Raw genomic sequence first — 48,254 nt, 5'->3', positions numbered from 1 at the left:
TGAAGCTGGCCCTGGCCGCCGCCGCGGGACTGGCCGCGGCGGGCGCCGCGGCGCTGCCCGAGGGCGACCCGCGGCGCGGCGAGCGGGCCTATGTGAAATGCTATGGCTGCCACAGCCTTGAGCCCGGGCAGAGCGCCAACGGCCCGTCGCTTCACGGCATCGTCGGCAAGCCGGTCGCGAGCGACCCCGCCTATCCCTATTCCGAAGCGCTGCGCCGGCTCGCCGCACGGCAACCCCGCTGGACGCCCGAGCTGCTCGACCGCTTCATCGCCGATTCCGAAGCGGTCGCGCCGGGTACCGACATGGGCTTCTTCGTGCGCACCGATGTCCAGGAGCGGGCCGACCTGATCGCCTATCTCGGTCGGTCCGGCGATTAGCCCCTTGCGCTTTGCCGCGCACAGGTAGAGCCTGATCGCTTCGGTTTGAGAGGCGCCCCCGCGTCTTCTTCGCGGACCGCGCCAGCGGACGAAGGAGACGATCATGCCCGACAGATCCGGTGCTACAAGAGCCGTGGCGCTCGTCGGGCCTGGCGGGGCTGGCAAGACCAGCCTTGCCGAGGCCCTTCTTTTTGCAAGCGGCACGATCGACCGCCAGGGCAGCGTCGACGCCAAGACCAGCGTCGGCGATTCGAGCGCGGAGGCGCGGGCCCGCGGCGGCTCGACCGAGCTTAATCTGATGCGTTTCGACTATCTCGGCGACAGCTTCGCGATCGCCGACTGCCCGGGCTCGATCGGCTTCTCGGCCGACGGCGCGCGCGGCATCGCGGCCTGCGACCTTGCCATCGTGGTGATCGATCCCGAGCCGGAGCGCGCCCATCTCGCCGAGCCGGCGCTGCGCAAGCTCGAGGCGCTGGGCGTGCCGCACCTCATCTTCGTCAACAAGATCGACCAGGCGCGCGGCTCGATCCAGGCGCTGCTCGAGGCGCTTCAGCCGATGAGCGCGTCGCCGCTCATCGCTCGCCAGATCCCGATCCGTGACGGCGACAAGATCAGCGGCTTCGTCGATTTGGCGCTGGAGCGGGCGTTCCACTATCGCGCCGGCCAGGCCTCCGAACAGGGCGCGATCCCCGACGACCTCAAGGAGCGCGAGAAATCTGCGCGCTTCCACATGCTGGAGCAGCTCGCCGACCATGACGACGCGCTGATGGAAGCGCTGCTGATGGACGAGGAGCCGGATCCGAAGACGGTATATGCCGACCTCGCCAACGAGACCGGGCGAGGCCTCGGCGTGCCGGTGCTGTTCGGATCGGCGCTCAAGGGCTTCGGCGTTCGGCGGCTGCTCAAGGCGCTTCGCCACGAGGCACCGGGGCCGGAGGCGACCGCCGAGCGGCTGCTGGCGGAAGGCCAGTGCGCCTTCGTGTTCAAGACCAGCCATGGCGGCGCGATGGGCCGCCTCGCTCTCGCCCGGATCTTTGGGGACGCGCTCAGGGAGGGCGCCGAGCTGGCCACCGCGGGCGGTGAGCCGGTGCGCATCGGCACGATCTTCCAGGTCCAGGGCGACAAGGTCGTCAAGGCCGCCGAGGGGCGGTTGGGCGACATCGTCGCAATCGCCAAGCTGGACGGCGTCGCCGCCGGCGACTGGATCGGCAGCGGCGAATTGCCGCCGGCGCCGGAGATCGAGCTCGACCGGTCCAATTATGCCGTCGCCATCGCGACCAAGGAGCGCAAGGACGACGTCCGCCTGTCGACCGCGCTTCACAAGCTGGTCGAGGAGGACCCGGCTTTGTCCTGGGAACAGGACGAAGCGGTCCACGAGACCCGCCTGCGCGGAGTCAGCGACGAGCATATTCGGGTCACGATCGACCGGCTGAAGAACCGCTATGGAGTCGCGGTGACCTCACGGCTGCCGCAGGTCGGCTACCGCGAATCGGTCCGCAAGAGCGTCACCCAGCGCGGTCGCCACAAGAAGCAGTCGGGCGGCCACGGCCAGTTCGGCGACGTCGTCATCGAAGTGCGGCCTCTGCCGCGCGGCGACGGCTTCCAATTCAACGAGAAGATCAGCGGCGGCGTCGTGCCCAAGCAATGGTTCCCGGCGGTCGAGGCGGGCATCCGCGACGCGATGGTCAAGGGGCCGCTCGGCTTCCCGGTCGTCGACGTCGCGGTGACCCTGGTCGACGGCTCCTACCACAGCGTCGATTCGTCGGAGGTCGCGTTCCGCACGGCGGGCCGGGTCGCGATGAGCGAAGCGCTCGCCGCCGCCTCGCCCCACCTGCTCGAGCCGGTGCGGCGGGTGACGATCACGACCCCGGGCAGCGCCTCGTCGAAAGTGACCTCGGCGATCGCCAGCCGGCGCGGCCAGATGCTCGGCATGGAGCCGCGCGACGGCTGGTCGCGCTGGGACCGGATCGAGGCGCTGATCCCCGAGGCGGAGATGCAGGGCCTCGACGCCGAGCTGAGGTCGCTGAGCCAGGGCCTGGCGAGCTACGAATCCGAGTTCGACCATTTGGCCGAGCTCAACGGCCACCTCGCCGACAAGGTCGTCCACAAGGAACTCGAGCCGGCCTGACGTTCCTCCCCATCCCGGCTTCGCCGGGACAGGGAAGATCCTGCTTAAGGCGTCACCCGCTCCGGGAGCGGCGCCTCCGCGGCGAGTGGCGGCGCTACAACCTCGTCCTTCGGCTCGCCCGCGGAGATGATCTGGGCGGCGACGAGGTCACCGATCACGTTCAGAGTGGTCCGGCACATGTCGAGGAAGCGGTCGACTCCGAGCACCAGGGCGATCGCGGCGGGATCGAGGCCGACCATCGCCAGGATCAGCGCCACGACCGGAAGCGAACCCGCCGGCACGCCCGCGGTGCCGATGCCACCGAGGATGCAGACCAGCATGACCATGATCTGCTGGCCCAAGCTCAGCTCAATGCCGAAGAACTGGGCGAGGAAGATCACCGTCACGCCCTCGAACATCGCGGTGCCGTTCTGGTTGGCGGTGGCGCCGATGGTCAGCACGAAGCGCGACACGCGGCGCGGCAGGCCGAGCTTCTCGTCGGCGACGCGCAGCGCGGTCGGCAGAGTCGCGTTGGACGAGGCCGTCGAGAAGGCCATGACGGTGGCTTCCTGGGTCTCGCGGAAGAAGGCGATCGGGTTCTTGCGGCCGAGCGTCGCGAGCAAGGCCGGGAAGACCACGAACATCTGGATGCCGAGCGCAAGCAGGACGACCCCGACATAGGCCGACAGGCGAATGAGCAGGTCCCAGCCGAACACCGCGGCGAGATTGAACATGAAGCAGGCGATGGCGATCGGAGCGAGCTTGATGACGATGAGGATGAGCTTCATCGTGACGTCGAACAGGCCTTCGAAGCCGCGCTGAAGCAGCCGCGCGTTCGGCGTGTCGGTGAGCATCAGGCCGATGCCGAAGAACAAGGCGAAGATCATCACCGAGATGATCGAGGCGTTGCTGCCCATCGCCTCGATGAGGTTGTTGGGGACGAGGGTGATGAAGGCGTCGATGCCGCTAGGCTGCTCGGCGCCGGTTCGGACGATCTGGCTGGCGCGCTCGCTGGATTCGGCGAGCATCGATTGGGCCGCGGCGCGGTCGACGCCCGCGCCCGGCTGGAGCAGGTTGACGACGATGAGGCTGACCGCCACCGCGATCGACGAGACGATCACGGTATAGGCGAGCGTGCGCAGGCCGACCCGGCGCAGCGAGCGGATCTCGCCCATCTCGGAAATGCCGACCACCAGGGCCGAGAACAGCAGCGGGATCACCAGCATGAAGATCAGCCGAAGGAAGATCTGGCCGATCGGGTTGGTGACATAGGTGGTGACGGTATCCACCCAGGCGGCGTCCCGCGCCCCGGCATAGACGGCGAGGCCTGCGCCGAGGCCGACCAGGAAGCCGATCAGCATCTGCATCTGCAGCGAGATGCCGCCCTTGGTCTTTACCGGTTCACCCACGTCGTTCCCCTTGTGTTTTGGTGCGGCGGATGCGTCCACCTTTGCCGCCATTTGTCAACGGTCGGGCGCGGCTGCTAGACCTAAGTCGATGGCTGACTGCTTCCTCTCTTATGCCCGCCCCGACCAGGGGCGCGCGACGGCCGTCGCCGAAGGGATCGAGGCAAGCGGCCGAAGCCTGTGGTGGGACCAGCGCCTGACCGCCGGCGACGATTACGGGCTGGTGATCGAGCGCGAGATCGACGCGGCGCGCTGCGTCGTGGTCGCCTGGTCGAAAGCGGCGCATGATTCGCTGTGGGTCCGAGCCGAGGCGAATGCCGCGCTCGACGCCGGCAAGCTGGTCCAGCTCAGCTTCGACGGGGCGCGGCTGCCCTTACCCTTCACGATGATCAACTTTCTCGACTTCCGGGCCTGGGGCGGGACTCGCGACCAGGTGCCATGGCCGGAGCTGCAAAGCCGCCTCTACGCACGAGTCCGCGGCGACGCCCTCCCCGCGATGGAGCCGGCGATCGAGGCGGGCGGAGTCGAGATCGTCCAGCGGACGGAGGACCGGCTGCAGGGTTTCGGGCGGGTCGCCATCCTCGGCTGGGCCGGCCTCGCCGCGACCCTGCTGGTCGCGCTGTGCGTGCTGCTCGCAGTCCGCAACCTGCTCAGCGCGGCGGCGCTCGGCCTGATCAGCGTGGTCGCATTGGCCATATCCCTGGCCCTGCTCGCCATTTCCGCCTTCGTGCTCGGCCGCACCATGCAGGCGAGCCGGCGATGAGCGGGAACCGAATCGCCGCCTTCGTGTCCGCGGCGCGCGCGCTGCTGGTCGTGCAGGTGTTGGCCGCCCTGCTCGCGGTGGGGGTGACTGGTTGGGCCTTCTTCGAGGTGCGCGGCCTGGTCGCCGAGCGGGAGCAACTGCGCGCGCGGGTCAACGAGCTCGAGATGCAGACCGCGCAGCCGCAACAGCCGCTCGCGCCGGTGCCGCTGGGACCGGACCCCGCGATCAACCAGATCCTGCCGCCCGACATGCTGATGCCGCCGGAAATCAACGAAACGGTTCCGATGCCGGTGCCGGAGACGGGCAACGTCACCGCCCCGGTGACACCGCCCGGCACGGCAGCTCCGCCTGGCAACAGCGTCACGCCGCAACAGCCGAATCGCTGGAACCAGCAGCCGCCGGCGGCGACTCGCCCGCAGCTCGACTGCGAAGGCGCCGACCGCGGACGGCCCGGCTGCCGCCCGATCCCCGAACGGCCGCCGATCCAACGCCTTCCGGACAGGCTCACCCCGCGCGGCGAGCCGCTCGCGCCTCAGCAAGAGCAGCCGCAAAGCACCCCGCCCCGCGGCAATTAGGCGCGCGGCTCAGGCGTAGGCGTAGGGGCCGCCCCTGGCGAGCGCGGCCTGATAGGCCGGGCGGGCGTGTATCCGTTCGAGCCATTCGACCAGCGCCGGGCGCCGCGCATCGAGTCCGGCGCGGCTGCGCGCGGCCTCCAGCGGAAAGCTCATCATGATGTCGGCGGCGCTGAACTCGTCGCCGGCGAACCAGGGCCGCTCCTGAAGCTCCGTCTCAAGCCAGTCGAGGTGCGGCTCGATCATCGGCCGGAACTTCTTCTGCGCCGTCTTGCCCAGCATGGGCACGCGGCCGAGCACGAGCGTGGTGAACAGCAGCGGCATCAGCGAGCCCTCCGCATAATGGAGGAACTGGCGGTAGCGCAGCACCGCGGCGCGGTTCGCCGGCGGGCCGAGCCGCCCCTCGCCCTTCTCGACGAGATATTCGACGATCGCGCCTGTCTCGGCCACGACCCGGCCATGATCCTCGATGACCGGCGACTTGCCGAGCGGATGGACTTTCCTGAGATCCGGCGGCGCGAGCATGGTCTTGGGATCGCGTTCGTAACGGCGGATCTCATAGTCCAGGCCGAGTTCCTCCAGCATCCACAGCACCCGCTGCGAACGGCTGTTCTCGAGATGGTGGACGACGATCATCGCGCTTCCCCGGCTGGTGGCGAAACAAAACGGAACTTGTCTTGCGCCGCCGCGTCAACCAAGGCCCTGCCATGCAAAAGCTGCGCGGACCAGAGACGATGACGAGCGGCGCGGCCGCCGAACGCGGCTGGCGCGGGCCGGGCATGGCCGAGTTCGTTGCCCTGATGGCGGCGCTGATGGCGTCGAATGCGCTGGCGATTGATTCGATGCTTCCGGCCCTGCCCGCGATCGGCGATGCGCTCGGCGTCGGCGAGGACAATCGCCGCCAGCTGGTCATCACCGTCTACCTGCTCGGCTTCGGCATCTCTCAGCTCGCTTACGGGCCGCTGTCGGACCGGTTCGGGCGCAAATGGCTGATGGTCGGCGCGCTCGCCTTCTACGGGATATTCGGCCTGCTCGCCGGGCTCGCTTCCAGCTTCGAGCTGCTGCTTGGCGCGCGCTTCCTCCAGGGCGTAGCCGCCGCCGCGACTCGGGTGCTCGTCATCTCGGTGGTGCGCGACCGCTACCAGGGATCCGGAATGGCCCGGATCATGTCGATCACGATGATCGTGTTCATGATCGTGCCGGTGCTGGCGCCAACCTTCGGCCAGGGCATCCTCGCCATCGCGACGTGGCGGCACATCTTCATCGTGTTGGGAGTCTATGGCGCGGTGCTCGCTTTGTGGCTGGTGCTGCGCCTGCCCGAGACGCTGGCGCCGGAGAACAGGCGCCCGCTATCGGCGCGAAGCATCGGCGAGGCGGTATGGACGACGGTGCGGATCCGCCAGTCGATCGGCAACACCATCGCCCAGACATTGCTGATGGGCGCGCTGTTCGCGTTCATCAACTCGATCCAGCAGATCGTGTTCGACGTGTTCGCGCGCCCGGAGCTGATCGGCCTCGTCTTCGCCTGCATCGCCGGGCCGATGACGTTGAGCTCCTACGCCAATTCGCGGCTGGTGATGAGGCTGGGCGCGCGCAAGCTGCTGCTGACTGCGCTGTCCTGCTTCACCGCGGTGGCGGCCGCCCACCTCCTGTTCGCCGCGGCCCTGGGCGAGGAACTGTGGATCTTCGTGACCTTCCAGGCCGCGACCATGGCCTATTTCGGAATGATCGGCGCCAATGCCGGCGCTCTGGCGATGGAGCCGCTCGGCCATGTCGCGGGCACCGCCTCTTCGGTGCAGGGCGCGATCACCACGATGGGCGGCGCGACGATCGGCTTCATCATCGGCCAGAATTTCAACGGGACGACCATCCCGTTCCTGATCGGCTTCACCACGTGCGGTGCGCTCGCTTTGGCGGTCGCCTTCTGGGCCAACCGCCAGCCCTGCCGCGACTCGCACGACGAGGCCGAGATCGACGTTCAGGAAGTGACCACACGGCCGGTCTGAACCACATACCAAAAGAGGGGCGCCGGCCTTGCCGAACAACCCCTCTCCCGGCCCCTCCCTCAGGCCTCGTCGTCGGCGCCGCCGGTCATCAGAGCTTCGCTGACTTCGCCGGTGCGGCCGCGGATCGCCTTTTCGATCTTGGCGAACAGCTCGGGATTGTCGGTGAGGAACTGCTTGGCGTTCTCGCGGCCCTGGCCGATCCGCACCGAGTCGTGGCTGAACCAGGCGCCCGACTTTTCCACGATGCCGGCCTTGACGCCGAGGTCGAGCACCTCGCCGACCTTGGACACGCCCTGGCCGTACATGATGTCGAACTCGACCTGCTTGAACGGCGGCGCGAGCTTGTTCTTGACCACCTTCACCCGCGTGGAGTTGCCGACGATGTCGTCGCGGTCCTTGATCTGGCCGGTGCGGCGGATGTCGAGGCGGACCGAGGCGTAGAATTTCAGAGCGTTGCCGCCGGTCGTGGTCTCCGGATTGCCGTACATGACGCCGATCTTCATGCGCAGCTGGTTGATGAAGATGACCAGGCACTTGGACTTGGAGATCGAGCCGGTGAGCTTCCTGAGCGACTGGCTCATCAGGCGCGCCTGGAGGCCGACATGGCTGTCGCCCATTTCGCCCTCGATCTCCGCCCGCGGGACGAGCGCGGCGACCGAGTCGACGATCAGGATGTCGATCGCGTTCGAGCGCACCAGCGTGTCGACGATCTCGAGCGCCTGTTCGCCGGTGTCCGGCTGGGAGACGATCAGATTGTCGATGTCGACGCCAAGCTTCTTAGCATAGACCGGGTCGAGCGCATGCTCGGCGTCGACGAAGGCGGCGGTGCCGCCCATCTTCTGCGCCTCGGCGACCGCGTGAAGCGCCAGGGTGGTCTTGCCCGAGCTTTCCGGTCCGTAAATCTCGACGACACGCCCGCGCGGCAGCCCGCCGATGCCGAGCGCGATGTCGAGGCCCAGCGAGCCGGTCGAGATCGTCTCGATGTCGATGGCCTCTTTCGAGCCCAAGCGCATCGCGCTGCCTTTGCCGAACGCGCGGTCGATCTGCGCGAGCGCTGCTTCGAGAGCCTTCTGCCTGTCCACGTTGAGGGGGGATCCTTCGGAAACGACTTTGAGTGATGCCGCCATGGCCTGTTCCTCCCGTTAGAGCGTCGCCGTTGCGCGATCAATGACGGCTTCTGTACCGCATCTGTTCTATAGGAACAAGTAGGAAACGGATAGGAAGAACAAAAATGGATTTGCCGTCGCTGCCCTCGCTCAGGCCGCTGGGAGCCTCACCGCTTCCAGGGCCGCGCGCATCGCCTCCTCGATCCCGGGCTGGGCGAGGATGTCGTTGTGGCCGGCCGCGGGGAAGACGCGGTCGAACACGAGGTTGGGAATCGCGGCCCTGAGCGCGTCGGTGCGGGCGGGGCGGATGAGCGTGTCCTGTCCGGCAGCGATGATCGCGACCGGAATTGGCACGTCCTCGAGGGCCTCGACCGAGCTCATCTCGTGCCTGAACAGCAGCGCGACCGGCAGCCAGGCATAGGATTCCCGCGCCATCGCGCCCAGCGAATCGAACGGGGTGATGAGAATGAGGCCGGCAAGCGGCCGCTGCGCCGCGAGCTGGGCGGCGACTCCGCTGCCTAGGCTGATGCCGATCGCGACGACTCGCTTCGGACTGTACCGTTGGACGAGCAGGTCGTGGATCGCCGGGGCGTCCTCGATCAGGCCGGCGGCGCCCGGCGTGCCGGTGCTCGGCGCATATCCGCGATAATGGAAGGCAGCGAGCGGATGCTCGGGATAGATGCTCGCGAAATGCTCGGCCAAGGCCTGGGCGTTAGAGGCATTGCCCGAAAAGAGCAGAAGGAGGGTGCCGTCGCCGCCATGCTGCCGTGCCGGGATATAGATGCCTTCGAGCCGGTCGCCATTGGGCCGGTCGAGGGTGAGGCGTTCGACACCCGGGGCCAGCGGGCCAGCGGCTGGAACCGCCCAGTTTGGAAAAATCAGCCGAGTCTGGCTTACATAGGCCGCAACGGCGGCGATCAGGTACAGGCCGACGGGGATGAGCAGGAAGGCGAGCATCCGTCTCGGCCGGCGGTTCACGGCCTAGCGGGCCATCGCCTCCGCGATCGCCGGCTCGATCGAATCGATCGTGTAGGGCTTGGTCAGCGTCGGCGCGTCGGCATGGGCCGCGGGTGGCGGCTCGACATGACCGCCGGTGGCGATGACGAAAGGCGTTCCGGCGTCAGCGAGCTTGTCGGCGACCGGCCACACGCTCTCGCCGTCCTTGAGCTGGACGTCGATGATCGCGACGTCGAACCCGCCCTGCTCGACATGAGCGAGCGCGTCGGACACCGAGTCGCAGCTCGCGACGACCTTGTGGCCGAGCGAGTCGAGAAAATCCTCGAGCATCATCGCGATGAGAGGCTCGTCCTCGACGATCAGGATGCTGCGCGCTTCACTCATGTCCGCGTGAGTTAACGTCTGTTTCGGAAAGGAAAAGACCTATTTGGCACGCAAGGTGTCGCGCACGGTTTCGGCAAGTTGCTGAACCGAGAAGGGCTTGGCCAGGAACGCGACATTCTCGATGTCGATCGACTTCCGCAATTGCTCCTCGGCATAGCCGGAAATGAACAGGATCGGCAGGTCGGGGCGGCTCTCGCGGGCGTGGCGGACGGTGGTCGGGCCGTCCATCGTCGGCATGACCACGTCGGAGACCATAAGGTCGACCTCGCCTTCGCGGCTGAGGATCTCGAGCGCCTCCTCGCCGCTCTCGGCGACCAGCACGGTGTAGCCGTGGCGGGTGAGCGCGCGCTCGGCCACCGCGCGCACCACCGCCTCGTCCTCGACCAGGAGAATAGTGCCACTGCCCCACCAGTCGCCATTCTGGGTCTCCTTGGCGAGCTTCGGCTTAGGCGCTTCCTCGGCCGCAGCGGCCTGGTGGACCGGCAGATAGATGGTGAAGCTGGTCCCCTCGCCGATCTGGCTATCGGCGAAGATGAAGCCGCCCGACTGCTTGACGATGCCGTAGACGGTGGAGAGGCCGAGACCGGTGCCCTTGCCCACTTCCTTGGTGGTGAAGAAGGGCTCGAAGATCTTGGACAGAAGGTGCGGCGGAATCCCGGTGCCGGTGTCGGTGACGCGCAGAGCGGTATAGTCGCCGATCGGCAGGATGTCGGTGCCCATCCGGCGCACGTCGTCCGACGACACCGCGAAGGTCTCGATGTTGAGGGTGCCGACGCCCTCTCCCTTCGACTGCATCGCGTCGCGGGCGTTGACCGCGAGGTTGACGATGACCTGCTCGAGCTGGCCGGGATCGGCGCGGATCGCGCCGAGGTTGCGGCCGTGCTTGACGTGCAGCTTGACCGTCTCGCCGAGCAGACGGTTGAGCAGGTGCGACACTTCCGACACCGCGTCGGGCAGCTGCAGCACTTGCGGCCGCAAGGTCTGCTGGCGCGAGAAAGCAAGCAGCTGGCGCGTCAGGTTCGCGGCGCGGTTCGAATTGCTCCGGATCTGGTGGATGTCGTCATAGTCCGGATCGCCCGGCAGATGCCGCATCAGCATCAGGTCGCAGGTGCCGAGGATCGCGGTCAAAATGTTGTTGAAGTCGTGGGCGACGCCGCCGGCGAGCTGGCCGACCGCCTGCATCTTCGTCGCCTGGGCGATCTCGCGCTTGAGCCGGGCCTCCTCGCTATTGTCCTTGAGGCTCATCAGCACCGCCGCGTTGCCGAGCCCGCGCGCTCCGGCGACGGTGAGCGCGACCGGTTCCTCCGGGTTCGAGCGCAGGCGCACCGCGAGGTCGCCGGTGACTCCGCGGCCGCGTGCGTAGCGGTGTACAAAGTCGGAGACCGCCCCCTTGTCCTCCTCGACGACGAGGTCGCCGGGCCAGGCGACGGCTTCCTGCGGGCCAAGGCCGGCCGCCTTGCGGAAGGCGCGGTTGAGGAAGGTGAAGCGCCCGTCCATGTCGGCGAGGGCGAGGCCGAGCGGAATATGCTCGAGCAGGACGTGCACCCCCTCCTCGCCGCTCGCGCCGGAAAAGCCGAGCTCGTCGAGCATCAGGAACATGGCGAGACCGTCCTCGCTGTCCTCGACCGGCACCCGGATGATGCGCAGCGGAGTCGCGCCGCGCCCCTCGATGGTGAAGTGGAACTGGCCGCTGCTCGACGCGGACAGGAAGGTGACGAGCTGAGCGCCGGTCACGTCCTCGCCGGTCTCGCCAGTCGCGCGCACGGCGAAGACCTGGTTGGCGGCGAGGATCGTTCCGCCCGGATCGGCGAGCACGGCCATGATGCCCGCCTCGCCCAGCCGTCCGCCGGCGGCGCCCGCCACCATCCGCTTCGCCTCGGCGGCGTGATCGACATCCTCCGCGCGATCGAACCGCCAGACGATGTGCCCGGCGGTGGCGCCGGCGAGCCGCGCCTTCACTCGCATCGGCGCGCCGGCCAGCATCATCGACGCGACCACCGCACTGCCCTCGGCGCGTGCCAGAGCAGCGGCGTCGTGAAGCTGGCGCGGGTCCTCGACGCCGTCGGCGAGCTCGCCGATGCTCGCGGGGGCGCCGAACCACCGGCTGAACCTGTCGTTGGCGGCGAACAGCTCGAGGTCGGACGCCGACGTGATCGCCAGCGCCGCGCTGCCGCCGCCCGCGCCGTCGAGCACGACGCGAAGCAGATTGGGGTCGAGCGCCTCGTCCTCGGCCTCGACCGCCGCCGTCTCGGCCCGTCCTCCGGTCCCGACCAGCAGGGCGAGGATTCCGCCGGTGGCGATGGTGCCGCCGAGGAAGGCCGCGGCGAACAGCGGGTCGCGCACCGCCCACAACAGGATAGCGCTGGAAACCAGAGCGCCGGCGACGAACAGGGCCAGCGACGGCCCAGTCCGTGCCTTCCCGGCGAATCCCCTTTCCGCGACGACGCTTGCCATACCCTACCTGATGCGCAGACGCGCCCGGGCGCAAGCCGAAGATTCAGGCCTGGAGCGGCTCCGGGGCCTGTTCTTCCCGGCGGCGCTCCTGGCGGCGGTGCCACTTGCGGGCGATGCGCACCCGCCAGATCCAGCCCGCGACGAGATAACCGACGAGGCCCGCCGCCGCGCCGATGATGAACAGCCCGGCGAACAGGGCCGGCGCCGCGTCCGACAGCAGCCAGCCGATCCATTCGCTGAACCCGGCGCCGCGCGCGGACAGGGCCTGGAAGGTCGAGATGTCGGCATGGAAGCCGAGCTGGTTGCCGGTCCAGATCGACGCGAGCAGGATGAACGGAGTCGTCGCCGGATTGCTGAGGAAGGTCATCGCGCCGGCGAGCGGCACGTTGGCCCGCAGCGGCAGCGACACGAGAGTCGCTCCGACGATCTGAAGCCCCGGGATCATCAGGAAGATGCCGATGAGGATGCCGACGCCGACGCCGCGCGGCACCGACCGGCGGGTGAAGCGCCAATATTGGCTGTGCAGCGCGCGGCCGGCGAAGCGGCTCACCAGCTTCGACTGCTGCATCTGCTCGCGGGTCGGCGTGTTGTCGCGAATCAGGCGGGCGAGGCGGTCACGCATGGGTCATTCCGTCGCCCCGGACTCGATCCAGGGTCCACCGGCCTTCCGTGAAACGGGCGGAAGGCGCGACGAAGCAAGCCGACAAGAGGGCAAGTTCGGCAAAACGGTACTTCGCTATCCGCATTTCACCCGAACGCCCGATCACCCCCGCATTATGCGCCGGTGACTTATAATCGTAAATCACCCATGTTCCCTTAACAGGCGGCCTTGTTCGCGCTTCCAGTCCTTCTCGGCCTGGTACTCGCGCTTGTCGTGCGCCTTGCGGCCCTTGGCCAGCGCGAGCTCGACCTTCGCCCGCCCCTTGCCGTTGAAATAGACCGACAGCGGCACCAGCGTCATGCCCTGGCGCGCGACGGCGCCGAACATCTTGCTGATCTCGCGGTGGTTGAGCAGCAACTTCCGCGGTCGCTTGGGCTCATGGTTGTGGCGGTTGCCGTGGCTGAACTCGGGGATGTTGGCGTTGATCAGCCAGATCTCGCCTTCCTTGACCTCGGCATAGCTCTCCGCGATCGACCCCTCGCCGAAGCGAAGCGACTTCACCTCGGTCCCGGTCAGCGCGATCCCAGCCTCGTAGACCTCATCGATCGCATAATCGAACCGAGCGCGCCGGTTCTCGGCGACGATCTTCTTCTTGTCGAAAGCAGTGGGACGCGGGCGGGCCATGGGCCGGGGAGATAGGGCTGGCAGGAAGCCGACGCCAGCCCCCGCAACCGTCACCCCAGCGAAAGCTGGGGTCTCCCTCCGCTACACCACACCAAAGAGGTCCCGCCACTCCGGGTTCGCTCGTTCGATCAGTTCGACCTTCCACGCTCGCTTCCAGGCCTTCATGGCCTTTTCGCGCGCAATCGCCTCGTCAATGGTCGCGTGCTCCTCCGCGAGAACGAGAGTCTTGAGGCCATATTTGCGACAGAAGGCCGAGCCTGCCCCTCGCCGATGCTGTTCGACCCGTTCGACCAGGTCGCTTGTCACGCCAATGTAGAGCACGCCGCGTGGCCTATTGGTCATGACATAGGTCCAGCCGCCTTTCACCACCGCAGCCTTCCCCGACCAGCCGAGCAGAGATGCCAGCTTTCGCTGGCATGACGGATGTCCTTAGAGCCCCGCATGCTCCAGCGCCGCGTCGACCGCGCGGCGGCTGGCCTCTGACGGGGGGGTCATCGGCAGGCGGAGGTCAATCGGGAAGTCGCGGAGGCGGCTCAGGGCATATTTGGTCGGGCCCGGCGAGGCGTCGCTGAACAGGGCGGCGTGGAGCGGGTAGAGGCGGTCCTGGAGCTCGAGGGCCTTCTTCCAGTCGCCCTTGAGGGTCGCTTCCTGGAATTGCGCGCAAAGCTTGGGCGCGACGTTGGCGGTGACCGAGATGCAGCCGACGCCGCCCATCGCGTTGAAGCCCAATGCCATGTCGTCATTGCCGCTGAGCTGGGCGAAATCGGTGCCGCAGGCGAGGCGCTGGGCGGTGACTCGCGCCAGGTTGCCGGTCGCGTCCTTGATCGCGACGACGGTCGGGATCTTCGCGAGGCGCCCCAATGTCTCGATACCGATGTCCGCCACAGTCCGCGACGGCACGTTGTAGACGACGATCGGCAGCGGGCACGCCTCGGCGCAGGCGGCGAAATGGGCGTAGATGCCGTCCTGGTTGGGCTTGTTGTAATAAGGCACGACGACCAGCGCGGCGCGCGCGCCGAAATCGGCCGCTGCCTTCATGTGATCGATCGCGGTCCGGGTCGAATTGGAGCCGCAGCCGGCGATGACCGGCACCCGCCCGGCGGCCTGCTCGACCGCGATTCGGATCACCCGGCGCTGCTCGTCGACATCCAGCGTGGCCTGTTCGCCGGTCGTACCGATCGGGACAAGTGCATGACTCCCTTCGGTAATTTGCCACTCGACGTGGGCCCGGAAAGTTTCATCGTCAAACGCTTCACCGCGAAAAGGCGTCACCAGAGCCGGTATCGAGCCACGGAACATGGAACCCTCCCAACGTCGCCCCTACGACCTCGTAGATGCCGCAGGGTTTGTGGGGCGCGGGGCCCCGTGTTCAGCGGCTGATAAGGAGCGGGAGGACATTCTGTCCAGCATGCGTAGAAAAGTTGCCTTGGCCGCGCTGTCGGCCGGTGCCGTTTTGTCCCTCGGCCTTGGCGGATCCGGCCACGATCCGGTCGCTGCGGTCGTCCAGCCGCCGGCCGCCTATATCGGCTCGAGCATCGACCAGTGGAACGCGCTCAGGCAGACCCAGACCGCGCCGTTCGAAAGCTATTCGAGCTTCCTCCTGCGCCATCGCGGCTGGCCCGGCGAGGACGCGATGCGCCGCTCGGCCGAGCGCCAGATTTCGCCCGGGATCAGCCAGGCGAGCGAGGTCGTGCGCTTCTTCGCCGCCTTCCCGCCGCTGACCGCGACCGGCCACGCCTTTCACGCCTTGGCGCTGCGCGCGCAGGGCCGCCCGCAGGAGGCTTCGGACGCCGCCAGGCGCGCCTGGGCGGCCGGGTCCTTCGCCGCAGAACTCGAGCAGCGCATGCTCGCCACCTTCGGGCCGCAGCTCACCGCCGCCGACCATGACCGGCGCATCGACGCCCTGCTCAACGAAGGCGAGCAGGCGGCGGCGACGCGCATGCTAAGCTACGGCTCGCCGGCGCGGCGGCCGATCTACGATGCCCGCCTCGCCCTCCAGGCGCGCTCGCCCAGCGCCGTGGCGCTCTCCTCGGCCGCCGGCCTGCGCGACCCCGGGCTGCTCTACGACCGGGCCCGCTATCTCGTCCGCACCGGCAATCCCGGCGAGGCGCGGCGGCTGATGGCGCAGCGGCGCAACCTCGACCGCCAGCCGGGCAATCCCGAGCAGTTCATGGAGCTGATGGTCAGCCTCGCCCGCGGCGCGGCCAATGACGGCCAGCACAGCATCGCCTACAACATCGCGTCCCAGGTCGACGACCTTTACCCGGCCGGCACCGACGTCAGCGCCAAAAGCTTCGGCGAGCGCGACGAGTTCACGAACCTCACCTGGCTCGCCGGGACGACCGCGCTGCGCAGTCTGCGCCAGCCCGCCGAGGCGACCGGCATGTTCGAGCGCTACGGCCGCGCCTCGCAGTCGCCGCAGAGCCAGACCAAGGGCCTCTACTGGGCGGGCCGCGCCGCGAGCAATGCCGGCCGTGAGCCGCAGGCCCGGGCGCTCTTCGCCGAGGCGGCGCGCCACTATGACCAGTTTTACGGCCAGCTCTCGGCCGAGCGGATCGGCCAGCCGCTGCGCTCGCCGCCGTCGGGCAGCGTCGCGATCAGCGCGGCGGACCGCCAGTCGTTCGACAACAAGCCGCTCGTCGCCGCCGTGCGCTATCTCGGCCAGCGCGGCAGCTGGACCCAGCAGTCGCTGTTCGTCCGGGCGCTCGCCGAGGACCTCGACAACGACGCGCACCGCCAGCTCGCCGCCGAGCTCGGCCGCCAGGTCGGCCGGCGCGACCTCGGCGTGCTGGTCTCGCGCGAGGCGCGCCGCCAGGGCGCCGCCGACGTCCATGCCTGGGGCTTCCCCGAGCTGCGCGTGCCGCCGGCGAACAACCGCCATTGGTCGGTGGTCCACGGAATCACCCGCCAGGAGAGCCTGTTCGACCGCGAGGCGGTGAGCTCGGCCGGGGCGCGCGGACTGATGCAGCTGATGCCGGCGACGGCGCGGCAGGTCTCGGGCCAACTCGGCCAGTCCTACTCGCTCAGCCGGCTGACCAGCGACCCGGACTTCAACGTCCTCCTCGGCTCGACCTATTTCGCCAGCCTGCTCGACCAGTGGGGCGGCAGCTACCCGCTGGCGATCGCGAGCTACAATGCCGGGCCGGGCAATGCCCGCCGCTTCGTCCGCGAAAATGGCGATCCGCGCACGCCCGGGGTCGACATGGTCGAGTGGATCGAGCGGATCCCGTTCACCGAGACCCGCAATTACGTCCAGCGCGTGCTCGAGAATGCGGTGGTCTACGACCTCATGTACCCGCAGCAGGCGCGCAGCCCGGCCAACGCGCGGCTGAGCTACTATCTCGGGCGGCGCTAAACAGCCGAGCGCGACACGCGCACTGTGTCATGCTGAACTTGTTTCAGCATCCATCCGCGTGCCGCGGTGCAGTCGGCCGAATGGCCCCTGAAACAAGTTCAGGGTGACGGGAGATGCGCCTCTGTCCTAGCTGAAGCCATGTCAGACCGTCCCAACTACATCACCCCCGCCGGCTACCGAGCGCTGCGCGAGGAATATGAGGCGCTGTTCGGCGGCGAGCGGCCCAAGCTGCTCGAGACCATCGCCTGGGCCGCGGCCAATGGCGACCGCTCGGAGAATGCCGACTACCAATATGGCCGCAAGCGGCTGCGCGAGGTCGACCGGCGGATCAACTTCCTCGCCCGGCGGATGAAGCAGGCCAAGGTCACCGACCCCGCCCGCCAGCCGGACCAGGCGCGGGCGTGGTTCGGGGCGACCGTCACCCTCGCCGACGAGGACGACAATGAGCGCGTCGTGACCCTGGTCGGCGAGGACGAGGCCGACGCCGGCGCTGGACGTATCAGCTTCTACTCGCCGATGGCGATGGCGATCCGTGGCGCCGCGGTTGGCGACACGCGGCTGGTCCGCCTCCCCGCCGGCGACAAGGAATATGAGGTGGTCGCGATCAGCTATCCGGCGCCCTAGCGCCCGCCGTAATCGGCCCAGCGCGACAGAGCGAGGCGGATCTCGCCGTCGGTCAGGCGCATGTCGCGATTGGCGTCGGCCGAGCGGCGGAAGCTGATGTTGAGATCGCGCACCGACACCCCGCCCCACGGGCGCGGGCCGAGCTGGCGGTGCACGATCTCCCGCCCCTCCTCGGTATCCTCGAGCCACGGATCGAGCCGGTCGAGGCCATCACCGCCCCAGCGACCGGCCCACTCGTCGTCGCGATAGTCCCAGCCGCCGCGATGATGGGGACGGTCATGGCCGTAGCGGTCGTAGGTCGTGCAGGCCGCCAGCAAGAGTAGGGCGAGCGCGGCGAAAGCGGTGTGTCGCATGGGCGGGCTCCAGGCGGTGCGGCTCTTCGCCGTTAACCAAACGCCTCCGACCGCGCCTTTTCAAGCGCTTCCGCCGCGGCCTTCCAGAAAATCCTGCGCCGCCTGTTCCATTTCGGGACGGACTTTCGGCGGCTTGGCCGGGACGTGGCCGGCAAGCGCCTTGGCCACCGCCCCAAGCGCGGCGATGCGCGCCGCCTTCTTGTCGTTGGCGTCGATCGCCGTCCACGGCGCCCAGCGGGTGTCGGTCTCGCGGAACATGTCCTTCATCGCCGCCAGATAGTCGTCGCGCCGGCGGATGTTTCGGAAATCCTCCGCGGTCACCTTCCAGCGCTTCCACGGGTCGCCCAGCCGCGCCTCGATTCGCTTGCGCTGGGTCTGCTCGGTGACGTGGAAGAACAATTTGACGATCAAGGTCCGGTCCGAAATCTGCTGCGCCTCGAACTCGTTGATCTCGTCATAGGCGCGGCGCCAGGCGTCCTCCCCGGCCAGCCCTTCCACTCGCTCGACGAGGACTCGGCCGTACCAGCTGCGGTCGAAGATCGCGAGTTCGCCGTCGCGCGGCAGCCGGTTCCAGAAGCGCCAGAGATAGTGGCGGGCCTTTTCCCCCTCGCTCGGCGCCGCGATCGGCCACACCTTGTAGTGGCGCGGATCGCATTTGGCGGTCATGCGCTGGATCGCCCCGCCCTTGCCCGCCGCGTCCCAGCCCTCGGCGACGACGATCGCCCGGCGGCCGTGTAGGTGCAGGCTCACCAGCAGGCGGGCGATGCGCTCCTGGAGATCGGCCAGGTCCGACCCATAGTCGCCCTGATATTCGCCGCCGGCTTCGTAATCGGACAGGTCGATGGTCATGTGCGGTCCCTCCCCTTCCGCCCGCGGAAGGGGTCAGGGGTGGGGGTACTCCCCGCCCGCTTCATCCTCAACCGGTCCACCCGGCGCCCTCCCGAAAGCGGGAGGGAAGTGTGTCATTCCGGGGCGACCGTCTTGGCCGGATCCTTCGTCGTGCTGGTGCCGGCCGGCGGAACGACGCGGATGTGAAGCTCCTTGAGCTGCTTGGCGGTGACCTCGCTCGGCGCGTTCATCATCAGGTCCTCGGCGCGCTGGTTCATCGGGAAGAGGACGACCTCGCGGATGTTGGGCTCGTCGGCGAGCAGCATGACGATTCGGTCGATGCCCGGCGCCGAGCCTCCGTGCGGCGGAGCGCCGTACTTGAACGCGTTGATCATGCCGGCGAAGTTCGTGTCGACATCTTCCCTGGTGTAGCCTGCGATCTCGAACGCCTTGTACATGATGTCCGGGCGGTGGTTCCGGATCGCGCCCGACGACAGCTCAACGCCGTTGCAGACGATGTCATATTGGAAGGCGAGGATGTCCAAGGGGTCCTTGGTCTCGAGCGCCTCGAGCTCGCCCTGCGGCATCGAGAACGGGTTGTGCGAGAAGTCGACCTTCTTCGCCTCCTCGTCATATTCGTACATCGGGAAATCGACGATCCAGCAGAACTTGTAGGAATCCTGCTCGATGAGGCCGAGCTCCTCGCCGACTCGGGTGCGGGCGAGACCGGCGAGCTTGGCCGCTTGGCTCTCCTTGCCGGCGGCGAAGAAAATGCCGTCGTCGGGGCCGAGGCCCAATTCGGCGATCAGCTTGCGCATGCCCTCCTCGCCATGATTCTTGGCGATCGGGCCGCCGAGCTCGCCGCCCTTCTGGGTGACGTAGCCGAGGCCGGCAAAGCCTTCGCTGCGCGCCCACTCGTTCATGTCGTCGAAGAACTTGCGGCTCTTCTCGGCGGTGCCCGGCGCGGGGATGGCGCGGACGACGTTGCCGGTCTCGACCATCTTAGCGAACAGGCCGAAGCCCGATCCGCGGAAATGCTCGGTGACGTCCTTGATGATCAGTGGGTTGCGGAGGTCCGGCTTGTCGTTGCCATATTTCAGCATCGATTCCCTGTAGGGAATGCGCGGGAACTGGCCGGCCGGGGTGACCGACTTGCCGTTGGCGAACTCCTCGAACACGCCCGCGAGCACCGGCTCGATCGCGTTGAACACGTCCTCCTGGGTGACGAAGCTCATCTCGAAGTCGAGCTGGTAGAACTCGCCCGGGCTGCGGTCGGCGCGGGCGTCCTCGTCGCGGAAGCAGGGCGCGATCTGGAAATAGCGGTCGAAGCCCGCGACCATGATCAGCTGCTTGAACATCTGCGGCGCCTGCGGGAGCGCGTAGAACTTGCCCGGGTGGACCCGGCTCGGGACGAGATAGTCGCGCGCGCCCTCGGGGCTCGACGCGGTCAGGATCGGAGTCTGGAACTCGACGAAATCCTGCTCGATCATGCGCCGGCGGATCGAGCTGATCACCTGGCTGCGGAGCAGGATGTTGGCGTGCGGCCGCTCGCGGCGAAGGTCGAGATAGCGGTACTTGAGCCGGATCTCCTCGGGATATTCCTGGTCGCCGAACACCGGCATCGGCAGCTCCTGCGCCGCCGACTGGACGGTGACTCCGGTCGCGTGGATCTCGATATGGCCGGTCGGAAGGTTCGGGTTCACCACCTCGGCGTCACGCGCGACGACCCTGCCCTCGACCGTCACCACCGATTCGGTGCGCGCCGTGTCCAGGGCCGCGAACGCCGCGTCGCTCGTCTCCACCACGATCTGGGTGAGGCCATAATGGTCGCGCAGGTCGACGAAGAGCAGATTGCCGTGGTCGCGCTTGCGGTGGACCCAGCCGGACAGCTTGACGGACTCGCCGACATGGCTCGCGCGGAGCTCGCCGCAATTGTGGGTCCGGTACGCGTGCATTTTCATCGCCCTGTCAGAGTAGATATTGGTGGTTGGGATCGGCGCTCCCCCTACCCGCTCACAGGAATATGTCCAATCCTTGAGCGAGGCAGTTTTCAGCCGCGGCCAAGCTCCCTATGAGCGCGCGATGCTTATTCACCCGTTGATTACCACGACCGACGAACTGACGGCCCTGTGCGAGCGCCTCGCGACCGCGCCGTTCATCACCGTCGACACCGAGTTCATGCGCGAGAACAGCTACTGGCCCGACCTGTGCCTGGTCCAGGTCGCCTCGTCCGAGGAGGCCGCGCCGATCGATCCGAAGTCCCCGGATCTCGACCTCACGCCGCTGCTCAACCTGCTCGTCAACAACGAGAATATCCTCAAGGTCTTCCATGCCGGCGGCCAGGATATCGAGATCATCTTCAACCTCACTGGAAGCACGCCGCATCCCCTGTTCGACACCCAGATCGCGGCGATGGCGCTCGGACTCGGCGAGCAGGTCGGCTACCAGAACCTCGTCGAGAGCCTGCTCGGCAAGCATCTCGACAAGGGCGCCCGCTTCACCGACTGGGGCCGCCGGCCGCTCGACGCACGCCAGATCGACTATGCGATCGGCGACGTCACCCATCTCGCGACCTTGTTCCCGAAGATGCTCGACCGGCTGCGGCGGACCGGCCGCGGCGCGTGGCTCGACCAGGAAATGGAGCGGCTCGCCGACCCGACCAACTATCTCAACGACCCCTCGGAATCGTGGAAGCGGGTGAAGATCGCCAGCAAGAAGCCCGATGTGCTTGGCCGCCTCAAGGCGCTTGCGGCGTGGCGCGAGATCGAGGCGCGCTCGAAGAACCTGCCGCGCGGCCGCATCATGAAGGACGAGACGCTGGCCGACATCGCCATGCATCCGCCCGTCAACCAGGAGGCGCTAGCGCGGGTGCGCGGCCTTTCGCCGGCCTGGAAGGGCAACGACATCGGCACCCGGTTGATGGACGCGCTCGCCGCCGCCCAGCCGCTTTCCCCCGCCGAAATGCCCGCCCGCGACGAGCGCGGTCCTGCGCTCGGCAAGGAAGGCGCGCTGGTCGCCGACCTGTTGAAGCTGCTGCTCAAGATCCGCGCCCGCGAGAGCAACGTCGCGGCGCGGCTGGTGGCGCGCTCGGAGGAGCTGGAACAGCTCGCCGCCGGCAAGCGTAATGGCCTCGCCATCCTCCAGGGCTGGCGGTTCGAGGAATTCGGCCGCGACGCGCTGGACCTTGTCGAGGGGCGGCTTGCCTTCGCGGTCCGGCGCGGCAAGCTGGTGATGACGCGGACGGAGGAACAAGATGCGTAACGTGGTGGTGGCATTCGCCCTGTTGGCGGCGGCGGGGTGCGAGACGGTCAACGACGATATCCCGGCCAATGACGATCCGCGCTACGCCTGCAGCACGGCCAATCTCGGCAGCCTGGTCGGCCAGCCGGCGACCCAGCGGCTCGGCACCGAGGCGATGCGAATCTCCAATTCGCGCACGATCCGCTGGATCAGGCCGGGCGACATGGTGACGATGGATCACCGGCTGGACCGGCTCAACATCATGCTCGACGCCGCCATCGTGGTGACCGGCTTCAACTGCGGCTAGATCAGCAGCGCACGCGGCCTTCTGTCGAGCGACGTCGCCAGCGCCTTCAACCGCCGCTCGACGACTTCCCCGAGCAGGGCCGAGTCGCGGGTCGGCAGGCGAAGCACCAGCTCGTCTCCCTCGATGCGCAATGAGCTGTCGCGCAGCGGCGCCTCGACGCCCGCGCTGAGCCTCTGCGCCAGGCGCATGGCGAGGCCCCATTGGCGGGCGCGCTTCAGCGCCCCTTCCCAGCACAGGGCCGCCATGGCGGGATAGGGAAAGCCGCTGCCGCCGAAATTGGCGAAGAGCGCCTGGGCGAGCATGACCCGGCCCGGGGCGTCGATCGCCACCCAGTCGCCATGAAGCGCCATGTCGATTCCGCGTTCGGCGCGGAAATCGGGATGAGCCGCCCAGGCGATGTCCGACAGCAGGCAGGCGGCGAGGCGGATGCGCGCGCTCGCCGGCGTGTCGTCGAAGACCGGCGCGATCCAGCGATCGATCCGGGCGCCATGCTGGGGGAAACGGCCATGCTCCTCCCCCGCCTCGCGCGCTTCCTCGATCAGCGGGTCGAGCCGGCGCGTCTCCTCGTCGAGATCGTCGTAGAGCAGCCCCTCGCGCACGCCGAAGGCGGAGGAGACCAGCATGCTCGGTCGCAGCGTGTCGACGACCGCGCGCAGGAGCAGGTTGGCGTGGGGGAGAACCGGCACGCGCGCGGCCGTGATTCCGGTCTCCTTCGCCTCGCGCACGGCAAGTCGGGAAAGGTGGCGCTGCAAGGCCTTCGGGCGGCCCGGATCCATCACGTGCTGGTGAATGACCGGCAACGGGTGGCCGGTGAACGCGAGGTCGAGCCGCGCCAGCGAGCGCCACGACCCGCCGACCATGTAAAACGGCCGGCCAACCGCCGACTCGCGGAAATGGGTCTGCTCGAGGATTCGGCAGATTCGGCGCAGAAGCGCGGCGTCGGGCTTGTCCCGAATCGCGACGAGCCGAAGCACGCCGAGCGGCAGCGACGTCCGGCGCCTGACCTCGCCGTCGCCGATGTCGACCAATTCCAGGCTGCCGCCGCCAAGGTCCCCGACGATCCCGTCCGCGCCCGGCGATCCGGAAATGACGCCGAGCCCCGCGAGGCGCGCTTCCTCCTCGCCCGACAGGACCAGCGGGTCGAAGCCGAGCCGGCGCACCTCGTCGAGGAAGCCGGGGCCGTTGGCTGCCTCGCGCACCGCCGCAGTGGCGAAGATGCGGGTGCGGGCAGCGCCCATATTGTCGACGATGAGGCGGAAGCGCGCGATCGCGGCGAGGGCGCGCTGCTGGGCCTCCGGCGACAGATTGCCGGTCTCGTCGATGTTACGGCCAAGCCCCGCCATCACCTTCTCGTTGAACAGGATGGACGGCGCGCGAGTCGCCCCCGAATAAACGACGAGACGGACGGAGTTCGACCCGATGTCGATCGTCGCGACCGGTTTGCGGACAGACATTCCTGGTCAGGCGCCGCGCGAGAGCTGGAGCTTCTGAGGCCCCTTGCCGCCGGTCTTGAGCGCCGCGCCGCGGCCGGAGAGCGACGGATTGGTCATGAAATAATGGTGTAGGTTGAACGGCTTCTCGCCGCGGCCGGGACGGACCCGGCTGTACGTGCCGTCGCCGTTGAGGCGCCAGCTCTGCTCGTTGTCGATGATGTTGGCGACCATCACCTGGTCGAGCACCTGCCGCTGGACCGTCGCATTCTCGAGCGGGGCGGCGTATTCGACGCGGCGATCGAAGTTGCGCGGCATCCAGTCGGCGGAGCTGATATAGACCCTGGCCTTGCGGCTCGGCAGCGCCTCGCCGTTGCCGAAGCACCAGATTCGGCTGTGCTCCAGGAAACGCCCCAGAACCGACTTCACCCGGATATTTTCCGAGATTTCCGGCAAGCCCGGCCTGAGGCAGCAGATGCCGCGCACGATCAGCTCGATCTCCACCCCGGCTCGGCTCGCCTCGTAGAGCTTGTCGATCAGCGGCGCATCAACCAGCGAATTCATCTTCGCCCAGATCGCGCCCGGCTTGCCCGCCTTGGCATTGCGGATCTCGCGGTCGATCAGCGCGGTGACGTCCTTGCGCAGCCGCTGCGGCGACATCGACAGGAGCTCCAGCTCCTGCGGCTCGATATAGCCGGTGATGTAGTTGAAGATGTGCGCGACGTCCCGGCCGACCCGGGGATCGGCGGTGAAGTAACTGAGGTCGGTGTAGATGCGCGCCGTCACCGGGTGATAGTTACCCGTGCCGAGGTGGCAGTAGGTGCGGTGCCCGCCTTCTTCGCGTCTTACCACGAGCGACATCTTCGCGTGGGTCTTCCACTCGATGAAGCCGTAGACGACCTGGACTCCGGCGCGTTCGAGGGCGTTGGCCCACAGCAGATTCTGCTCCTCGTCGAAGCGCGCCTTCAGCTCGACCACGGCAGTGACGGATTTCCCGGCCTCGGCGGCGTCGATGAGGGCGCGGATGACCGCCGACTGCTTGCCCGCGCGATACAGCGTCTGCTTGATCGCCACGACGTCGGGATCCTCCGCAGCCTGGCGGAGAAAGGCCACGACGACGTCAAAGCTCTCATAAGGGTGGTGGACGATGATGTCCTTGGCCTTGATCGCGGCGAAGCAGTCGCCGCCAAACTCGCGGATCCGCTCTGGGAAGCGCGGCGTGAACGGCGTGAACTTGAGATCGGGACGGTCGGCGTCGACCAGCAGCTCGAGGTCGCTGACGCCGAGGAAGCCGGTCGATTCATAGATCAGCGCGTCGGTCGCATTGAGGCCGTCGCGGACCATCTCGGTGAGGTTCTCCGGCATGTCGGCGCCGAGCTCGAGCCGGATGACCCGGCCGCGGCGGCGGCGCTTGATCGCGGTCCGGAAGAAACGGACGAGGTCCTCGGCCTCTTCCTCGACCTCGATGTCGCTGTCGCGGATGATCCGGAAGGCGCCGCCGCCGAGCAGGGTGTAGCCTGGGAAAAGCGTGCCGATCTGCCGCCGAATCAGAGTCTCGATCGCGACGTAGCGTTCAGCCTCGCCCGGAAGCCTGATGAAGCGCGGCAAAGTCGCCGGCACCATCAGCAATTCCTGGATCGGCTCGCCGTCGGCGACCCGCTGGAGATCGAGGATCAGCGAGAAGCCCTTGTTCGGGATGAACGGGAACGGGTGGGCCGGGTCGATCGCCTGGGGGGTGATCACCGGATAGACCTGCTCGGTGAAATAGGAATCGAGCCAGGCCCCCTCCTCCGCGCCGATCTCGTCGGCGGCGAGCACCGCCATGTCCGACTGGCGAAGCAGCCCCATCAGGGTCGACCACACGTCCTGCTGAGCGGCGGTGAGCGCGTCGGCCTCGCGCGCGATGGCGACGAGCTGCTGCGACGGGGTCAGGCCATCTGCCGAGCGTTCCTCGACGCCTTCGAGCTGCTGGCCCTTGAGCCCGGCCACCCGGACCATGAAGAACTCATCGAGATTGTTGCCCGAGATGGACAGGAAACGAAGCCGTTCGAGCAGCGGGTGGGCCTCGTTGGTCGCCTCCTCCAGAACCCGCCGGTTGAAGGCGAGCCAGGACAATTCGCGGTTGAAGTAGAGCGATGGCGCCGCGGCCGGCGCGGGCGCCGACGGCGCGGCGTCACGGACTGGTGGCGCGGAAGCCGGATTGTCCATGCTGGCCTGCCCAGTCCCTTCTCAAGCCCGCCGCGCCGCGCGCCGGATCAACCCGGCGCCGACCAGGGCGTTGCGCGCGGCCGCCAGAGTCATCCGCTTGCGGTGCGCCAGGATGTCGCGATCCAATGTATCGACGACATTCTGAAGGGCGACATAACTTCTCTCGATCCGCGGCACCAGAAAATCGGCGAGGCCGTCGGGCGCGGCGATGCCGCGGTCGGCGAGCAGCTTGACCATCAGCTCGGCGAGCAGGGAATCGTCGGGCTCGCCGATCTCGATCTGCGGCGTCGCCGCAAGGCGCGAGGCGAGGTCGGGAAGCCTGATCTCCCAGCCGGGCGGCGGCCGGTCGCCGATCATCAGCAGCGGCCGCCGGGTCGCCTGGGCGTCGTTCCAGGCGTGGAAGAGTGCTTCCTCATCGTGATCTTCCACCCGGTCGAACACCCTCCCACGCGTGTGGCGGGCGAAGATTCGGCCGAGCAGCGAGCGGCCCGACTTGCGCGGTCCGGTGAGCAGGGTCGCCATGACCGGCCAGTGCGACCAGCGGGTCAGGTGGATGAACGCGTTACGGTTGGCGTCGCCGACCAGGAAATCCTCGTCGCGGTCCGCCACCGGCCATTCGAAGGGCAGCGCGATCTGGTCCCGCTGCACGGCCCGTCAGCCCTGTCTCGGACCCGGCGTCGGGCTCGGCGCGGGCGGCGGTGCGGGCGTTGGCACGGGAGTCGGCGCCGGCTGCGCCGGCGGCAGCAGGTTGGCCGGGCCGTTCGGGCCTTGGGTGACCGGCAGCTCCTGGGCCGGGATCTCGGTCAGCCCCGACGGCTGCTCGGCGATCTCGCCCTCCGGCAATTGCGGGGGCGGCGGCGGCAGGAAGGCGGCCGGGGTGACCAGGGTCGGATCGGGCCGGAGCATCCCGGCATTGAAGGCCTGGACGTAGAGCTGGTCGAGCCGGCGAACGCCGTCGGCGAGCATTGCCGGGATCTGTCCGGCATTCTCGGCGCGCAGCTCGAAGCTTCCGATCGCCTGAGCATCCGGACCGATTTTGGCGGTGAAACGCGCGACCGCCGGCCCGCCCGGATAGAGTCGGCGCAGCTGGACCTCGGGGATGACGATGTCGGCGGCGCCATATTGATCGAGCAAGGCGCGCCACCAGCCGCGGCTTCGGCGGCCGGTCTGGGCGGCGTTGAGCAGCAGCGGATCGGGGCCGCTGCCGACCGGCCGGACATAGTCGATCGCGCTGCCCGCGGTTCGGAACTGCGCCCAGGCATTCTGCCAGGGATTGCGGAACTCGAGCGAATAAGCGGTCGAACCGGTGCGCATCACCGGGATGACCAGCATCGGCGCCGAGCGGCGGATCTCGCCGCTGAGGCCGAGCATCTCGCCGGTTCGGGCGCGGTCGAACAGCAGGCCCAAGCGCGCGACATAGCGCCGCGGCCCGATCTGCTCTTCCTCGACGACGATTCCGGAAACGATGTCGTTGAGCACCGAATCACTGAGGTTCGGCGCCTGATTCTCCGGGCGGCCGGTGCTGCGCGCCCACAATTTGCGCCAGCCGAGGCGCTGGGCGACGCGCCAGCCGTTGAGCCGCGCCTCGTTGGCGTCGTCACCGCCGACGTCGACCTGAATGCCGTCGACCTCCAGATTGGAGCTGCTGTCGATCGGTGGGATGCCGCGATCGGCGCCTTCGAGCTGGGCATAGACGAGGCCGGCGCCGCCAAGCGCGAAGGCGGCGGCGGTCGAGACGAGGAGCAAAGAGCGGAGGTTACGCGTCACGCGGGTCTTTTGACGGCTGAAGGAGCGAAAACCAAGCGTGGAAATCCGCGGCGCTTATGGCTAGCGAGCGCCATGGCCGACGATACACGCCGCGACAGCCCCTACACCTATGCCGATGCCGGCGTGGACATTGCCGCCGGCAACGCCCTCGTCCGCGCCATCGCCCCGCTCGCCAAGGCGACCGCGCGCCCCGGCGCCGACGCGTCGCTGGGCGGCTTCGGCGGCTTCTTCGATCTGAAGCAAGCGGGTTTCAAGGATCCCCTGCTCGTCGCCGCCAATGACGGCGTCGGCACCAAATTGAAGCTGGCGATCGACAGCAATCGCCATGACGGCGTCGGCATCGACCTCGTCGCGATGTGCGCCAACGACCTTCTGGTCCAGGGCGCCGAGCCGCTGTTCTTCCTCGACTATTTCGCCACCGGAAAGCTGGAGAGCGGCATCGCCGAACGGGTGATCGCGTCGATCGCCGAGGGCTGCAAGATCGCCGGCTGCGCACTGATCGGCGGCGAGACCGCCGAGATGCCGGGCATGTACGCGCCCGGCGACTATGACCTCGCCGGCTTCTGCGTCGGCGCGGTCGAGCGCGGCGAGGCGCTGACCGGGGACGACGTTGCGGCGGGCGACATGATCCTCGGCCTCGCCTCCTCGGGCGTCCATTCCAACGGCTTCTCGCTGGTCCGGCGCCTCGCCGCGGACAAGGGCTGGAAGCTCGACCGTCCGGCGATGTTCGACCAGGACCGCCTCCTCATCGACGCGCTGATGGAGCCGACGCGAATCTATGTGCGTTCGCTTCTGCCGCTGATCCGCACGGGCCGGATCAAGGCGCTCGCCCACATCACCGGCGGCGGCCTCCTCGAGAACATCCCGCGCGTGCTGCCCAAGGGCCTCCACGCCCGGATCGACGCCGATTCGTGGCAACAGCCGCGGCTGATGGCCTTCCTCCAGGCGCAGGGACATATCGAGCCCGAGGAGATGGCGCGCACCTTCAACTGCGGCATCGGCATGGCGCTGATCGTCGAGGCGGCCCAGCAGGCCGCGGTCGCCGAGGCGCTAAGCGAGGCCGGCGAGACCGTCCACGTCATCGGGCGGATCGAGGACGGCGCGCGCGGCTGCACCGTGACCGGAAGGGCCGGGACCTGGTCGACCGGGCGCGATTGGACGGCCACGCACAATGCATGACCCGGTCAGGGTCGGGGTTCTGATCTCCGGCCGCGGGACCAACATGCAGGCACTGGCCGAGCATCGCCGGCGCGACCCGGCGCGGGCCTACACCATCGCTCTGGTCGGCTCGAACGTGCCGGAGGCGCGCGGCCTGGTGGTCGCCCGCCGGCTCGGCCTCAAGACCTGGTCGCACAGCCACAAGGGGCTGGAGCGCGCCGAGTTCGACCGGCTCATCGAACAGGCGCTGATCGCGAACCGCGTCGAGCTCGTCGCCCTCGCCGGCTATATGCGGCTGCTGTCGAGCGAGTTCGTCGAGCGCTGGCGCGGGCGGATTCTCAACATCCACCCGTCGCTGCTGCCGCTCCACAAGGGCACCGACACCCACCGCCGCGCGCTTCTCGCCGGCGACCTCGTCAGCGGCTGCACCGTCCATGTCGTGACGCCCGAACTCGACGACGGGCCGGCGGTCGCCCGGGCGGAGGTCCGGATCCAGGCCCGCGACACGCCGGAGACGCTCGAGCAGCGGGTGCTGGCCGAGGAGCATCGCCTCTACCCTGCCGCGCTCGAAGCCTATGCAATGGCGCTGCGCGAGGGCCTGGTCGACGTCGCCCCACTTCCGATCGGCAGCTCGCAAGCGCTTCCCGGCGAGTGAGTCGCGGCGATTCGCGCTCCGGCTTTAATCTGGCGTTCATTTTCGAATCCGCGGAATCGAGCCTCATTCGTGGGGAAAACCCGCGCGATTCCAGCGGAATAGAAGGTTACTTCGGCTGTAAAACGGCCGAAAGGTTCCCGCAGCCCGTCCCAAACCCCTCACGACTCGCCGTGCAAAGGTTGTTTCGGCTGCGACCGACCGCCTAAGGCTCCTCCCGATCGCTGGGCGGGCTTTCTTTCACCCTACGATAAGACGTGGATCGCGGCACTCCGCCGAATTTGGTTTGGCGGCGGACGTGCCCTTTCGTGCGCATGTAATTGGAGTTGTTGATGTTTTCTCGCGGCAAGTTTCTCTCCGCGACCGTCGGCGCTGCCGCGCTGACCGGCACGCTCTTCGTGCCAGCTTCGAATCTTCTCGCCTCTCCCGCGCCCCAGGCGGCGGTGATCGAGGCCCCCGCCCTTCCCCAGACGTCCGTTCCCGCTCCGCAGGCGTCCGCCGCGGCCCCGGTGCAGCCGGCGATCGTCGAGACTCCCGCCGTCGTCGCGCCCGAGGCGCCCGCGGCCGAGGAGAGTGAAGCCGTTTCCGTCAGCGCCCGCGAGCTCGAGTGCATGACCAAGGTCATCCTGTACGAGGCCGGCGCCGAATCGCGCACCGGCCAGGTCGCCGTCGCCCAGGTGGTGATGAACCGCGTCGAATCGCCGCGCTTCCCCGACAGCATCTGCGGCGTGATCTACCAGCGCGGCCAGTTCTCCGCGATCCGCTCGTTCAACCCGCCGCGCAACGCGCGCTGGAACCGCGCCATGGCGCTGGCCCGCGACGTTCTCGACGGTCACGAGGCGGTGGTCGGCGAGGCGCTCTACTTCCACGCGACCCGCGTGCGCCCGGCCTTCGTGCGCAGCCGCACCCGCGTCGCCACGATCGGCAACCACGTCTTCTACCGCTAATCGACCCTGAGCAGGGGCAGAACGAAAAAGGGCTCCGGTCACCCGGAGCCCTTTTGCTGTTCAGTCGATGAAGTCGTCGTTTAGCCGACAATCTCTTCCGGCTTGAAGAAGAAGTCGATCTCGATCTTGGCGTTCTCGGCGCTGTCGGAGCCGTGGACCGAATTGGCCTCGATCGATTCCGCATGGACCTTGCGGATGGTGCCCTCTTCGGCATTGGCCGGGTTGGTGGCGCCCATCACTTCGCGGTTCTTGGCGACGGCATCCTCGCCCTCCAGCACCTGGACGACCACCGGACCGGAGGTCATGAAGGTGACGAGGTCGTTGAAGAAGGGACGCTCGCGGTGAACGCCGTAGAAGCCCTCGGCCTGCTCCTTGGTCATATGAATGCGCTTGGAGGCGACGACGCGCAGGCCGGCGTCCTCGAGCATCTTGGTGACCGCGCCGGTGAGGTTGCGACGGGTCGCGTCGGGCTTGATGATGGAAAAAGTGCGTTCGGTCGCCATGGCCGTTCCTTGAAGCTGGTTGTGGGGTGGAATTTGGCGGCTCCCCTAGACCAAGATCGTTCCAGGCGAAACCGCCTGGAACGTGAATCTTGGTCTCAGCTATTTGCGAGAGTCTGATTCACGCCATCGGCCGAAGCGCAGCAGGCGCTTCGACCTCAGACGATCAGGCTCTTGCGGGGCCGGCACGCCGCGACAAGGTCAGGGTCCTTCGAACCAGCGGCCGTTCTCGTCCTGCTTCCAATAATGGCGTTCGGCGCCCTCGCGGTCCTTGAGCGCTTTCCAGGCGGTGCGGGCCCCGTCGATGGTCGCGCCGTCGAAGAAATAGAAGACTCGTTCGAAGGCGAGCGCCGCGTCGCGCCATTCGCCGTCGGCCAGCGCGATGTTGCGCGCGCCGTTGGCCGCAACGGGCTCCGACCCGATCAGGATCGGTTGGTCCGCCTCGCGCGGAGCGCCCGCACGGCCGTGCGGAAGGAAGCTGTCCGGGGCATGGGCCCACAACAGGCGGTCGAGCGACTCGGCCTGCCGTTCGCCGGCGACAACGAGCAGCCGCTCGCCGCCCGCGAGCAGCTTCTCGCAGATGCTCGGAAGCACCTGCTCGAGCGGCCTGGCCGTCAGATGGTAGAAATCGATGCGCACGCGCGCCCCTTAGCCCGAGGAAGCGATGCTTGTCGAAGCCCGGTCCGCTCGAGCATGCTCAGCCCTGCGCGAGGCGTGTCCTCAGGTCGTCGGCTTCGTGCGCGGCAAGCACGCGCTTTGGAATCATGCTGAACAGCGAGTCCGTGAAGAACAGCACGAAGACGGCGCCGTTTTCGCTCCATTTGCCGAAGCCGTCCCAGTCGTGGCGCGCGTGGGAGTTGCATGTTTCGAACAGGATCCCGTCGTCCGACCACGTCATCTCGACCTCGTCGCCGAGCCATTTCTGCTGCGCGAAGCTGCGGCGGGACATCGCTGGGAGCCGGAGCCGAATGACGACGAGAATGAGACCGAGCGCGACGAGCCCCAGCGCGGCGCCGATGGCGCCGGCCTGAGCGCTCCAGCGAAGCTGGCCGTCCGCCGCGATATAGCAAGCGAAGAGCGCGGCCAGCACCGTCACGGACAGGAAGAAGATCAGGTTGCTCGGCTTCCTCAGTTCCATGCCGAGCCAGATCTTGTTCGCCTCCAGCAGATCCGCCTCGGACGGAACGAACCTTACCCTGCCCATGGCTCCACTCTCGACAACACCCGGCACCGCTTGTCCGGGCGAGTCTCGGTAGACCGATCTGCCTAACGCATGCTTTCCGGCGCGTTCCGACCAGGCGTCACCCCGCCGGGCGGAAGACGAGGCGGTGTGGGATGTAGAGGAACACCTCGGTGACTCCGGCGCGGCGCCACTGCACCGGGCGGTCGAGCCCTTGCGCCTCGACTCGCTGGTCGGGGCCGAAGCGCTCGGCGATCGAGCGAGCGTCGGTGGCGATCAGATCGAGGATCTGGCTGCGATACTGGTCGGGCGCGACGATCGACAGGGTGAGCGGGCCGTTGGCGCGGATCTCCGCCCTGCCGGCGGCGGGCACGGAGCGGATGAACTGCTCGAGCCGGGTGATGGCCTGGTTGGCCTCGTCGGCGCTGGTGCCCAGGCGAGTCTTGATGAAGAAGGCGACGCGTTCGCTGTCCGGCCGCCCGTCGCCGTAGAAAGCGAGCGTGCGGTAATTGTCCGGAGTCAGCGGCACGACGAAGAAGTCGCCGATCGCAAGCTCGATGTTGGAGCGGCGGGCGAGCTCGAGAGCACTCCTCACCATCGTCAATATCTCTTCGCGGCGCTGGGTCTGGTCGCGGGTGTCGCCGGCGATGATGACCGGGATCAGCGCATTGTCGGCGCGGCGGCGAAGACCGATCGCGGGAAGCGCTCCGGCATCGTCGTCGTCGACCTCGATCACCCGGTTGGTGCGCGGGTCGATATAGCTCTGCTGAGCGCGGCTGGCGGTGACGACGATCTCGCCTTCGTTGATGTCCTGCGCCTGCGCCGGCCAGGCCATCGCCAGGCCGAGCAGCATCGCCCCCAGCCCGAGGCCAGTGTTCCGTATGTTCATGAACCCCTCCCCTTCGATCGGGGAAGAGTGACCTGCCCGACTCAGCAGGTCAATCCGTCGTCAGGCCTCGAAATTGTCCGCGACGAAGCGGTCGAGCAGGGCGACGCCATAGCCGGTCGCGCCCTTGTCGTAGAGGTGGCCGGGCTTTTCCGCCCACACCATGCCGGCGATGTCGAGATGCGCCCACTTCACGCCCGGCTCGACGAAGCGCTGCAGGAAGCAGGCGGCGGTGATCGAGCCACCCTCGCGCGACGCGCTGTTCTTCATGTCGGCGATCTGGCTGTCCATGATCTTGTCATAGGCCTCGCCGAGCGGCATCCGCCACAGCCGGTCGCCGGTCGCCATGCCGGCGTCGGCGAGCTGGCCGGCGAGGCCGTCGTCGTTGCTGAACATGCCGCCATATTCGTGGCCGAGGCTGATGATCATCGCTCCGGTGAGAGTCGCGAGGTCGACCATCACCTTCGGCTTGTACTGACGCTGGGCCCAGGTCATCGCGTCGCACAGGACGAGGCGCCCTTCCGCGTCGGTGTTGATCACCTCGATGGTCTGGCCCGACATCGACGTGACGACGTCGCCCGGGCGCTGAGCCTTGCCGTCGGGCATGTTCTCCGCGAGCACGCAGACCGCGACGATGTTGGCCTTCGCCTTGCGGGTGGCCAGCGCGCACATCGCTCCGGCGACCGCGCCGGCGCCGCCCATGTCCCACTTCATCGACTCCATGCCCTGCGCGGGCTTGATCGAGATTCCGCCGGTGTCGAAGGTGATGCCCTTGCCGATGAGGACGACCGGCGCGGCATTCTTGTCCGCCCCGCCGTTCCAGCGCATCGCGAGCAGATAAGGCCGCTTCTCCGAACCCTGGCCGACGCCGAGCAGAGCGCCCATGCCGAGCTTCTCCATCGCCGCCTCGTCGAGCACCTCGATCTCGACCCCGAGCGGTTCCATCACGTCGCGGCAGCGCTCGACGAAGGTTGCCGGGTAGACGACATTGGCCGGCTCGGTGACCAGCGTGCGGGTGAAGTCGAGGCCGTCGAGCACCGCGGCGCAATGAGTCCAGGCATCCTCGATACCCGCGCCGGCGCCGACCACCACCAGCTCGGCCAGAGTCGGCTTCTGCTTGCGGCCGAGCTTGGTGCGATAGGTGTCGTAGCGCCAGCTGCGCGCGGCGGCGCCGAAAGCGAGCCCGGCGGCGGCGCGCGCGTCGAGGTCGAGGCCGCTGACGTCGACGACCAGCCTGGTCTCCCCCGAGGTCAGAAGCCGCGCGGTCAGCGCCCCGCCGGCGCGCTCGTAGATCGCCTGGTCGTCGCTCTTGCCGCCGAGGCCGACGAGCAGCACGCGGCGCGCGGTACCGTCATCGTCGATGAAGGTCTCGGCGATCGCCGCCAGCTCGCGCTCGAAGCGCTGGGCGTCGGCGGCGCGTGCGGCGAGGCTGCGCGCGGGCTCGGAGAAGCCGGCGAGCCGCTCCGAGATCATGTCCTCGCTCCACGCCGGGATGGCGAGCGCATAGGCGCCTTCGGGACGGGTTGCGGCGAAGCTGACCTTGAGCACGGGCGAGGGACCTTTCGAACTTACGGGTTGCGGCGGACGAGGAGCGGGCGTCGGCGCAGGACAGAACGAGGGCCACGCCATTGCAGCCAACGACGGCAGGTGCAATAGGCTCCGCTCGAAGGCGGGAAGAGCAGCAAGCCAAGGTGACGCGTTTCAAGTCGATCTGCTGGACGGCGCTGCCGTTGCTGCTCGTGGCCCCGGCGGCCGCGCAGGCCGAAGCGCAGCCCGGCGATCCGCCGCTTCCCGACCAGTCGATCGGCCAGCCGCCCGACATCGACCCGGTGTTCGATCCCGACGCCGAGGCGCCGGTCCGGTTCAGCTCCGACCGCCTCGAATATGACCGCAACACCGAGGTCGTGACCGCGAGCGGCGAGGTGTTCATGACTCGCGAGGGCTACCGCCTTCGCGCCGACCGCGTGGTGTGGGAGCGCACCAGCGGCGAGGTCCGCGCCGAGGGCAATGTCAGGGTGACCAGCCCGGAAGGCGACAATGCCTATGGCGACAGCGTCGTGCTCGACGACGAGCTGCGCAACGGAGTCATCGAGAATCTGCTGCTCGTGCTCGAAAATGGCGGCCGCCTCGCCGCCGAGCGCGCGGTCCGGGTCAACGAGGTCACGACTCTGGAGCGCGCCGCCTACACCGCCTGCCCGGTCGTCGACGACAATGGCTGCCCGCGCGATCCGACCTGGCAGATCACCGCTGTCCGGGTCATCCACGACCCCAACCGCCAGCGCATCACCTATCAGGGCGCGACCCTCAACCTGTTCGGGATCCCGATCATCGGCCTTCCCGGACTGTCGCATCCCGACCGCCAGACCGGCGGCGGCAGCGGCCTGCTCATTCCCGACATCCGCCTCAACGGCACCAACGGGCTCGAGCTCGCGCTGCCTTATTATATGCGGATCGCGCCCAACCAGGACGCGACCTTCACGCCGCACGTCTTCACCAACGCCTATCCGATGGCCGAGGCGGAGTTCCGCCACCTGGTCGACCAAGGCGCCTACCAGGTCCGCGGCTATCTCACCTACGGCGACCGCGGCAGCCTCACTGTGCCGGGCGCCGAGGATCCCGGCCTGCGCGCCTATCTCGAGGGCAATGGCCGCTTCCAGCTCGACCCCCACTGGAGCGTCACCGGCTCGGCCCGCTGGGTCAGCGACCGCACCTTCCTTCGGCGCTACGACATCTCGCTCGACACCCGCCTCAGGTCGGTCGTTCAGGCCGAGCGCATCGACACCGATTCCTACATCAACATCGCCGGCTGGGCGTTCCAGGGCCTGCGCGCCACCGACATCGGCGGCCAGCAGCCCTTCGCCCTCCCCGCCATCGACGCGCGCTGGCGGATGGTCGACCCGGTCGTCGGCGGCCGCCTCGAGCTTCAGGCCAACAGCCTCAACATCCTGCGCACCGAGGGCCAGGACACCCAGCGCGCCTTCGCCAGCGCCCGCTACGAGCATCGCAGCCTGACCCCGTTCGGCCAGGAGCTGACGCTGACGGGCTTTCTGCGCGGCGACATCTACCACGCCAACGACACGCTGCTCACCACCAACCCGCTCTATCGCGGGTCGGAAGGCTTTCACGGGCGCTTCATCGCCGCCGCCGCGGCCGACCTCAAATGGCCGTTCATCGGCCAGTTCATGAACGGGACGCACCGATTCACCCCGCGCGTGCAGCTCGTCGCCTCGCCCGACACCGAGAATCTCGACATCCCCAACGAGGATGCGCGCGCCGTCGATCTCGAGGATTCCAACCTCTTCGCCCTCAACCGCTTCCCCGGCTACGACCGCTGGGAAGACGGCGTCCGAATCACCTACGGCGCCGACTGGGTGATCGACCTGCCCGGCGCCCAGATCCGCTCGAACATCGGCCAGAGCTACCGCCTCGGCAGCCGCGCCGCGCTGTTCCCCGACGGCACCGGCCTCACCGACCGCTTCTCGGACATCGTCGGCAGGACCAGCGTCCAGGTCGGTCGCAACATCCAGTTCACCCACCGCTTCCGGGTCGACAAGGACAACCTGACGCTTCGCCGCAACGAGATCGACGCGGTTGTCGGCAGCAACGAGACCTATATCAGCGCCGGCTACTTGCGCCTCGACCGCGACATCGACGCCTCGTTCGAGGATTTGCAGGACCGCGAGGAGGTCCGCGTCGGCGGCCGCCTCGCCTTCGCGCGCTACTGGTCGGTGTTCGGCTCGGCCGTGGTCGATCTCACCGACCGCGACGAGGATCCCCTGTCCCAGGCCGACGGCTTCGACCCGGTCCGTCACCGCATCGGCATATCCTATGACGACGATTGCATCGAGATCGGGCTGACCTGGCGGCGGGACTATGAGACGACCGGCGACGTGCGCCGCGGCAACACTTTCCTGATCCGGGTGGCGCTCAGGAATATTGGGCGCTAAGCCTATGTTCAGCATGCAGAAGGCAGGTAGCGGGCCTGCATTTTTCGGAGGAATGATGAAGTTCGGCACTTTTCGGAGGGCGGCCATTGTGCTGGCCGGGTCCTTCTTGTCGGTCGTCGCCGTCGCTCAGACGGCCGCTGACCAGCCGCGCCAGGGCGGGCTTGCTATCCCCAGCCAGGTGAACTTCGTCGGCCAGGCCGAGCCGAACGTCGCCCGCGCCACCGCGATGGTCAATGACGAGATCATCACCCAGACCGACGTCGACCAGCGCATGGCGCTGATGGTGGCGTCGCAGCGGGTCGCGCTGTCGGCCGAGGAGCAGCAGCGGCTGCGCGCTCAGATCCTGCGCAATCTCATCGACGAGACCCTCCAGATCCAGGCCGCGCGCGAGAACGAGATGGCCGTGGAGCAGGCCGAGATCGATCAATATTATGCCCGCTTCGCGCAGCAGTTCGGCCACACCGCGCAGAGCTTCGGCGACTATCTGCGCACGATCGGCTCATCCGACCGGTCGGTGAAGCGCCAGATCACGGGCGAGCTGTCGTGGCAGCGCCTGCAGCGCTACCGAATGACCCGCGTCAGCGTCGCCGACGAGGAGGTCCAGACCGTCCTCGAGCGCCTCCGCAGTTCGCAGGGAAGCGCCGAATATCACGTCGCGGAAATCTACATGGAGGCGACTCCGGAGACGGCCGCGACCGTTCGCGCGACCATGGCGCGCATCGTCGAGCAGCTTCGCGGCGGCGCGTCCTTCCCGGCTTATGCACGCCAATATTCGATCGCCAGCACCGCGGCGCGGGGCGGCGATCTCGGCTGGGTGCGCGGCGAGCAGCTGCCGCCCGAAATCTCCTCGGTCGTGCAGTCGATGCCGGTCCAGGCCATCACCGACCCGATCCAGGTCCCCGGCGGCTTCTCGGTCATCTACCTCGTCGATACCCGCCAGGTGCTGGTCGCCGACCCACGCGACGCCGTGCTGAGCCTGATGCAGATGTCGATCGAGCTGCCCGCCGGCACGACCGAGGCGCAGGCGCGCTCGCGCGCCGAGCAGCTTGCCCAGGCGACCCGCGCGATGGGCGGCTGCGGCCGCGCTCCGGAAGTGGCACGGACGATCGGGGCGGAGCTCGTGTCCAACGACGGCACGCGGGCGCGCGAGCTGCCGCCGCAGCTTCAGCAGCTGCTTCTGAACATGAGCGTCGGCCAGGCCACCCAGCCGTTCGGCACGCTCGAGCGTGTCAGCGTGCTCGTCCTGTGCGGCCGGGACGATCCCCGCCAGGTCAGCATGCCGACCGCCGAGGACGTCCAGAGCGCGCTCGCCGAGCAGCGGATGAACCAGCAGGCCCAGCGCTACCTGCGCGACCTGCGTCGCGATGCGGTGATCGAATATCGTTGACCTACCTGATGACTCTCCGCTCCAGCCGCTCGCCGTGTCGCTCGGCGATCCGGCGGGGATCGGCGCGGAGGTGGTCGCCAAGAGCTGGGAACGCCGCCGCGAGGAAGGGCTGCCGCCTTTCTTCGCGGTCGGCGACGTCTCGGCCATCGAAGCGGTGTGGAAGGGGCCGATCGCCGTCATCGGCGAACCGGCGAACGTGTTCGACCATTTCGACCATGCCCTGCCGCTGATCCGTGTCGCCGGCGACGAGGCAGTTCCCGGCCGGCCCACGCTGGAGGGTGCGCGCAACGCCCTCGACAGCCTCGAATTCGCCGTCGGCCTGACCCGTTCCGGGGCCGCTTCAGCGGTCGTCACCGGGCCGGTGTCCAAGACCCAGCTCTACGCGATCGGCTTCACCCACCCCGGCCAGACGGAGTTCGTCGCCGAGCGCTGCGGAGTCTCGACCGACAGCGTCGCGATGATGCTGGCCGGTCCGACGCTCAAGGTGGTGCCGGTGACCGGCCATATCGGCCTCGCCCAGGTCCCCTCCGCGCTCACCATTGAGCGCATCGTGGCCAAGGGCCGCGCCCTCATCCGCGGCCTTCAGCGCCAGTTCGGCATCGAAAACCCGCGGATCGGAGTCGCCGGCCTCAATCCCCATGCCGGCGAGAACGGCGCGCTTGGGCGCGAGGAGATCGACCTCATCCAGCCGGCGATGGAGCGCCTGGCCGAGGAGGGCTACGACCTGGTCGGGCCGATGCCGCCCGACATCATGTTCCGCCCGCAACAGCGCGCCCAATATGACGCGGCCCTGTGCATGTACCACGACCAGGCGCTGATCCCGCTGAAGACGCTGCATTTCGACGAAGGCATCAACATCACGCTCGGTCTGCCGATCGTGCGCACCTCGCCGGACCACGGCACCGCCTTCGACATCGCGGGCAAGGACCAGGCCGATCCCGGCGCGATGATCGCCGCCATCCGCATTGCCGGGGAGTGCGCGCGGCGCATGCAGGCGGCGTGAGCCTCCCCCCGCTGCGGGAGGTGATCGCCCGGCACGGCCTCAGCGCCAGCAAGGCGCTGGGCCAGAACTTTCTCCTGGACGAGCAGCTGCTCGACCGGATCGCGCGGATCCCGGGCGCGCTCGACGGCCAGCCCGCTTATGAGGTCGGCCCCGGCCCCGGCGGCCTGACCCGCGCTTTGCTCCGCGCCGGCGCCCAGGTGACCGCCGTCGAGCGCGATCGCCGCTGCATCGCCGCGCTCGCCGAGCTCGAAGCGGCCTTTCCCGGCAAGCTCGACGTCATCGAAGGCGACGCGATGGCGGTCGACGAAGCGGCAACCGTGCCCGCCGCCCATGTCGTCGCCAACCTTCCCTACAATGTCGGCACCGCCCTGCTGGTGCGCTGGCTCGGCGGGGAGGCGTGGCCGCCCTGGTGGCGCTCGCTGACTCTGATGTTCCAGCAGGAAGTGGCGGAGCGCATCGTCGCTGCGCCCGGCACCGGCGCCTATGGCCGGCTGGCTGTGCTCGCCCAGTGGCGCTCGACGGCGAAGCTCGCGATGAAGGTCCACCGCTCGGCCTTCGTGCCGCCGCCCAAGGTGATGTCGGCCGTGGTGCACATCGTTCCGGCCGAGCAGCCCGAAGGCGTCAGCGCGGCGAAGCTGGAGCAGGTCACGGCCGCCGCCTTCGGCCAGCGCCGCAAGATGCTGCGCCAGAGCCTGAAGTCGGTGCCCGGAGCGCTCGACGCGCTCGGCCGGCTCGACATCGACTCCGAACGACGCGCCGAGACGCTCGCCATCGCCGAGTTCGTCGCGATCGCGCGGGAGCTGAGCGCCTAGTTCGGCTGGCGCGGGGTCGGCGGCGCGGGCTGGGCCGGGGCCTGGCTCTGCGCGGTCTCGACCGGCGGACCGCGCTGGATCACCGCCGCGAGTTGGTTGGCCTGCGGGCAGGTGCGGCCGCACAATTCGCGCACGCGGTCGAGATTGCGCTGGGCCCGCGCCACCGCGCCGCGCTGGACATAAGCCTCGCCCTGGCCGGCGAGCGCCGCGATGTCGTTGGGCTCGATGCGCAGCGCATCAGCATAATATCCGATCGCCTTGCCCGGCAGGCGCTGGGCCCGGGCGACGGCGGCAAGGCCGAGATAGGCTTGGCGGTTGCGCGGATCGACGGCCAGCGCGGTCTCGTAGAAATCGATCGCCTCGTCGCTTCGGCCGGCGGCGGCATGGCCCTGCGCTTGCTGGACGAGGGCGGTCGAGCGCGGATCGATCTGATCGTCCGGCCGCTGCGTGCTGCCGGCGCTCGACATGGTGGCCGCCGCAATCGTGACAGCGAGAACAACGGGCGTGAGGCGCATCATCAACTCCTTGGGCACGGCTTCATCGACCTATCATGGCCGGGACCAGCAGGCGACGAAAAAGCCGTCGGTGCCGTCCACGGCGGGACTGAGCAGCCGTCCCGTGCCCGCGGGACGCCCGGCAGCCAGAGGCACAGGCTGAGGCTCCAGCGATGAACGAACGCTGAGCGCGGCCGCCTGATCCCTGCCCTCCTCCGCAAGTAGCGAGCACACCGCATAGACGAGGCGCCCGCCCGGCCTGAGCAGGCCGGCGGCGACGTCGAGCAGGCGCGCCTGAAGGGCGACGAGCTGGTCGAGCCGCTTCGGCGTCAGGCGCCAGCGAGTCTCCGGATTGCGGCGCCAGGTGCCGCTTCCCGAGCAGGGCGCGTCGACCAGGACCAGATCGAGCGTGCCGGCGAGGTCGGCGAGCTGCTCGGCCTCGCGGCCGGGATCGAGCAGACGCGGCTCGACGATGGTGACGCCGGCGCGCTCCAACCTCGGCGCGAGGCGCGACAGGCGGCCGCGATCGGCGTCGCTGGCAAGGATCCGGCCTTGGTTCGCCATCTCCGCGGCGAGCGCGAGGGTCTTGCCGCCGGCGCCAGCGCACAGGTCGAGGGCGACTTCCCCGGGCGCTACGGCGCAGGCGAGCGCGAGCAGCTGGCTGCCTTCGTCCTGAATCTCGACGAGGCCGGAGCGCCACGCCTCGCTCTCCTCGACCCGGAAGCCCTCGGGCAGACGCAGGCCGAGCGGCGACAGCGGCGTCGGCTGCGCGTCGGCAAGCTTCGCCAACGCCTCCTCGCGAGTGCCGCGGAGGCGATTGACGCGCACGTCGAGCGGCGCGCGGTCGAGCAGGGCCGGCCACTCCTCCCCGGCGATCAGCGGATCGAGGCGCGGCACGATCCAGCCCGGCAGCAGGCCGGCCGGCGCCGCTTCCTCCCCGTCGGCGATCGGCGCCGGCCCGTGCACGGAGCCGTCGAACAGCTCGGCCAGGCCGGGATCGTCTCGGGTGAGGCCAAGCAGCGCCGCTCGGCCGGAGGCTGGCGCGTCGCCGCAGCGCCGAATGGCGCGATAGACCAGGTCGCGAACCGCGCGCCGGTCCTTGGAGCCGGCGTAGCGCCGCTCCTTGAAGTAGCGCGCGATCACCGTGTCGGCCGCGGCGCCCCCTGCGCGCGCGCCCTCAATGACCAGGTCGAGCAGCTCGATCGCCGCCTGGACGCGGGCCGACGGAGTCACTTACTGGGCCGGATAGTTGGGCGCCTCGCGGGTGATCGCGACGTCATGGACATGGCTCTCCCGAAGCCCCGCATTGGTGATCCGGATGAAGCGGGCGCGCTCCTTCAATTCGCGGATGGTTCGGGCACCGGTATAGCCCATCGCCGCCTTCACGCCGCCGACCAGCTGGTGGATCACGTCCTTGGCCTGGCCCTTATAGGCGACCTGGCCCTCGATCCCCTCCGGCACCAGCTTGAGCTGGTCCTTGATGTCCTGCTGGAAATAGCGGTCGGCGGAGCCGCGCGCCATCGCCCCGACCGAGCCCATGCCGCGATAGGATTTGTAGGCGCGACCCTGATAGAGGAAGGTCTCGCCCGGCGCTTCCGCAGTGCCCGCGAGGAGCGAGCCGATCATCACCGCCGACGCGCCGCCGGCGAGCGCCTTGGCGATGTCGCCGCTGGTGCGAAGGCCGCCGTCGCCAATGATCGGCGTGTCGCTCTTCGCCGCCTCCTCGGCCGCTTCCATGATCGCGGTGAGCTGGGGAACACCGACTCCCGCGACGACCCGGGTGGTGCAGATCGAGCCGGGGCCGATGCCGACCTTTACCGCGTCGGCGCCGGCGCCGATCAGCGCCTTGGTCGCCTCGGCCGTCGCGACGTTGCCGGCGACGACCTGGACCGAGTTGGACAGGCGCTTGATCCGCTCGACCGCGGCGGCGACGTCCTTGTTGTGGCCGTGGGCGGTGTCGATGACGATGAGGTCGCACTCGGCGTCGATCAGCGCCTCGCTGCGCGCGAAGCCCTTGTCGCCGACCGTGGTCGCCGCGGCGACGCGCAGGCGCCCGCTCGAATCCTTGGTCGCCTCGGGATAGGTCACCGCCTTCTCGATGTCCTTGACGGTGATCAGGCCGATGCAGCGGCGCGCGTCGTCGACCACGATCAGCTTCTCGATGCGGCGCTGGTGGAGCTGGCGGCGCGCCTCCTCCTGGCTGACCGCGGGGCCGACCGTGACGAGATTCTCGCTGGTCATCAGCTCCGACACCTTCTGGCGCGGATTCTCGGCGAAGCGGACGTCGCGGTTGGTGAGGATTCCGACCAGGCGGCCGTCCGCCTCCGTCACCGGAATGCCGGAAATCCGGTGCCGCGCCATCAGCTCCTGCGCCTCGGCGAGGGTCTGGTTCGGCCGGATGGTGATCGGGTTGACCACCATGCCGCTCTCGTAGCGCTTCACCGCGCGCACCGCCGCCGCCTGCTCCTCCGGCTCCATGTTGCGGTGGAGCACGCCGAGCCCGCCCAATTGCGCCATGACGATCGCCATGTCGGCCTCGGTCACCGTGTCCATCGCCGACGACAGGATGGGGATGTTGAGCGCGATGTCGCGGGTGACCCGGGTTCGGGTGTCGGCCTGGCTCGGCAGCACGTCCGATTCCCCCGGGCGGAGCAGCACGTCGTCGAAGGTGAGGCCGAGATCGATGTCCATTTTATCCTGCTTCATGTCCGGCCCGTCCGGAGACGGGCTTCATCTAGGTGTCGAACGGCCGCGCCGCTAGCGGGCGGCCGGCTGATAGGCGGCGGGATCGGCGAATGCCCGCGCGAGCGCGACGAGCAACGTCGCGTCCTCGGCGGCGCCGGCGAGCTCGAGCGAGTCCGAAGCCTCGTCGTCCGGCCCATGATAGGCGCCGTTGAGGAAGGCGACGAGCAGCCGCATGTCGGAGAAGGACCCGCCCGCCATCATCGCCGGGATGCCGTTGCGGACGAGCGCCCAGCCGTCCTGGCGCTCGGCCAGCAGGTCGGCCTCCTGGTCGGCGTCGAGATGGCGGCCGAGCCCGCTCGCCACCCGGCCGGCCACCGCCCGCATCTCGGCCGTTCCGCCGATCATCGCGACCGGCATGCCCGCCGGATGGATCGCGGCGGTGTCGACGTTGACCGCCGCGACGATCGAGCCCGACGGGACGACCGGGTTGCGGGCGAAATGCTCGGCGCCGAGCAGGCCGATCTCCTCCGCCGTGGTGGCGAGGATGAGGATGTCGCGCTGCGGCCGCGCCCCCGCCCCGAGCCGGCCGGCCGCCTCTACGAGGGTCGCCATGCCGCTCGCATTGTCGACCGCGCCGTTGCAGATCCGGTCGGGCGCGCCTTCCGGGCGGCAGATGCCGACATGGTCCCAATGGCCGAGCAGCAGCACGCTCTCGCCGCCGCCGGCGCTGCCGCGGATTCGCCCGACGACATTGTTGGTGGTGTAGCGGCGCACCTCGGTCATCACGTCGATGCCGGCGCGCACCGGCAGCGACACCGATCGGAAGGAGGAGCCGGGCTGCTCGTTCAGCATTGCCTGGAGATCGCGGCCCGCCCCTTCGAACAGGGCCATTGCGGCGTCCCAGGAGATCACGCCATAGGCCGCCGGCAGCGGTCCGCCGTCGAGCGCCACCGCGCCCTGGGTCGCAGCGCGGCGGACCTGGGCGAAGGGCAGGTCCGGCGCGGTGATCCCGATCACCGCGACCGCGCCGGCCTCGGCCAGTGCCGCGATGCGCTGTTGGAAGCTCGGAAAGCCGTCGACCGCCGGCCCTTCATAAAGAACGAGCGCCACCGCGCCGCGGAAGTCGGCACCGGCGAGCTGGTCGATGCCGCGGTCCGGCATGACCGCGCCATGGCCGGCAAAGACCACCGGCGCGCTGGCGATACGCGCGCGCGGGTCGCGGCTGGTGAGGACCAGGGCTTCGTCGGCCACGGCGATCCGCCGCCCGTTCGCAACCCATCGGGTCTCGTGGCGGCCGACCCCGCGCTCGACGATGGCGACCGGCTGAAGCCAGCTCCCGTCCGGGCCCGCCGGCTCGACGCCCCGCGCCGCCAGTGCGCGGCTGAGATAGTTGGTGGTCAGCGCCTCTCCCGGAGTCGCCGGCTGGCGGCCCTCGAAGGCGTCGCTGGCGAGACTGTCGATATGAGGACGAAGATCGGCGGCCGTGATCGGTGCATCGCCGGCAGGAACCTGCGCGGGCAATGCCTGGGGAAGCGCGAGCAGAGGCGCGAGCAGCGACAGGATTCGGGGCGACATGACGTCGCTTAGCCAAGCGCCCCCGCGGCTGGCAAGCGGCGTGGCGGCCAGACCGATGCTCTAGCGCCGCGCCTTGGCGATCAGAGCGCGCGCCTCGGCGACGTGCAGCGCCTCGATCATTCGCCCGTCGTAGCGCTCCGCCCCGTCGGTCGCCGCCGCGACCAGGGCGGCGGCGGCCTCAAGCTCCTGCTCCGACGGCGAGAAGAGCTGGTTGACCGTGTCGATCTGGGCGGGATGGATGACCGACTTGCCGTCGAAGCCGAAGCTTCGCCCCTCGCGCGCCTCGGCGGCGAGGCCATCGAAATCGTCCAGCCGGTTATACACGCCGTCGAACGCGGCGACCCCGGCGGCGCGCGCCGCCGCGACGACCTGCTGCAACCCCATGACGAGGCCGGCGCGCCCCGATCCCGGCGGGATCCGAAGCGCCGCGGACAGATCGTTGGTCCCGGCGATCAGCCCCGCGGTGTGCGGCGCGAGCGCGCCGGCCCACAGCACGCCGGCGGGAGTCTCGATCATCGCCAGCACCGGCTTCTCGGACACCTGGTGGGTGCCGACGATCTGGCGCTCCTTCTCCGCTTTGGGGAGGATCACATAGGGCGCCTTGGAATAGCGCGTCGCGATCATGTCGTCGCCGTGGCAGCGATGCCCGACCCCGTTGATCCGGATCGCCACCGGCCTGCCCCCGAAACCCTCGGCGGCCGCGGCGACGGCGGCAACGCGCGCCGAATCCTTCTGGTCCTCCGGAACCGCATCCTCGAGGTCGAGGACGATCATGTCGGCTTCCAGCTGCCGCGCTTTCTCGATCGCGCGCGGATTGGACGCGGGCAGGAACAGCAAGGATCGGCACAGGGTGAGATCGTGAATGGCCATGACGCGCTCCCTTTCGTCGGCGGCCAACCTTAACCCCGCCCTCGCCAAAGGTTAAACCCCGGTTCAGCGGCTCGCCGCTAGCAAGCCAGTCCGATTGAAGTTAAGAGCCGCGGCGATTCCGGGCGGCGCTGACGAAGCGCACCCGTGCAAGCGGTCAAAGGAGGCAGCTCACATGAAGGTTTCCAAGGTCGCGCTCGCCGCGGCAACGATTCTCGGCGGTTCGACTTTCGTCGCGGTGCCCGTACTGGCGCAGCAGAATCAACAGGCGCAACCGGCTCAGGGCCAGCAGCAGCAGCAGCAGCAACAGCAGCAGCGGCTGAACCTGTCCCGCGCCGAGCAGACCGCGCTCAATCCCCTCGTCCAGGCGAATGCCGCGGCAACCACGGCGCGCGACCAGGGACAGACGCCGGACTGGGCCGCCGTGCAGGCGCTTCTCCCCGCCGCCGAGGCGGCCGCCCGCAGCAACGATGGCAAATACCTCGTGGCCCGGGTGCAGCTCGACGTCGCCGTCGGCACCAACGACACGGCTGCGCAGGAGCGCGCGATCACGGCGCTTCTCGGCAATCCCTCGACCCCGCAGGAGCTCGCTGGGACGCTGCGCGGGGTGCAGAACAACCTCCAGAATCGCCGCGCCGAGCAGGCATTCCGCGCGAACGATTTCGCCACGGCCGAACGCATTTATGCGCAGCTGCTGCAGGCCAATCCGAACGATGCCCGGCTCGTCAACAATCTCGCTCTGGTCCGCGGCCGCATGGGCAATACCGCCGGCGCGCTCGAGCCGGTGCTGGCGCAGATCCGTACCGCCGAGGCTGCCGGCCAGCGGGCTCCCGAGGACCTCTACCAGCGGGCGTGGCGGGTTCCCTACGCCGCCAACCAGCGGCCGCAGGCGCTCGAGGCGCTTCGTCGCCTCCTCGCCGCCTATCCGACGTCGGCCAATTGGCAGGTCGCCCTCGACGTCATCCGCGAAGGCAGCGGCAACGACGCGGGCATGTTGCTCGACACCTATCGCCTCGCGCGGGTGACCAATGCGGTGCGGGCGTCGGACTACCTGCCCTTCGCCGTCACCCTCGATCAGGCGGGCCTGCCCGGCGAGACCAAGGCGGTCATCGATGCCGGCGTCGCCGCCGGTGCGCTCCAGGCGAACGACAGCAGTGTCAGCCGCCTGCTTAGCGTTGCCAACCGGCGGATCGCCGAGGATCGGGCCGGCCTCGCCAGCCAGATGACGCAGGCGCGCGGCGCCGGCAACGGCCAGCCGGCACGAATCGCCGGTGACGCGCTGTTCGGCTACGAGCGCTACGCCGAGGCGGCGGAGATGTACCGGCTCGCTCTGAGCAGGGGCGGCGAGGATGCCAATTTGGTCAACACCCGCCTCGGCGCCACGCTGGCGCTCGCCGGCCAGCGCGCCGAGGCCGAGGCCGCGTTGCGGGCCGTCACCGGTCCGCGCGCCGAGCTGGCGTCGCTGTGGCTCGCCTGGCTGGCCAGCCGCCCGGCCTGAGCGCTGCACGTAAAGTCGACATCCGGGGAGGTGCGCCTTGCGGCGCGCCTCCCCTTTTTGCTTTAAGGACAAGCGAAAGACGCCAAGCTGCGGCGTTCGAGGGAGATAGGGTCACATGAAGCTTGGCATCAGCGCGGCGACCGCGGGCATTTTGGCGGCCGCGGTGGCAGCGACTTCTCCCGCCGTCGCGCAGCCGGGCGTTGCGGCGCCTCAGGCCGCCCTCACATTCACCCGCGAGGAGCGTACGGCATTGGCGCCGGTGAGCCAGGCATTGATGATGCGCAACTGGGCCGCGGCGGCAGCTGCGCTGCCGGCGGCGCTCGCCGCCGCGCAGAGCCCGAATGCCCGCTACGCCACCGGCCGCTTCGAGCTCGATCTCGGCCGCGCCACGGTCAATGCCGAGCAGCAGCTGCGCGGCATCGAGCGCATCCTGGCGAGCGGCGCCGCCCAGCCCGCCGAGGTCGCGGCTTTGCTCCAGCTCCAGGCCCAGATCTACAACGACCAGCGCGAATTCGAGCGGGCCGAGGGCGCGCTGAACCGCCTCGCCCAGCTCCAGCCCAACGACCCGGACACGCTGGCATTGCTCGGCCAGCTCAGCCGCGTGCGCAACAATTCGGCGCAGGCCCTGACCCTGTTCCAGCGCTCTCTCGCCGCGAGCGATGCCGCCGGCCGGCGCGTTCCGGAGAGCCGCTACAAGCTGGCGCTGGCGCTGGCGCTTCAGGGCGAGCGCCGGGAAGCCACCGCCGATCTCGCGCGGCGGCTGGTCACGGCCTATCCGAGCGTGACCAATTGGCGCGACGCGCTGCTCAGCTATCGCGACGTCGCGCAGCCCGATGCGGCGGCACGCATCGACATCTGGCGCCTGCTGCACGCCACCGGCGCGCTGGCCGGCGAGCGCGATTATCTCGCCGCGGCCAATGCCTTCGACCAGGCCAATCTTGCCGGCGAAGCCAAGGCGGTGCTGGACGAAGGGGTCGGCCGCAACATGCTGCGCGCCAGCGAGAGCGAGACCCGCGCGCTTATCACGCGGGTCAGCGGCCGCGCCACCACCGAGCGCGGTGGCCTGGCGGGCCGGATCGCCTCCGCCCGCACCGCCGCGGCAGGCGCGCGCGCGCGCACCGCGGCCGACGCCTT

45 protein-coding genes are annotated in these 48,254 nt (G+C 68.8%); 18 read left to right on the top strand and 27 right to left on the bottom strand.

Annotated elements, in window-relative coordinates; genetic code table 11:
- Both G7B71_RS08770 and G7B71_RS08765 read left to right on the top strand, forming a co-directional pair.
- Positions 1–377: c-type cytochrome (locus tag G7B71_RS08770; protein ID WP_166039961.1), on the top strand; the 377-nt coding region annotated here is incomplete at its 5' end.
- Positions 378–480: 103 nt separating this feature from the next.
- Positions 481–2,505: an elongation factor G gene (locus G7B71_RS08765; protein WP_166039959.1), complete on the top strand. Its 2,025-nt coding sequence runs from the start codon at positions 481–483 to the stop codon at positions 2,503–2,505.
- 44 nt (positions 2,506–2,549) lie between these two features.
- On the opposite strand, the gene G7B71_RS08760 is transcribed toward G7B71_RS08765, so the two are convergent.
- Entirely contained in the window at positions 2,550–3,845 is a 1,296-nt protein-coding gene (locus G7B71_RS08760; protein WP_166039975.1) for a dicarboxylate/amino acid:cation symporter, read from the bottom strand.
- A 136-nt stretch (positions 3,846–3,981) separates the two neighbouring features.
- On the opposite strand from G7B71_RS08760, the gene G7B71_RS08755 reads away from it, so the two are divergent.
- The gene (locus G7B71_RS08755; protein WP_166039957.1) at positions 3,982–4,653 is read left to right on the top strand and encodes a toll/interleukin-1 receptor domain-containing protein; all 672 of its coding nucleotides are present in this window, start codon (positions 3,982–3,984) and stop codon (positions 4,651–4,653) included.
- Positions 4,650–5,228, top strand: coding sequence for a hypothetical protein (locus G7B71_RS08750; protein ID WP_166039955.1), 579 nt, complete (start codon positions 4,650–4,652; stop codon positions 5,226–5,228). The genes G7B71_RS08755 and G7B71_RS08750 overlap by 4 nt, the downstream gene beginning before the upstream one ends.
- 9 nt (positions 5,229–5,237) lie before the next feature.
- Here the strand turns inward: G7B71_RS08750 and G7B71_RS08745 are convergent, their stop codons facing one another.
- The gene (locus tag G7B71_RS08745; protein WP_166039953.1) at positions 5,238–5,861 is read right to left on the bottom strand and encodes a glutathione S-transferase; all 624 of its coding nucleotides are present in this window, start codon (positions 5,859–5,861) and stop codon (positions 5,238–5,240) included.
- A 71-nt stretch (positions 5,862–5,932) separates the two neighbouring features.
- Here G7B71_RS08745 and G7B71_RS08740 point away from each other — a divergent pair, with 71 nt between their 5' ends.
- Positions 5,933–7,231 (top strand): multidrug effflux MFS transporter, encoded by a 1,299-nt coding sequence (locus G7B71_RS08740; RefSeq protein WP_243406174.1) that lies wholly within the window; start codon positions 5,933–5,935, stop codon positions 7,229–7,231.
- 59 nt (positions 7,232–7,290) lie between these two features.
- Here G7B71_RS08740 and recA read toward each other — a convergent pair whose 3' ends face one another.
- From recA to dapA, 8 genes are all read right to left on the bottom strand, one after another.
- The gene (gene recA, locus G7B71_RS08735) at positions 7,291–8,358 is read right to left on the bottom strand and encodes a recombinase RecA (protein WP_166039951.1); all 1,068 of its coding nucleotides are present in this window, start codon (positions 8,356–8,358) and stop codon (positions 7,291–7,293) included.
- A gap of 129 nt (positions 8,359–8,487) precedes the next feature.
- Positions 8,488–9,315, bottom strand: coding sequence for an alpha/beta hydrolase (locus G7B71_RS08730; RefSeq protein WP_166039949.1), 828 nt, complete (start codon positions 9,313–9,315; stop codon positions 8,488–8,490).
- Positions 9,316–9,318: 3 nt separating this feature from the next.
- Complete coding sequence (locus G7B71_RS08725; protein ID WP_166039948.1) at positions 9,319–9,678, bottom strand: response regulator; 360 nt, start codon at positions 9,676–9,678, stop codon at positions 9,319–9,321.
- 39 nt (positions 9,679–9,717) lie between these two features.
- Positions 9,718–12,132 carry a PAS domain-containing sensor histidine kinase gene (locus G7B71_RS08720; protein WP_166039946.1) on the bottom strand — a complete coding sequence of 805 codons (2,415 nt, stop codon included), beginning with the start codon at positions 12,130–12,132 and terminating at the stop codon, positions 9,718–9,720.
- Between the two features lie 43 nt (positions 12,133–12,175).
- Entirely contained in the window at positions 12,176–12,754 is a 579-nt protein-coding gene (locus G7B71_RS08715) for a DUF2062 domain-containing protein (RefSeq protein WP_166039944.1), read from the bottom strand.
- 180 nt (positions 12,755–12,934) lie between these two features.
- Entirely contained in the window at positions 12,935–13,417 is a 483-nt protein-coding gene (gene smpB / locus G7B71_RS08710; RefSeq protein ID WP_166039942.1) for an SsrA-binding protein SmpB, read from the bottom strand.
- An 81-nt stretch (positions 13,418–13,498) separates the two neighbouring features.
- Entirely contained in the window at positions 13,499–13,786 is a 288-nt protein-coding gene (locus G7B71_RS08705) for a GIY-YIG nuclease family protein (protein ID WP_243406173.1), read from the bottom strand.
- 60 nt (positions 13,787–13,846) lie between these two features.
- Positions 13,847–14,716 (bottom strand): 4-hydroxy-tetrahydrodipicolinate synthase, encoded by an 870-nt coding sequence (dapA, locus tag G7B71_RS08700; protein WP_166039940.1) that lies wholly within the window; start codon positions 14,714–14,716, stop codon positions 13,847–13,849.
- A gap of 109 nt (positions 14,717–14,825) precedes the next feature.
- On the opposite strand from dapA, the gene G7B71_RS08695 reads away from it, so the two are divergent.
- Positions 14,826–16,772 carry a lytic transglycosylase domain-containing protein gene (locus tag G7B71_RS08695; protein ID WP_166039938.1) on the top strand — a complete coding sequence of 649 codons (1,947 nt, stop codon included), beginning with the start codon at positions 14,826–14,828 and terminating at the stop codon, positions 16,770–16,772.
- A gap of 138 nt (positions 16,773–16,910) precedes the next feature.
- Positions 16,911–17,396, top strand: a complete 486-nt coding sequence (locus tag G7B71_RS08690) for a GreA/GreB family elongation factor (protein WP_166039936.1) — start codon at positions 16,911–16,913, stop codon at positions 17,394–17,396.
- Here the strand turns inward: G7B71_RS08690 and G7B71_RS08685 are convergent.
- The 3 genes from G7B71_RS08685 to aspS form a co-directional block, all read right to left on the bottom strand.
- Positions 17,393–17,749, bottom strand: coding sequence for a hypothetical protein (locus G7B71_RS08685; RefSeq protein ID WP_166039934.1), 357 nt, complete (start codon positions 17,747–17,749; stop codon positions 17,393–17,395). The two genes, G7B71_RS08690 and G7B71_RS08685, sit on opposite strands and share 4 nt — an antisense overlap.
- 60 nt (positions 17,750–17,809) lie before the next feature.
- A complete protein-coding gene (locus G7B71_RS08680) occupies positions 17,810–18,598 on the bottom strand; it encodes a polyphosphate kinase (protein WP_166039932.1) in 789 nt (262 codons plus the stop codon).
- Positions 18,599–18,711: 113 nt separating this feature from the next.
- Entirely contained in the window at positions 18,712–20,532 is a 1,821-nt protein-coding gene (gene aspS, locus G7B71_RS08675) for an aspartate--tRNA ligase (protein WP_166039930.1), read from the bottom strand.
- A 127-nt stretch (positions 20,533–20,659) separates the two neighbouring features.
- Here aspS and rnd point away from each other — a divergent pair, with 127 nt between their 5' ends.
- Together rnd and G7B71_RS08665 are read left to right on the top strand one after the other, a co-directional pair.
- Positions 20,660–21,838 carry a ribonuclease D gene (gene rnd / locus G7B71_RS08670; RefSeq protein ID WP_166039928.1) on the top strand — a complete coding sequence of 393 codons (1,179 nt, stop codon included), beginning with the start codon at positions 20,660–20,662 and terminating at the stop codon, positions 21,836–21,838.
- Complete coding sequence (locus tag G7B71_RS08665; protein WP_166039926.1) at positions 21,831–22,124, top strand: I78 family peptidase inhibitor; 294 nt, start codon at positions 21,831–21,833, stop codon at positions 22,122–22,124. The genes rnd and G7B71_RS08665 overlap by 8 nt, the downstream gene beginning before the upstream one ends.
- Here G7B71_RS08665 and G7B71_RS08660 read toward each other — a convergent pair.
- Genes G7B71_RS08660 through G7B71_RS08645 form a run of 4 tightly spaced genes read right to left on the bottom strand, consistent with a single transcriptional unit; the run spans position 22,121 to position 27,529 of the window.
- The gene (locus G7B71_RS08660; RefSeq protein WP_166039924.1) at positions 22,121–23,578 is read right to left on the bottom strand and encodes a Ppx/GppA family phosphatase; all 1,458 of its coding nucleotides are present in this window, start codon (positions 23,576–23,578) and stop codon (positions 22,121–22,123) included. The genes G7B71_RS08665 and G7B71_RS08660 overlap by 4 nt on opposite strands.
- A gap of 6 nt (positions 23,579–23,584) precedes the next feature.
- Positions 23,585–25,762: an RNA degradosome polyphosphate kinase gene (locus G7B71_RS08655; protein WP_166039922.1), complete on the bottom strand. Its 2,178-nt coding sequence runs from the start codon at positions 25,760–25,762 to the stop codon at positions 23,585–23,587.
- Positions 25,763–25,783: 21 nt separating this feature from the next.
- Positions 25,784–26,410 carry a chromosomal replication initiator DnaA gene (locus G7B71_RS08650; protein WP_243406172.1) on the bottom strand — a complete coding sequence of 209 codons (627 nt, stop codon included), beginning with the start codon at positions 26,408–26,410 and terminating at the stop codon, positions 25,784–25,786.
- A 6-nt stretch (positions 26,411–26,416) separates the two neighbouring features.
- Positions 26,417–27,529 carry a heavy-metal-associated domain-containing protein gene (locus tag G7B71_RS08645; protein WP_166039920.1) on the bottom strand — a complete coding sequence of 371 codons (1,113 nt, stop codon included), beginning with the start codon at positions 27,527–27,529 and terminating at the stop codon, positions 26,417–26,419.
- A 72-nt stretch (positions 27,530–27,601) separates the two neighbouring features.
- On the opposite strand from G7B71_RS08645, the gene purM reads away from it, so the two are divergent.
- The 3 genes from purM to G7B71_RS08630 all read left to right on the top strand — a co-directional run bounded on the left by purM (position 27,602) and on the right by G7B71_RS08630 (position 30,286).
- Entirely contained in the window at positions 27,602–28,708 is a 1,107-nt protein-coding gene (gene purM, locus G7B71_RS08640; RefSeq protein ID WP_166039917.1) for a phosphoribosylformylglycinamidine cyclo-ligase, read from the top strand.
- The gene (gene purN / locus G7B71_RS08635) at positions 28,701–29,342 is read left to right on the top strand and encodes a phosphoribosylglycinamide formyltransferase (RefSeq protein ID WP_166039916.1); all 642 of its coding nucleotides are present in this window, start codon (positions 28,701–28,703) and stop codon (positions 29,340–29,342) included. Before purM ends, purN begins: the two co-directional genes overlap by 8 nt.
- A gap of 329 nt (positions 29,343–29,671) precedes the next feature.
- Entirely contained in the window at positions 29,672–30,286 is a 615-nt protein-coding gene (locus G7B71_RS08630; RefSeq protein ID WP_166039915.1) for a cell wall hydrolase, read from the top strand.
- Positions 30,287–30,366: 80 nt separating this feature from the next.
- Here G7B71_RS08630 and ndk read toward each other — a convergent pair whose 3' ends face one another.
- The 5 genes from ndk to G7B71_RS08605 all read right to left on the bottom strand — a co-directional run bounded on the left by ndk (position 30,367) and on the right by G7B71_RS08605 (position 34,400).
- On the bottom strand, positions 30,367–30,789 hold the full coding sequence (ndk, locus tag G7B71_RS08625; RefSeq protein ID WP_166039913.1) for a nucleoside-diphosphate kinase: 423 nt from the start codon (positions 30,787–30,789) through the stop codon (positions 30,367–30,369).
- Between the two features lie 198 nt (positions 30,790–30,987).
- A complete protein-coding gene (locus G7B71_RS08620; protein WP_166039911.1) occupies positions 30,988–31,425 on the bottom strand; it encodes a DNA polymerase III subunit chi in 438 nt (145 codons plus the stop codon).
- A 58-nt stretch (positions 31,426–31,483) separates the two neighbouring features.
- A complete protein-coding gene (locus tag G7B71_RS08615; protein WP_166039909.1) occupies positions 31,484–31,990 on the bottom strand; it encodes a YcxB family protein in 507 nt (168 codons plus the stop codon).
- A 97-nt stretch (positions 31,991–32,087) separates the two neighbouring features.
- The gene (locus tag G7B71_RS08610; RefSeq protein ID WP_243406171.1) at positions 32,088–32,855 is read right to left on the bottom strand and encodes a TonB-dependent receptor; all 768 of its coding nucleotides are present in this window, start codon (positions 32,853–32,855) and stop codon (positions 32,088–32,090) included.
- 60 nt (positions 32,856–32,915) lie between these two features.
- Positions 32,916–34,400 carry a leucyl aminopeptidase gene (locus G7B71_RS08605; protein WP_243406170.1) on the bottom strand — a complete coding sequence of 495 codons (1,485 nt, stop codon included), beginning with the start codon at positions 34,398–34,400 and terminating at the stop codon, positions 32,916–32,918.
- Between the two features lie 143 nt (positions 34,401–34,543).
- Between G7B71_RS08605 and lptD the strand changes: the two genes are divergently transcribed.
- The 4 genes from lptD to rsmA all read left to right on the top strand — a co-directional run bounded on the left by lptD (position 34,544) and on the right by rsmA (position 40,001).
- Positions 34,544–36,799 (top strand): LPS assembly protein LptD, encoded by a 2,256-nt coding sequence (lptD, locus tag G7B71_RS08600; protein ID WP_166039905.1) that lies wholly within the window; start codon positions 34,544–34,546, stop codon positions 36,797–36,799.
- An 88-nt stretch (positions 36,800–36,887) separates the two neighbouring features.
- Positions 36,888–38,186, top strand: a complete 1,299-nt coding sequence (locus G7B71_RS08595; RefSeq protein ID WP_243406169.1) for a peptidylprolyl isomerase — start codon at positions 36,888–36,890, stop codon at positions 38,184–38,186.
- Entirely contained in the window at positions 38,179–39,189 is a 1,011-nt protein-coding gene (pdxA, locus tag G7B71_RS08590; RefSeq protein ID WP_166039965.1) for a 4-hydroxythreonine-4-phosphate dehydrogenase PdxA, read from the top strand. Before G7B71_RS08595 ends, pdxA begins: the two co-directional genes overlap by 8 nt.
- Complete coding sequence (gene rsmA, locus G7B71_RS08585; protein WP_166039902.1) at positions 39,186–40,001, top strand: 16S rRNA (adenine(1518)-N(6)/adenine(1519)-N(6))-dimethyltransferase RsmA; 816 nt, start codon at positions 39,186–39,188, stop codon at positions 39,999–40,001. Before pdxA ends, rsmA begins: the two co-directional genes overlap by 4 nt.
- Here rsmA and G7B71_RS08580 read toward each other — a convergent pair.
- The 5 genes from G7B71_RS08580 to G7B71_RS08560 form a co-directional block, all read right to left on the bottom strand.
- Positions 39,998–40,516: a tetratricopeptide repeat protein gene (locus tag G7B71_RS08580; protein WP_166039900.1), complete on the bottom strand. Its 519-nt coding sequence runs from the start codon at positions 40,514–40,516 to the stop codon at positions 39,998–40,000. The two genes, rsmA and G7B71_RS08580, sit on opposite strands and share 4 nt — an antisense overlap.
- Positions 40,517–40,549: 33 nt before the next feature.
- Positions 40,550–41,728, bottom strand: coding sequence for an RsmB/NOP family class I SAM-dependent RNA methyltransferase (locus tag G7B71_RS08575; protein WP_166039898.1), 1,179 nt, complete (start codon positions 41,726–41,728; stop codon positions 40,550–40,552).
- The gene (gene guaB, locus G7B71_RS08570; protein WP_166039963.1) at positions 41,729–43,186 is read right to left on the bottom strand and encodes an IMP dehydrogenase; all 1,458 of its coding nucleotides are present in this window, start codon (positions 43,184–43,186) and stop codon (positions 41,729–41,731) included.
- A gap of 66 nt (positions 43,187–43,252) precedes the next feature.
- On the bottom strand, positions 43,253–44,755 hold the full coding sequence (locus tag G7B71_RS08565) for a M28 family peptidase (RefSeq protein ID WP_166039896.1): 1,503 nt from the start codon (positions 44,753–44,755) through the stop codon (positions 43,253–43,255).
- A gap of 60 nt (positions 44,756–44,815) precedes the next feature.
- Positions 44,816–45,625: a CoA ester lyase gene (locus G7B71_RS08560; RefSeq protein WP_166039894.1), complete on the bottom strand. Its 810-nt coding sequence runs from the start codon at positions 45,623–45,625 to the stop codon at positions 44,816–44,818.
- A gap of 172 nt (positions 45,626–45,797) precedes the next feature.
- On the opposite strand from G7B71_RS08560, the gene G7B71_RS08555 reads away from it, so the two are divergent.
- Complete coding sequence (locus G7B71_RS08555) at positions 45,798–47,120, top strand: hypothetical protein (RefSeq protein ID WP_166039892.1); 1,323 nt, start codon at positions 45,798–45,800, stop codon at positions 47,118–47,120.
- A 115-nt stretch (positions 47,121–47,235) separates the two neighbouring features.
- On the top strand, positions 47,236–48,254 hold a 1,019-nt coding region (locus G7B71_RS08550; protein WP_166039890.1), incomplete at its 3' end, for a hypothetical protein.

Origin of the sequence: Sphingosinicella sp. YJ22 (assembly GCF_011320075.1) — a bacterium.
GTDB lineage: Bacteria > Pseudomonadota > Alphaproteobacteria > Sphingomonadales > Sphingomonadaceae > Allosphingosinicella.
Note: the sequence above shows the minus strand (reverse complement) of the source record. Positions and strands in the feature narration are given on the sequence as shown.

Bases quoted from the DNA above. Each gene is read 5' to 3' on its own strand.
- purM (WP_166039917.1), top strand. From the start codon at position 27,602: ATGGCCGACGATACACGCCGCGACAGCCCCTACACCTATGCCGATGCC.
- G7B71_RS08555 (WP_166039892.1), top strand. From the start codon at position 45,798: ATGAAGGTTTCCAAGGTCGCGCTCGCCGCGGCAACGATTCTCGGCGGT.
- G7B71_RS08715 (WP_166039944.1), bottom strand. From the start codon at position 12,754: ATGCGTGACCGCCTCGCCCGCCTGATTCGCGACAACACGCCGACCCGC.
- rnd (WP_166039928.1), top strand. From the start codon at position 20,660: ATGCTTATTCACCCGTTGATTACCACGACCGACGAACTGACGGCCCTG.
- G7B71_RS08720 (WP_166039946.1), bottom strand. From the start codon at position 12,132: ATGGCAAGCGTCGTCGCGGAAAGGGGATTCGCCGGGAAGGCACGGACT.
- G7B71_RS08580 (WP_166039900.1), bottom strand. From the start codon at position 40,516: ATGCGCCTCACGCCCGTTGTTCTCGCTGTCACGATTGCGGCGGCCACC.
- smpB (WP_166039942.1), bottom strand. From the start codon at position 13,417: ATGGCCCGCCCGCGTCCCACTGCTTTCGACAAGAAGAAGATCGTCGCC.
- ndk (WP_166039913.1), bottom strand. From the start codon at position 30,789: ATGGCGACCGAACGCACTTTTTCCATCATCAAGCCCGACGCGACCCGT.
- G7B71_RS08745 (WP_166039953.1), bottom strand. From the start codon at position 5,861: ATGATCGTCGTCCACCATCTCGAGAACAGCCGTTCGCAGCGGGTGCTG.
- G7B71_RS08690 (WP_166039936.1), top strand. From the start codon at position 16,911: ATGTCAGACCGTCCCAACTACATCACCCCCGCCGGCTACCGAGCGCTG.
- G7B71_RS08685 (WP_166039934.1), bottom strand. From the start codon at position 17,749: ATGCGACACACCGCTTTCGCCGCGCTCGCCCTACTCTTGCTGGCGGCC.
- G7B71_RS08630 (WP_166039915.1), top strand. From the start codon at position 29,672: ATGTTTTCTCGCGGCAAGTTTCTCTCCGCGACCGTCGGCGCTGCCGCG.
- G7B71_RS08755 (WP_166039957.1), top strand. From the start codon at position 3,982: ATGGCTGACTGCTTCCTCTCTTATGCCCGCCCCGACCAGGGGCGCGCG.
- G7B71_RS08665 (WP_166039926.1), top strand. From the start codon at position 21,831: ATGCGTAACGTGGTGGTGGCATTCGCCCTGTTGGCGGCGGCGGGGTGC.
- G7B71_RS08660 (WP_166039924.1), bottom strand. From the start codon at position 23,578: ATGTCTGTCCGCAAACCGGTCGCGACGATCGACATCGGGTCGAACTCC.
- G7B71_RS08725 (WP_166039948.1), bottom strand. From the start codon at position 9,678: ATGAGTGAAGCGCGCAGCATCCTGATCGTCGAGGACGAGCCTCTCATC.
- G7B71_RS08655 (WP_166039922.1), bottom strand. From the start codon at position 25,762: ATGGACAATCCGGCTTCCGCGCCACCAGTCCGTGACGCCGCGCCGTCG.
- aspS (WP_166039930.1), bottom strand. From the start codon at position 20,532: ATGCACGCGTACCGGACCCACAATTGCGGCGAGCTCCGCGCGAGCCAT.
- purN (WP_166039916.1), top strand. From the start codon at position 28,701: ATGCATGACCCGGTCAGGGTCGGGGTTCTGATCTCCGGCCGCGGGACC.
- guaB (WP_166039963.1), bottom strand. From the start codon at position 43,186: ATGGACATCGATCTCGGCCTCACCTTCGACGACGTGCTGCTCCGCCCG.
- G7B71_RS08610 (WP_243406171.1), bottom strand. From the start codon at position 32,855: ATGAACATACGGAACACTGGCCTCGGGCTGGGGGCGATGCTGCTCGGC.
- G7B71_RS08695 (WP_166039938.1), top strand. From the start codon at position 14,826: ATGCGTAGAAAAGTTGCCTTGGCCGCGCTGTCGGCCGGTGCCGTTTTG.
- G7B71_RS08680 (WP_166039932.1), bottom strand. From the start codon at position 18,598: ATGACCATCGACCTGTCCGATTACGAAGCCGGCGGCGAATATCAGGGC.
- G7B71_RS08750 (WP_166039955.1), top strand. From the start codon at position 4,650: ATGAGCGGGAACCGAATCGCCGCCTTCGTGTCCGCGGCGCGCGCGCTG.
- G7B71_RS08560 (WP_166039894.1), bottom strand. From the start codon at position 45,625: ATGGCCATTCACGATCTCACCCTGTGCCGATCCTTGCTGTTCCTGCCC.
- G7B71_RS08740 (WP_243406174.1), top strand. From the start codon at position 5,933: ATGCAAAAGCTGCGCGGACCAGAGACGATGACGAGCGGCGCGGCCGCC.
- G7B71_RS08615 (WP_166039909.1), bottom strand. From the start codon at position 31,990: ATGGGCAGGGTAAGGTTCGTTCCGTCCGAGGCGGATCTGCTGGAGGCG.
- G7B71_RS08760 (WP_166039975.1), bottom strand. From the start codon at position 3,845: ATGCTGATCGGCTTCCTGGTCGGCCTCGGCGCAGGCCTCGCCGTCTAT.
- dapA (WP_166039940.1), bottom strand. From the start codon at position 14,716: ATGTTCCGTGGCTCGATACCGGCTCTGGTGACGCCTTTTCGCGGTGAA.
- G7B71_RS08765 (WP_166039959.1), top strand. From the start codon at position 481: ATGCCCGACAGATCCGGTGCTACAAGAGCCGTGGCGCTCGTCGGGCCT.
- G7B71_RS08565 (WP_166039896.1), bottom strand. From the start codon at position 44,755: ATGTCGCCCCGAATCCTGTCGCTGCTCGCGCCTCTGCTCGCGCTTCCC.
- recA (WP_166039951.1), bottom strand. From the start codon at position 8,358: ATGGCGGCATCACTCAAAGTCGTTTCCGAAGGATCCCCCCTCAACGTG.